This window comes from Mucilaginibacter gilvus (assembly GCF_004054195.1).
In the GTDB taxonomy this organism is placed as follows: domain Bacteria; phylum Bacteroidota; class Bacteroidia; order Sphingobacteriales; family Sphingobacteriaceae; genus Mucilaginibacter; species Mucilaginibacter gilvus.
Window position 1 is genome coordinate 346,028 of the sequence record NZ_SBIW01000001.1, and the last position, 57,516, is coordinate 403,543.

A 57,516-nucleotide genomic window follows, 5' to 3' on the forward strand; every position below is an offset into this window, starting at 1 on the left:
CTATCGCATCGGGCGTAAAATTTATTATGAATGGTGCCAATCATCAGATAAGCCCCATCTCTACCTATCCATTTGCCAATTTTAAAAATGGATGGGAAAAAATAAACGAGGCATCCGGATTTTATGATAAATATCCCTATAAAGGCAATACAGTTGTGGGCAATGATGTTTGGATAGGCTACGAAGCGGTAATTATGCCCGGCGTAACCATTGGCGATGGTGCAGTGATAGCCTCCAAAGCGGTGGTGACCAAAGATGTTGCACCTTATACCATCGTTGGCGGCAACCCGGCAAAACTCATCCGCAAGCGCTTTGATGATGACGCAGCCGCCCGCCTGCAAAAAATAGCCTGGTGGAACTGGAGCGCAGAGAGAATAACCGAAAATCTGCGGATTATTAATTCGGCAGATATTGACGCATTGGAGAAAGCCGCAGGATAATTTTTGGCAAATATTTTGCTTTTATTTTAGTATTAATTAAAACTTAAATATCTTGGCAAGATTCTGAAAAAGCGGGCGAAAAGGTAGAAAAAACCATGCACGAAATGAAAGAGGGCAAGCTAAAAAGCGGCAGTGGTAAAAAAGTGACCAGCAAAAAACAAGCTATAGCTATAGGCCTGCCGGAAGCCCGTAAAGAGGGGGCAAAAGTGCCGAAGAAAAAAGAGTAATAACGAAGGTACGGGTTTACCGGGCCTTCTAATTTTCTGCCATAAAAAAAGTATAGATCACCCAATCGTTCAGTTCCCCTTTGCTATCAAGCTCTATCAGGTGTTCAACATCATCATCGGGTTTGTGCGCGGGCTCGGCACGGTATTTATCAACTACGGCGCGTACGGCCACAATGTTAGCGTTATTTGGGTCGAATCCGCTCTTATGCTGCAAAACATATTTAGAGAAAGCTGCCATATATACAAAACCGAGTTGCGGGTTACGGTCAGACAGGTTCATCACCGCCTCTACCAGCCTAATAGTAACCGCAGGTGTGCCTTTAGCCCATTTCAGGAAAAACTGTGTAGCCTCCTCGGCTTTTTGCGCTTGTGATTTCCATGGAGTTTGCTGCAGCCAGTCGGCGGTTTTTATTACATCGGGTTCGTACCTGGCGTAATCGGCTCTTGTTTTAAGCACATAGTTTTTGGGCGCATCGTAGCTTTGGGCCGATGCGCTGAGGCAGGCGAATACTAACGTCACTAAAACTAAAACCTGGGATTTTCGCATTATTTTATTTTCCGATACTAAAGTAATAATTGTAAGCTATTTTCCTGTAAACGAGTCTATTATTTTCATAAGCACTACAGCTTCATCTATAGTGCAGGGGTTTGGGCCTTCATCCTTAAAGAAAGCCACTATTTTCTCTATCATCGGCTGCTGAATATGCATAGGATGCGTAAAGTTGGTGGTCTCCTCTTCTGTTTCGGTTTTCAGCGTAACAAACGCGCCAAAGAACGGGAAGGTTATTTTCCCTTTTGTACCGATGATCTCGCACGTATCGGCGGTTTCGCTTTCGGCTACGTTAAAACTCCAGGAGCCATTAACCACCACTTTGTTTTTAAACACAATGAGGCCGGCCACATGGTCATCTGCCGGGCTGGTGTTTGCCTGGTTGAGGCTGTAACCGTTGTAATGCTCGGGTTCACCAAAAAAGTAAAGCATCAGATCCAGCTGGTGCGGGGCAAGATCATGGAAGTAGCCGCCGCCCGATACTTCAGGATCCAGCCGCCAGTTGATGCCGGGATAGGTTGGCACCTTAGGCTCGCGGTTTTGCCACATGCGGATCTGTACGGTGCGTACATCGCCAACGGCGTTATTCTCCAGTAAGCTTTTTACGTATAAAAACATGGGTAAAGCGCGGCGGTAATGTGCTACAGTTAGTTTTGCGCCGCTTTCCATTACGGCTTCCGCCATCGCTTCTGCTTCGGCTGCGTTGCGCGTTACGGGCTTTTCTACATAAACATTCAAACCTTTTGCAATGGCGCGTTTTGCGTAATCTAAATGCGAGGACGGTGGCGTAGCGATAGATACAGCGTTTACTTCGGGGTCGTCCATCAGTAATTCGGCATCGCTGTACCATTTGCCCACGTTATGGCGGCGGGCATAATCGGCAGCCTTTTCGGCATCGCGGCGCATTACGGCCACCAGGCTGCTATCGGTTATTTTGTTGTAGGCCTGGCCACTTTTTAACTCGGTAACGTCTCCGCAGCCGATAATGCCCCATTTTATTTTTTGTGATTCCACAGATTATAATTTTATTATAGCATCGCCAGCAACTCTTCATCGCTGATGATGGGGATGTTTAGTTTGTTTGCTTTCTCCAGTTTGGCGGGGCCCATATTATCGCCGGCTACCAGGTAGTTCAGTTTGGCAGAGATGCTGCTTAATATTTTGCCACCATTTTGCTCGATGATGTCCTTTAACTCATCCCTCGAATATTTCTCAAACACACCTGAGATGATAAAGCTTTGGCCGGATAGTTTCTCACTGGCCAGGTTTACTTCTTTCTCCTCGGCCACAAACTGCAGCCCGGCAGCTCGTAGTTTTTCAATTTCTGCGCGATGGCTTTCGTCGGCAAAATATTCGGTGATGCTTTGCGCTATGCGGCCACCAATTTCTTCGGCCGCGGTTAGTTCCTCTACCGAGGCCGCCATCAGGTTATCTATGGTTTTAAAATGCGCCACCAGTTTTTTGGCAACGGTTTCGCCCACATAACGAATGCCCAAACCGAACAGCACTTTTTCAAATGGCTGTAATTTCGATTTTTCTATACCATCCAACATGTTGTTGATGGATTGCTCACCAAAGCGGTCCATTTGTTTCAATTCATCGGTATGCTCTTTTAGAGCATAGATATCGCTGATATGCCTGATAAAGTTACGGTTGTACAAGGTGTTGATGGTCTCGTCGCCCAGCCCGTCAATATTCATGGCTTTGCGGCCAATGTAATGCTGCATTTTACCCACTATCTGCGGCGGGCAGCCTTCATCGTTGGGACAATAAAAAGCAGCCTCACCTTCCTGCCTCGCCAGCTCGGTGCCGCAAGCCGGGCAATGGGTAATGTATTGAATGGGTTGGGCATTCGGCTTGCGCTTCTCCAGGTTCACGCTGATAATTTTGGGGATGATCTCTCCGCCTTTCTCCACATAAACGGTATCATGTTCGTGCAGTTGCAGGCGCAGCATTATCTCGTCGGCATTGTGCAGGGTGGCACGTTTTACGGTAGTACCAGCCAATAGTACCGGTTTTAAATTGGCCACGGGCACCACGGCACCTGTTCGCCCAACCTGGTAAGTTACGGCAAGCAGTTCGGTCTCCACCCTTTCGGCCTTAAATTTATAGGATATTGCCCAGCGTGGCGATTTAGCGGTGAAGCCCAACTCCTGCTGTTGCGAATAGTTGTTTACCTTGATCACGATCCCATCGATATCATAACTCAGGCTATGCCTTTCGGTATCCCAATGACTGATAAAATAGAGCACGCCGCTAATATCGCTGCATAAACGACTATGACTATCAATATGAAAACCCCAACTTTTTACAGCTTCGAGGCTTTCCCAGTGGGTTTTAAAGAGGGTTTTTTCGGTATATAATCCGTACAGAAAGCAATCCAGCGGGCGGCGGGCTACCTCGGCAGAATCCTGCAGTTTCATGGTGCCCGATGCAAAGTTGCGCGGGTTGGCATAAGGCACTTCGCCTGCATCTACACGCTCTTTATTCAAGCGTTCGAAAGCTTTGAGGTGCATAAACACTTCGCCTCGGATCTCGAACAACTCCGGGTAATTGCCTTGAGCCAGCTTCTTAGGGATGGTGTGGATGGTGCGCACATTCGTGGTCACTTCATCTCCCTGGGTGCCATCGCCACGGGTAACAGCACGGGCCAGCTTACCATTTTCGTAAGTAAGACTCATGGATAAGCCATCAAACTTCAATTCGCACACATATTCAAAATTATCACCGATGGCCTTACGTACACGCTGGTCGAAATCCACCAGTTCCTGCTCGTTATAGGTGTTGCCTAATGAGAGCATGGGCCAGCGGTGTTTTACCGTTACAAACTCCTTGGTGATATCGCCGCCAACCTTTTGCGTGGGCGAATCGGCATCCAAAAACTGCGGAAATTCCTTTTCCAGCTTGTTTAACTGCTCCAGTTTCTGGTCGAAATCGTAGTCGGCAATGGTAGGCATAGCCAGCACGTAGTAGTTGTATGTGTGCTGTTTAAGTTCGGCGGTGAGGTCCTGTATCTGTTGTTGGGCTTCGTTAGGCGACATGATAGCGAAGGTAATAATTGTTCATAGATGATGGTTCATAGTTCATGGTAAAAAGTTCATGGTTCATAGATGATAGTTCATAGAAAAAATTGCTACTATAAGCCTCCTGCTATGAACTATGAACATCGACTATGAACTCCTCCTATATCTCCCCTTCCCTCTTTCGCATAAACCACTCTGTACTGAGCAAAATAATTAGCAGTGCGAAGATCCATTTCAGGCTGATCATATCGCTGTAGTGTTTATCTTCCTCCATAACCGTTTTAACGTTCTCGTTTTTGCGGATAAGTTCGGCCAGCCGACCGATCTGCGACGGCAGCAGCATTTGGCCACCGGAGCGCTCTGCAATAGTTTTAAGCAGGCGGTGGTTAGCGGTGCTTTGGCGTGTTTCCAAATTGAGTTGTTTTACGGTAAGTTGTCCGTTAGCGGTGTATTGCTGCTTGCCGTTTTTTACTGTTGCCGAGTAACGATAGTCGCCAACCGGCAATGTACCCGCGTTTAGCTGATAGCTTTGTCCGCTGCGGGTGACCAGGAAACTGTAGTTTTTACCCTCGCTGCTTTTCAGCGCGATGCGCACATCGGGGGTATTCACCAGCTCCAGCGCGTCGTTATATAGCTCGGCGTTCAGCAGTACATTCTCCCCTTCATCGAAAACATTTTTGGATGGATAAACCCTGAAACGCTGGCGGTTGGCATTGGCGGTGAGGTATTGTACACTCTGGCTAAACAATTCTTCCATAGCATGATGGTTACCATACTCGCGGTATTCGGCCAGTTGCCAGCGCCATAACCCCTCGGCGGTAAGCACAGCGGTACGGCGACCGCCTTCATCGGTAAAAGCCATCAAAGGGTACGTGGTGGGCACGCTGCCTATCTTTTGTTTCAGTAAAACAGTAGCATTGGGCTGAGCCTCGTAGGCGCCATAAGCTGCCAGCAAGGGCGGTAATTTCCCAATTTTGTTTTGGGTAGAATCTGACAGGGTGAAGCCCGTAAAAGCCGGCATCAGCTCCGCGAAAACCTCCTGTGTATCATCCCGACCGGCATTTGCATTCACCGCCTTTTGCGCGCGGTTAAAGGCGGGCATATCCGCCTGTGCGCCAGAAAAGATCCACAAAGGCATTTTGCCTGTTAAGATGTTTTGCACCTTACCATAACTGGAAGTGGAGAGCTGGTACAGCATGGCCATGCTATAATCGTTGATGTTAAGCGATGCAAGATCAGCCATTAAATTTGCTTTTATCTCAAAATTGCGGTTACTTTCTACCGATTGTTTGATCACGCTGATATCGGGATGCGGGCCATCATATAACAGCAGGATTTTTTGCCGGGCATCCAACACCTCTATGTAAAAAGTTTCGGTATTGTTTTGTACCGATAGCTCGTTCTTAACGGGGGCCAGGCTAACCGTAAATTTACGGACACCCTTTTTATCGGCATTCAGCTTTAAGGGTAATACTTTTTTAAACGCGGCGGAAGTAACCGCGATACTTTGGCTGCTTATCTGCCGGCCATCTTCTGCAACGGTTAGGCGCATGGTTTCGCTCTTGCTTTGGTAGGCTTCTGCCAATATATCTACCTCAAAATCGTTACCGAGGTAGGTCGTTTTGTTATAATTGATGTTGCCGATAAGCAGGTCGCGACGTGGCGTGGTATCGCCAAGGGCAATGGTATAAATGCTGGTTTTTATATCGCGTGCCTCGTATTGCGGGTCGGTACCGAGGTTATAGAGGCCATCGGTAGCCAGTATTAGCGCGCCAATGTTGCGGTTTACAAAGCGGTCGTTCAGTTGATGCAGGGCCGATGAAATATCGGTTTGCTTACCGTTATAGGCGCTTGATAAACCGTCGTGCATGTTCTTATCAAAATTAAACCAGTGAACTTCGTATCCATCACCAAGCTGTTTTTTGAGGGCCTCGCCCCAACCATCAGAAAGGGAAGAACCGCCGTTTTTAAAAAGCTTTATCGATTGCGAATTATCCTGAGCGATGAGGATCACAGGCTTTTGCGGCTGGTAACTTACAGATTTGATCAAAGGCGACACCAGCAGCAAACCCAACAGTGTCACCACAACGGCCCTTAACGCAAACAGCCCATATCGTGCCGCTTTGGCCAAAGCAACCGGCTGGCGGTACATGAGCCAAGCATACAACAGTCCCAGCACCAGACAGGCAGGCACCCACCACCCCGAAACAGATCCCCAGGTGATAGACATTAGTAGTTAGTAGTGAATGGTAAATGGTGAGTAATGCTCATAAAATCCATACCCGCAAAATGCGAATTTATTGTGGAATGGGTTTAATTAATTTTAGACATAATGTACATGATACGATTGGAAGCGCATCGCTAAATACCATCGCTGCTCCATTGTTCGTACCCCCAGGCTGCTATCGCGTTCAGCACTGGCTTTAGGCTTTCGCCGCGTGGACTAAACTGATAAATAACATGGGGCGGCACCACGGGCTCGGCTGTGCGGATAACCAGTCCATCGGCCTGTAGTTGTTTCAGGTGCTGTATCAACATTTTTTCGGTTATGGTGGGGATTGCGCGTTTTAGTTCACTGTAGCGTTTGGCGCCACTCATCAGCTGGTACAATATAATGGGTTTCCAGTGTCCGCCAATTTTATTCATTACAAAGCTAACCGGGCAGGCCTGCATGCTCAGTTCTTTATTAAAGTTCCAGGTGGAGTTTTCTTTTACCAATGTCATGATAGCTGCTTACTTAAGGGTAAGTACTTGTAAAAAAGTAAGTACAAATATAGCTTTGTACCATCAAATAAAAAAAATATAATTTATCATGAAAATCATTCTAACAGGCTCATTAGGAAACATTAGCAAACCATTGGCCATACAATTAATTGCAGCACAACACCAGGTTACCATTATTACCAGCAGCGCGGATAAAGCCGCCGAAATTGAAAAGCTTGGCGGTATCCCCGCCATCGGTTCGGTTAGCGACGTAGCTTTTTTAATCCAAACCTTTACCGGTGCAGACGCGGTTTACGCTATGGTACCCAACGACATGGGTTCCGATAACTTCCGTGAACATATCGGCGGTATCGGCCTTAAATATGCCGAAGCCATTAAAGCAAGCTGCATTAAAAAAGTAGTTCTTTTAAGCAGCATTGGCGCACATATCGATGGTGGCACCGGTCCTATCTCGGGCATACATGATGTTGAGCAGGCCTTTAATAAACTTGACGGTGTAAACATCCGCATCCTGCGCCCGTCGTTCTTTTACACCAACTTTTTAAACAGTATTGATATGGTGAAACATGCCGGTATCCTCGGTGCCAACTACCCCGGCGACAACACACTGATGATGGTTCACCCGCGTGATATTGCAGAAGTGGCAGCCTACGAAATACAGCAGCCCTTCACCGGCAAAACCATACGCTATATTGCCAGCGACGAGCGTACACTCGACGAAGTAGCATCTGCATTAGGTAAAGCCATTGGCAAGCCCGATTTGAAATGGGTGGAGTTTACCGACGAACAATCGATACAAGGGATGCTGCAAGCCGGCCTTCCCCTGGAGTTTGCCCGCAGCTACACCGAAATGGGTGCCGCTGTAAAGAAGAACATCCTTTGGGATGATTACCTGCAACACAAGCCAGAACTTAGCAAAACTAAACTGGAAGATTTTGCAGCCGAGTTTTCCGCTGCGTACGCTAAGTAATCGAGTTAAGCTTTATACGGATAGGCCCCTTGATATTACCGGTATCAACGGGCCTTCCTTTTTGGGTTATAGTTACATGGCCCGCATGATGCAGTTCAACGGCTGCATCCCTTACCTCCTGCATGTGCTTGCGCCAGTCGTGGGGAAACAACGCCCTTGCAACTTCGGATGGGCAGGTACTTTTACAGGGCCCGCGTTCGGTAGCCATGAGGAGGATGGTTTGGGCCATAAGCTGCATTAGTAATTAACGCTACAAGGTACCAAATTGTATGTTTTTGCTACTGAAAAAGGTGTTTAACAAATCATATTTCTGTTCACAATATTCAATATGCTTTGTTTTAGATGAACTATAAGAGTGCCCCTGGCAGTGGAAACACAGCTCAATGTATTGGGTCACGTTGCCCTTAGCGTCCAAAAACACTATCGCGTTCCTGGGATTATAACATCCCCCAAAAAGTTCCGGCTCATACGTTAAACCCTTAACGGGCGTGTAGCCAACATTATATAAAATATCCGTTAAACGATCTATATCAGCAGCATTGAGCGTTTTTTGCTCTTTTACTTTACGATAATTAAGCACAAACCTATTGGGTGCTATTGGCGTGACCAAAGGCATGGGATCTGTATCGTCCACGGGCATCAATTTACCATCATCGCTATAAATCGGATCTGGCAGCCTGTAAGCGTCAAAAGAAATGAGCATAATTTTACTGGCAGTAGCAAATGGAAAAAAAGAACGGCGCTCTGCTGCCGTATACTTATCGGTATGCAGGCATTTAAACCTTAATTTCTCTTGTTGAGCTTCCCGACTTAGAGGAGGCTCTGGTGGAGGAACCGGCGGTTTCTTCTGCCCGAAAGCAAAACCACTAATCAGCCCGAGTGCTATTATCAAAACGGTTTTGCGCATAAGGCTCATATCACCCACAATATAAAACAAAAAAGCCAAAAGCCGCTCACCGCAACTTTTGACTTTCAACTTTATACTTTTAACTCCAACTACAACATCCCGCCGTCAACAGGGATCACCTGCCCGGTGATGTAAGCTGCCATATCTGATGCCAGGAAAACGCAGGCGTTGGCTACGTCGTCGGTTTCGCCGGCACGTTTTAGGGGGATAGCTGCTGCCCAGCCTTCTACTACTTTAGGGTCAAGCACTTCGGTCATTTCCGTGCGGATAAAGCCCGGCGCTACCACGTTGGTACGGATATTACGAGAGCCTAATTCTTTTGCAATTGATTTTGAAAAACCTATGATGCCTGCTTTTGATGCTGCGTAGTTGGCCTGACCAGCATTGCCCTGCACGCCCACTACCGAGCTCATGTTAATGAACACACCCTGGCGTGCCTTCATCATAATTTTTGAGGCTGCTTTTGTTACGTTAAAGATAGATTTTAGGTTTACGTTAAGCACGTCGTCCCATGCCTCTTCGGTCATGCGCATTAGCAAACCATCTTTGGTGATGCCGGCGTTGTTCACTACAATATCTAATTTGCCAAAATCGGCCACGATATCGCTTATCAATTTTTCTGCTTCTTCAAATTTTGAGGCATCGCTGCGGTAACCTTTTATGGTGGTACCAAAGCTTTGCAGTTCCTGCTCCAGGGCCTGCCCTTTTTCTACCGAAGAGAGAAAAGTGAAAGCAACGTTAGCGCCGTGCTCGGCAAATTTTTCGGCTATTTTACGGCCTATACCTTTAGATGCACCTGTGATCAGCGCGGTTTTTCCTTCTAATAATTTCATAATTTAAGTATGAGTACGGGGCGTAAAGGTACGGATTTTTTGGAAAGTCTATAGTCGATAGGCCACAGACCAGGGTAGAGGATACGTAGTTAATCTTCCGGCTATGGGCTATATACTATCGTCCATCGTCTATAGACTCACTCCGCATCTCTTATCCAGGGTTCTTCGCCTGTGAAATGAATGTTGTGGCTTCCCCAGTCAATTTTAAAATCCCAGCGGATGGTGTCGGTTGCATCGTTATGCACGTCTGAACAGGTGTAATGAAAATGGATCCCGAATTTGCATTTGAGATACCCCGTTATGCTTTCCGGCTTAAAGCCAGTATCGGTGATCTCAAATTCTTTTACCTCCGGCGAGCCGCCTTCTTTATTATGATAGGCTACCAGGCCTTCGCACATCGCCCGGTAATTAGGGCTGCTTATCGGTCCAAATAAATGGTTGAAAAAAATGAGCGGATTTAACCCCTCTTTTACAAGCTGTTTTAAAAGGCTGCCTTCAACCTGTAGCGAAAATTGTTCTCTCATCCCCTGTTATTTCAAATACTCTTTGGGGATGGGGTTGGTCTTACTCTCTCCATCGTAATACCAGGCAATCAGCCAGAAACGTGTGCCATCGTTATACATTTCTATGCTGTTAATGCCGCGCTCTATTACAGGGCCGTCGGTCGTATTCCGGCTTTCGTAGGTGCTCCATACATGATAAATATTACCAAACTGTTCCACCTTGCGGCCTATCTCCTTCTCAACAAAGCCTTCCTGGGTTAAAAACTCATCGCTGCGTTTGTGAAATTCCTTCAGCGTCATGTAGTCGAATACTTTGCTGCCATCTTTTTTGGTACGTACCATTCCGCAGAGCGAGTCGGGTATGTGGAGGCTACTATCGCGCTGGTAAACAGGCTTCTCCCCCTTTTTTACGGTAACCACATCGTAATAGGCTTTCATAATACCATCAAGGGTGCTTACGTTGTCGCCATATTTGGTTAATACCTGTGCGTTGAGTTTATTGAACGTGCCGAGTGCGAACAGGGCAATCATGAGGAGCGACAATCTTTTCATTGGGAATTGGTTTTGATATGGTTGCGAGATAAAGGTATTAAAATGATGGCAAAAAAAAGTGCAGCTAGGCCTAAGGTATCTTCGCACTCTCCAACTGTTCTAAAGTTGTCTAATCCCCCATTATTGCTCCCAATAAATTATCTTTGGTAGGCTAAAAAATAATAGCACCCATGAAACTTATAACAGCAACCATTATTTCGATAACTTTTTTAACATACTCTTTTAGCTGTAAGGGCCAAACCACCGGCACGATTTTCCCTGTGGAAAAATTTGCAGTGATGTCGGCCAAGCTAAGCAATGGCAAGCCGGCGGTCGGTTCATTTAACAGGGGGTATAAGGACTTCGACAAAAAGGAGGCATACACCTGGTGCTTAACCATTAACATTGGTCTCGATTTGAAACATGTTACAAAAAATGGCTTGCCGTTTCAATCAGAATCAGATATCTGCAATAGATTCGAAGACGAGTTGATGAACAACATCCGTAAACTTGCTACTGCCCACTACATTGGGCATTTGTATAACGATTCTTTTTTAGACATATACGTGTATCTTGACGAACCTGAAAAGGTTTACCAATTTTTGAAAAAAGAGGTTGATGAAAAAGGCCGTGCTCGTGATTTTGCATTCGAGATTAAGCAGGACCCAAATTGTTATACCATTAAGCCTTTTTTAAAGTAGGCAGTACATTCAGATGTTTAAGCCGATGGCTTAGTGCAGATAGAAACAATCGCACCACAGCTCCCCATCTTGCCCTATGGCAACAAACACAAAGCCCCCTGTATCGTTACATCATCATTCCTATATTTACCCCAGTTCTTTACTTTATTTCAAACTTGAGGTCCCCGGGTAATACCGGGATTAATAAGGAACCGTGTGTAAATCACGGGCTGTCGCGCAACTGTAAGTAACGCAACGGTTATTGCCATTAATTACCCATTGTACCGCCAAAACGGTATGAGAAGGGCGGCAATAATGTTACAAGCCAGGATACTTGCCCCATGTTTTAAGACAATGCTTTCGCGTATTGAAGCAGTAGTCAGAGATAAGACGGATCATCGTGTGCTTTTTTTTAGCGCACAGTTTTCTGTTGCATCTTTTATTACCATTTCCCACGAAAGCATACCGAAAACCGTAAGGAGCATTAATTCATCATTAATGTTTAACCAAAAAAGTTTTATGCGTATGCTCAAAAACAACCTCGGGTACCCTCGCGTAGGGGCCCACCGTGAACTCAAAAAAGCCAGTGAACAATACTGGGCCGGCAAGATCAGCCGCGATGATCTGTTTACCACCGCGCAAGCCATCCGCCGGCAAAACTGGCAATTACAACAGGATGCTGGTATCGACCTGATCCCCTGTAACGATTTTAGCCTGTACGACCTCGTGCTGGACACCTCGCTGATGCTGGGCGTAATTCCGCAGCGCTACAACCCCGTCCTTACCCAAAACCCGCAAAACAAGGAGATAGACCTTTATTTTGCCATGGCGCGCGGCTACCAAAAAGACGGGCTGGACGTAACCGCTATGGAAATGACCAAGTGGTTTGATACCAACTACCATTACCTGGTGCCCGAATTTACCGCCAATCAGCAGTTCCGGATATTCTCGGAGAAAGTCTTCGAAGAGTTTAACCTGGCTAAACAAGCACTGGGTACTGTGCCTAAACCAGTGCTGATAGGCCCGGTGAGCTACCTTTTATTAGGGAAGGAAAAAGAAGCGGGCTTTAAAAAGATCAGCCTCATTAAAAAGCTGGTGCCGGTTTATATCGACATTATAAAAAAACTGCAAAACCAGGGCGCCGTGTGGGTTCAGCTGGACGAGCCTTTTCTCACCATGGACCTTTCCCTGGAGGAAAAGGAGGCATATATGTATGCCTACACTGAAATAAAAAAACATTGCCCAAAGATCAAGACCCTGCTTGCTACCTATTTCGACAGTCTTCACAAAAACGCCTTCCTTGCGGTTAACCTGCCTGTTTGCGCCCTACATATCGACCTCGTGCGCGCGCCGGAGCAATTAGATGAGGTGCTGAGCTTAATCCCCGAAAAACTCACCCTATCCCTTGGCGTGGTAGATGGCCGCAACATCTGGAAGAACGATTACATCCGTTCGGTAGGCCATATCAAAAAAGCCATTGCCGCCATCGGGACTGATCGTGTATGGATAGCGCCAAGCTGCTCTCTGCTCCACACTCCTGCCGACCTTGCCCTGGAAACCGCCATTAACCCCGAAATAAAAAACTGGATGGCCTTTGCCAAACAGAAGCTCAACGAGATCAAAGAACTGGGGGAAATTATGGAAGGCAACACGCCACTGTTGCTGCAAAATTTAAAAGCAATATCTGCCCGGAGTTTATCAAAACTGATACACAAGCAAGCCATCAAAGAGCGTGTTGCGGCCCTAACCGACGCAAATGCTGCCCGCGTAAGCGAATTTAAAACGCGGCAAAAAATCCAGCAGGCTCAATTTAAGCTGCCCCTCTTCCCTACTACCACCATCGGTTCGTTCCCGCAAACGGATGACATTCGCCAGTTAAGGGCCAGGCTTAAAAAAGGTGCGCTTTCTCAGGAGCAGTACGATTCTGAAATTAAGAAAGCCACCATCGAAGCAATTCGCTGGCAGGAGGAAACCGGGATAGACGTACTGGTACACGGCGAGTTTGAGCGAAACGACATGGTAGAATATTTTGGCGAACAGCTCGACGGATTCCTCTTCACTAAAAACGGCTGGGTACAAAGCTATGGCAGCCGCTGCGTAAAGCCACCGGTAATTTATGGCGATGTAAGCCGCCCCCGCGATATGACCGTGCGTTGGAGCAGCTTTGCGCAGGCCAATACCCAAAAAATAATGAAGGGAATGCTCACCGGCCCTGTAACTATTTTGCAATGGAGCTTTGTTCGGGATGATCAGCCCCGTTCTGAAACGGCTAACCAAATAGCTTTCGCCATAAGGGATGAGGTAATTGCGCTGGAGCAGGCAGGCATCCGGGTGATACAGATAGATGAGCCCGCCATACGCGAAGGCCTGCCTTTACGCAAGGCCGACTGGAGCAGCTACCTCGATTGGGCGGTAAAAGCATTCCGCATTTCGGCAAGCGGTGTGCAGGACGAAACGCAGATCCACACCCACATGTGTTACAGCGAGTTTAACGATATCATCAGGCACATTGCCTTGATGGATGCGGATGTGATCACGATAGAAACCTCGCGCTCGCAAATGGAACTGCTGGAAGCCTTTGCCGATTTTAAATACCCTGCAGAAATAGGCCCGGGTGTGTACGATATCCACTCGCCGCGTGTGCCCGCTGTTGGCGAAATGGTAAGCCTGCTGGAAAAAGCCGCGGAACTGCTGCCCATCGCCAACATTTGGGTAAACCCCGATTGCGGCCTCAAAACCCGTAAATGGCCCGAAACACAAGCCGCGTTAACCAACATGGTTTTAGCAGCGAAGGCCGCCCGGGAGATCTTCAGCAACCAACCTGTAAATTAATTAAACCCCATGCGCCCGGGCATCACCGGGCGCATTTATTCCCCAATGAACATGACCATACCCGAAAGAACCAAAGCCGCCGAAACGCGCATTTTTAAAGCCGTTTTCCCAAACACCACCAACCATTACGACACCTTGTTTGGCGGCACCGCCATGGCTTTGATGGATGAGGTAGCTTTTATAACCGCTACCCGTTTTACCCGCAAAACCATGGTAACCGTATCGTCTGACAGGATAGATTTTAACCAGCCCATCCCGGCGGGTACCATTATAGAGCTGGTGGGCAGTGTATCGCACATCGGCAATACAAGCCTTAAAGTTTTGGTGGAAATTTATGTGGAAGAGATGTACAGTTTTAACCGCGAAAAAGCCATCACCGGCACTTTTACCTTTGTGGCGATAGATAAGAATAATAAAGCAAGAAAGGTACTGGAGGAATAGGTAACGCTGCTAATAAGGATTAAAAAGCAAAGGCCCCTGTTGGGGGCCTCGCTGAATAAACTAAACGTTATTTTCTTTTTGGGATGCAACCGTTACTGGTGCCGGTATAGGTTCGGCGGCAGCGGCGCTTTGCGCATCTTTAAATTCTTTCATGCCTTTGCCAAGGCCTTTCATCATTTCGGGTATTTTTTTACCTCCAAATAATAATAAAATAGCAACTAATATTAAAATGATCTCCGGTGCTCCTAATCCCATGGTGTTTTTTTTTAGTGAATGTAAGTATACTTACGTAGAAAGTAAAGCCACGATTTTATTAATTGTTTTAAATATTCTTCGGTTCCGCGCAGTCGTTTAAAAATCCGCAGGCTAATAAACCAAAGCCAACGGGCCGTCCTTAGCTGCCAGCACCGAGAAACCTGGTTTTGCACCGGGAATCAGTTCGGCTATAAATTTATCGCGCAGCAAAATAGCTGCTTCTATTTCACCATCTGCTGTTTCATCCCATTCGCAGCGTACCTGGGCAGCATCTGATATCGGGGTTATCGTAACATCCTTCTTTATATAATCAGCAGGATTAAGAGCCGGCATTTCATCAGTATTTAAAAATGAACCGGCGGGAGTTGCGGCGCGGTTGTAAAGCCATACATCAGATACAATATCGCCGTAATAATTGAGATAGGCATAGGCCACACGCCCATCGTCCTCTATGGTTACAGCGTATGCGTTATCAAACGGGCAGGGTATGCTTAAATGGAACTGGGGCATATCAGCTTATAAACTTTCCTGGTATTCTTGTTGCAGGGCCAGCAAACAATTAGCACACAGGCAGCCGTCGTACAGTTCGCTTACGTATTGCACCTCGTTGATGCTCAGCTGCACCGTACTGCACTGGCATTTGGTGTAAGAGTTAGCCTTGCACTCAAACCCGCTCTGGCAGCGCTCGCAGTGTAATATTTCGTGTTTGGCGGAGATCATTTTTATTTCGGAGGCCGGTAAAACCGAAAGCCAGGGTGTTATTGTTTTGTTTTTCGAAGGTCGGAAACATCCGCATTGTATTTATCATCAAAACGTAAAAGGCCGGGCAACTATACAGTTTCCCGGCCTTTATTATCACAGGACAATTTATTCCCCCTGCTTAAAACTGGTATGTTAAAAAAAGGTTCCCTGCAATTGAGTTAAATCCCTTGCTAACGCTTCCGCCTGTTCTGGAGTTATAATTTGCGCCCACGGTACCCAGGCTGTAACGCCCTTCCAGCGCCATGCCCAAACTGCGGCTCAGCATAAAATTAAGGCCAATCTTTGGTGCTATGTAGGTGCTTTGCGCGTTGGAAACTTCTTCGGTGCTCGAAAAACTGGCATCGTCGATAGTGATCTTATAGCTTATCATTACAACGCCGCCGTTTACGCCGCCGTATACGTTCATATCACTGCTGATTGGCAATTCGTACGCAATACCCAGGTACAAGCCAATACCCTTGAGTTTACTAAAGGATGCACTATAATAATCGGTATCGTCGTAGCTGATCTGCTGAAGATCCGTTAAGGGTTTATAGCTGCGGTAATCAACAGTACCCGAATAAAGCAAGTTGCCCATTCTGCGGAACAGGTTAACGCCAAAGGTAGGCGAACCCTGGTAGCTTTGCTTCACTTCGCCAAGCGGAGACTCATAACCACCATTAAAGCCGATCATCCAGCCATCTTGATTAACAAAGCCGCCGCTGCTGCTATTGCTGCCGCTCATCACGTCACCATCGGCATTCATGCCCCGGTTACGCTGGGCATTTGCTGTCGAAAAAATAAATACGGTTAGAATAAGAGCGAGGATTGATACGCATAATTTAAAGCGCAGATTGCGATAGGGGGCCATTTATAAGGTGAGGTTATATGTTCCCCCTAATTAACGCAATTCTTTTGATTTTGCGGGAAAAAATTTCAAATTCAAACGGTCATAGATGCTATCAGCGCTCCACACTGTCTTCGCTGGGTCTCTCGACAGAGTACCCTGCGCTTTAAATGGTAATGAAGTGTATTAACGCCTGCGAGAACGAAAATTAGTTTTTAAATATCTTTTTAGCTTCAAGATAAACAAATGATAACCGCGCTATCACATAATAGGACAGGAAGAAGGCTAACATAAAAGGTATCAAATATCCTATCCCTAAAATAAATTTAGTAAAATCCTGAGCAAAAGGAAGATGCCTCTCAAATTTGTCATAATTCATAAAAACATATTTTGAAAGCGATGCTGTAATAAAGCAAATAGCTGCGAAAATACATCTCGAACCAGACCTATGTAGCTTTTTAACAATATCCGCTTGTTCGAATACTTGAGCATCAAAAGTTTTTGCCCAATTAAAACACGCAGTTGATAGGGCAATAAGCACCAAAAACCCAACTGTAGAAATTGAAATAGTATCCCTATTCTGGTTAAATAATATTTCTGATGCAAGTAGCAACATCGAAACCATAGCTATCCCAATGACAAATATTAAAATCAATATATCATACCAGCGGTAGGGCAAGTTTTTCATTTTTTTATAAAAATAATATTTGTTTATCGCTTCCGCTATTTTTTCTAAAATGAGTTATTCGATTACTACTATTGCAGCGGAGCCCCACTTTCAGTTGACAAACGTTGATGGCTTTAGCAATGCCTACTATGCTATGCGCTTTCTTATCCCGTAGCTGCTATTTCACTTTTTATAATTATCAATTTTGTTATCGATCAATCGAATTTTTTGACCCAGCAACCTAAAATACTTTTTGTCGGTAAACGATTGAAAAAAATCAACATTTTGATAGCCCGAGTTGTAAACTAATTCCATTATTTTCACTTTTTCTTTATCGTCGCACTTTACACCAAAAACTATTTTCACCAATGCTTCTTTGGGGAATTTATAAGGCCCGACTTTCCCTTGAATTATCCTTACCTCTTTCTCATATTTCCAATGATTAGATTTCGCGCAAAAAAACTCAATAACTGCATCAGTTGGATTATCATATATATTAATTTTAGGAACTGGTTTCGTGTACTTTACGTCATATATTGTGCCGAGTGATGTTTCTAAAAGGCTCGGGTCGAATCCAAGGCAAACTCCTTTATGGCAATTTGTGTAGTGCCCCCACATTAGTAAGTCATGAGATGTTTTACTTAAACTACAGATTGCTGCTTCATTAACCCATTTGTAAAACTCTTTTTTAAGCGTTGAATTAATTATTTCAAATACGCTCTTATCGTTTAGCGATTTTTCCAAGATGTTTGAAAAGAAATCATCCGATGGTTTTACAGTTTTTCTGTAGTGTTCAATAATCTCTTCTTTCCCAACAGCATTTAGGATTTCCAAATTACTATCAAAAGGATCGTTAAAATCTATAGGTGAACTAAAATATAATTCTGATTTTGTTATTAAATCAATCAAATATTTATCATTAGCTCGATATTTATATAATGGACGAAACATATTAGATTTTAGTTTTATCATAGTTTCCTCTCATAACCAAAGGCCGGGAAACTTTTCAGTTCCCCGGCCTTTGGTATGTAGACATTTTCATCAAAGACGCGAAGTATCGCGTCTCTACGACGTTATGCTGAGCAAGTAACGCAGCCTTCTTCCATCGAGCAAGATGGGCCTGCCGGTACATCCTCGGTGCTGTTATCTGCAACAACTTCTGGTATAACGGCGTCCATGTTTTTGCCGCCCTGGTTTTCTACAGTAAATTTAACCGCTTGCGATGCTGCCTGTGTACGCAGGTAGTACATACCTGTTTTAAGGCCTTTCTTCCATGCATAAAAGTGCATTGAAGTTAATTTGCTTGCATTTGGTGAGTTGATGAACAGGTTAAGCGATTGCGATTGGCAGATATAAGCACCCCTATCGGCAGCCATATCTATAATGTTACGCATCTTAATTTCCCAAACAGTTTTGTACAGTTCTTTGATATCTGCAGGGATCTCGGCGATATCCTGGATAGACCCATTTGCGGTGATGATCCTGTCTTTCATGTTAGGGGTCCACAGTTTACGGTCAACCAGGTCGCGCAGCAAGTGTTTGTTTACAATAACAAACTCACCGCTTAATACACGGCGGGTGTAAATGTTTGAGGTGTATGGCTCAAAGCACTCGTTGTTACCCAATATCTGCGAAGTTGATGCAGTTGGCATCGGCGCTACTAACAGTGAGTTGCGCACACCGTGGTTCATTACATCTAAACGCAGGTTTTCCCAATCCCAACGGTTGCTTGCCGGTTTCTCGTTCCACAGGTCGAACTGAAACTTACCCTGAGACAGTGGCGAACCTTTAAAGGTTTCGTAATGGCCTTCTTTTATAGCCAGGTCCTTAGAAGCCGTCATGGCTGCAAAGTAGATGGTTTCAAAGATCTCTTTGTTCAGCTGTTTTGCAGCTTCGCTTTCGAATGGTAAACGCAGCAGGATGAAGGCATCTGCCAAACCCTGTACACCTAAGCCAATTGGGCGGTGGCGCAGGTTGCTGTAACGTGCTTCTTCTACCGGGTAATAGTTGTTATCGATGATCTTATTCAGGTTTAAAGTAGCCTGGTAAGTTACTTCGTACAATTTATTATGGTCGAACTCGCCGTTGATCACATAACGTGGCAAGGCCAACGATGCCAGGTTACAAACCGCAACTTCTTTATCAGAGGTGTACTCGATGATCTCGGTACAAAGGTTCGAGCTTTTTATAGTACCCAGGTTTTGCTGGTTTGATTTCGCGTTGGCAGCATCCTTGTATAACAGGTACGGGGTACCGGTTTCTACCTGGCTATCTAACACAGCGAACCAAAGTTCCTGTGCTTTAATGGTTTTGCGGGCACGGCCTTCGCGCTCGTAACGGGTGTATAGTTCTTCAAACGCTTCGCTGTGGCAATCGGCTAATCCCGGTGCTTCGTGCGGGCAGAAAAGGCTCCAGTCTTCGTTCGCTTCAACGCGTTTCATGAACAAATCGCTTACCCAAAGAGCGTAGAACAAATCGCGGGCGCGCATTTCTTCTTTACCGTGGTTTTTGCGCAGATCCAAAAATTCAAAAATATCTGCATGCCAAGGCTCTAAGTAGATAGCGAAAGCGCCTTTACGCTTGCCACCACCCTGATCTACATAACGGGCGGTATCGTTAAATACTTTCAGCATTGGGATGATACCGTTGCTGGTGCCATTTGTACCGCTGATGTATGAACCTGTAGCCCTTACGTTGTGGATGCTTAAGCCGATACCACCTGCGCTCTGCGAAATTTTAGCGGTTTGCTTCAATGTATCGTAGATGCCTTCGATGCTGTCATCCTTCATCGTTAACAGGAAGCAAGACGACATTTGTGGTTTTGGTGTACCCGAGTTGAACAGAGTTGGCGTAGCGTGTGTAAACCAGCGCTCACTCATCAGGTTATACGTTTTGATAGCGCTATCGATATCCTCTTTATGGATACCAACCGATACACGCATAAACAGGTGTTGCGGGCGCTCGGCTATTTTACCGTCAATTTTCAATAGGTACGATTTCTCCAAAGTTTTGAAACCGAAGTAATCAAAACCGAAATCGCGATCGTAAATGATGCTGCTATCCAGTATTTCGGCATTTTTTTGGATGATCTCGTGAACGTCGTCGGCTAATAACGCAGCGTTTTTGCCGGTTTTTTTGTCAACGTACTCGTACATACGTTTCATGGTTTCCGAGAACGACTTGGTGGTGTTCTTGTGCAGGTTACTCACCGCAATACGCGAAGCCAGCAAAGCATAATCGGGGTGTTTGGTGGTTAACGATGCCGCCGTTTCCGCTGCAAGGTTATCCAGTTCTGAGGTGGTAACACCATCGAACAAACCTTCGATTACCTTTTTGGCCACGTCAATAGGGTCCACCAGGTTAAATCCGTAACACAGTTTTTCAATTCGCGCTGTGATCTTGTCGAATTTTACTGATTCTTTTCTGCCGTCTCGTTTTAGTACAAACATATTGGTTGGGTATTTAAATAGTTAGTGTCAAGTAAGGGAGTACTTAAACCAACAGTAATATATAATTTAATTAAGGGTCGTGTTGTTAATGAGTAGTTAGCAAACGCGCTGTATCTTGATACTAACTACTTGATACTATTCCTAAAAGTCTTCGTCTAACGAGAATGATTTATTCTCCGGTGTGCCGTTTAGTACGCCGCTTTTTTGGTAATCGCCCACTCGTTTTTCAAAGAAGTTGGTTTTACCCTGCAGGCTTATCATCTCCATAAAATCAAACGGGCACGATACGCCGTATACCTTCGGATAGCCCAATTCATCCAGCCACCTATCGGCAACAAACTCGATGTATTGGCTCATCATTTTGGCGTTCATACCAATCAAACTTACCGGCAGCGCATCGCTTACAAATTCTTTTTCTATCTCTACCGCATCGGTGATGATACGGGTTGCATCTTCGGTAGAAAGTTTCACATCCAGCATTTTGTAAAGCAGGCAGGCAAACTCGCAGTGTGAACCTTCATCGCGGGAGATCAGTTCGTTGCTGAACGTTAATCCCGGCATCAGGCCGCGTTTTTTTAACCAGAAGATAGAACAGAAACTACCGGAGAAGAAAATGCCCTCTACCGCAGCAAATGCTATTAAACGCTCGGCAAAGCTGCCGTTGTTTATCCAGCGCAGTGCCCATTCCGCTTTTTTGGTTACACAAGGGATAGTATCAATGGCGTGGAACAAACGGTCTTTTTCGGCCGGATCCTTTATATAAGTATCAATTAATAAAGCATAGGTTTCTGAGTGGATGTTCTCCATCATGATTTGGAAACCGTAGAAACAACGTGCCTCGGGCAATTGCACCTCGCTCATGAAATTGATAGCCAGGTTCTCATTTACAATACCGTCACTGGCGGCAAAAAATGCCAGGATGTGCGATATAAAATGCTTCTCACCGGGGTTTAAATTCTCCCAGTGTTTCAGATCGTCTGATAGATCTATCTCCTCGGCTGTCCAGAAACTTGCTTCTGCCTTTTTATACATTTCCCAAATAGCGGGATACTTGATGGGGAGGATAACAAAGCGGTCTTTGTTCTCTCTCAGCAATAATTCGGTTTCCTCTGGCATCTCGTATTTGTATGTTTCAATTTCTATTTTTCAATCCCTCTTTCGCCCGTATAGCTATTTCGTGTACGGCAAGTTTGCAGACGGGTATACCACACGAGTTTTAAAATGACAGACAAAAGCTGCCCTTAATTACTCGTCCCAAACACCCTCACATATCTGCTATTAAACTTTTATTTTAATACACATAGCCCATGAATTTAACATGGTTTTATTCCTTTTTTACCGGCGGTAGAGAACGGTAAACGGATAGCGTTGAAAGAACTTATAATTCAAAGATAGGGCATCGTGCTATTGAATGTTAATTGAAGTTTTTAACATCACCTGTAAGTTATAAACAATGAAAAATAATTTCGGCAATTGTTGCTAATCCCACCTTAATTTCAACCTACTAAGCACCAATGCATTAGTGCGTATATCCAAACCGGCTTTGGGCAAAATCGGGTAACATTGGAGTAACTTTAACTTCACTTTTAGTTTACCTTAAACAGACAATTCGGCCATTAAAAAAAGTGCCAACCAAGCCAAATTAAGCCCTTTATATACCAGGTAGAAATACGGTATTTTGCACCATTGAATCCACATCACAAATTGTGGAAAACAATAATTCCCGGCTTTTTTTGAGACGGGAATTATTGTTTTTCTCTACTTTGTTAATAAGTGCAATTATTTCACATCATCGGCCGAAACGAATTTCATCGACAGGGAATTTACGCAGTGCCGGGTGTTTTTCGGTGTTAAATACTCCCCCTGGAAAACGTGACCCAAGTGGGCGCCACAGTTAGCGCAAAGGATCTCGGTACGGCGGCCATCGGCATCGGTTTCCCAGCGTACGGCACCGGCTATTTCATCATCAAAGCTCGGCCAGCCGCAATGCGATTCAAATTTTGATTCGGAGGTGTACAGGGGCGTGTCGCAGCGTTTACAAACGTACAGACCCTGCGCCTTGTTGCCTAATAAGCTCCCGGTGAACGGGCGCTCGGTTCCTTTATGTAGTATTACGTATTCTTCTTCGGGTGTTAGCTTGTTGTATTCCATTTTGTTGATTACGCTGATTTTATAGATTGATTACACCGATTTTGTGTCGGATCTTCTATATAAATATACGACAATCCGCCCGCATTAAATGTTTTGCCTGCCGATGTTTACACTGGTTTGACGCGGGCATTTACCGCATGATCAGCCGCAACAATAAGTCCTTTAATACGTTCAACAGGTACATTATCCGCCCTTATGAATTTCATTATCTTACTTGCTTTCTTTTTCCCAATGCAACAGCATTCGGCATATCATGTAAACAGTCAGCCGATGACGGATACAAGCACCATAGATACTTCCCGCTACTCGGTTCTCCCTTTCAACAGAAACCGCGACAGTTTTATCTTCAGCGAATACTTTAAACCGACCAGTATTTCTGCAGATGATATTAAGAAGATAGAGAAGATTATATCCGTAACCGTTACCGAGCATAATAAACAATCTACAAGCCGCATTAATAAACCTGGTAAATACTACAAGCAAATTATAGCGGTTATTAATGCCAGCGGGCAGAAAGAGGTTTGGGTAAATTGCTTTTGCACCCCTTACGAAAAACGGCACTGGCGCAAGGGGGTGGTGCTGGTATTAGATGGCGGCCCCTGCTTCTTCAACATCAAAATAAACCTCAGTAATAATACCGTGACGAGTTTGGCAGTGAATGGGTCGGCGTGAGCCCTCTAATGCCCTGAAGGGGGAATAGAAGTTATTTGCCCGGCTACTCAAAAACTCCCCCTTCAGGGGGCTGGGGGGCTCGCGATTACATCCAAATGATACTCCTGTATCAGTGGCGGGTTCTCGGGCGTTAACGTGAAACTCACCCGGATATTGGCTTTCTCTCCTTTAATAATAAAATACCCGCGCAATTGATTCTCGGCGACTATCTCGCCGATGCTCAAGGTTTTACCGGCTTTGGTGAAGGCCTCATCGGCGGCAACTTTCAATTTCTCGGGGAAGTAATCTAAAAAGAAGTTATCGGCAAATATGCCACTGGTTTTGGCGGTGTTCCAATCGGCAATCACTTTTAGCAGGTCGGCTTTGCGCTTGTTGAGCGTGACCGATGGTGGTAGCGTGCGCGGTTTTATCCCCGAGAGCATCAGCAGGGTGTCCAGTGCGGCGTTGTTGATAGGTGCCGCGCGGGCATAAGTTACGTTACCGAAGGAGACGATACCTACGCCATAATCAGGCATTACATTCCACTGGCTACCGAAGCCGGGCAGGCCGCCGGTATGGCCCACGTAGATGCGGTTATCACAATCCTTCATCCAGCGCAGTCCGTAAGCATAAGCGGTTACATTGGGGCAAGGCCTGCCGGTTGGGGTTTTGGCGTTGGCGGTTAAATAATTCACATCCCATGGGTACTGCATCTCGCGCACCGAACTCCGTTTAACCGGGCCGGTTTCGGCATCGTTACGTGCCGGCCAGGCATCCAGGTGCAGGGCCATATATTTGCTAAAATCCTCAATGCTGGTGATTAGCCCGCCCATAGCACCGTACGCGCCATCGTGCAATAAAGGTTGTTCTACCCACTGCCCATCCAGCCAGCGGTAGCCATGGGCAAGTTTATCTTTGGGCACTTTGGTGTATTCCCAATAGGTATGCAACATACCCAGGGGCTTCAGTATATTATCGGTAATGTATTGCTCGTAAGTTTTGCCGCTTACTTTTTTAATGATATAGCCAAGTGTGGCGAACCCAAGGTTGCTATACTCATAACCCGTACCCGGATTCGTGGAAAACTGAACCCCTTTTTTATAGATTGCTATCAATTGCGCATCGCTTACGGCCAGTTGCCTGTCGCCCCAGGGATTATCTTCGGGGTAGCCGGCGGTATGAGTGAGCAGGTTGCGCACGGTAATGGGGGTGGCATCTTTGGTTAAATACTTAGTGCCCTTCATTTCGGGGATGTAGAGGTACGCGGGATCATCCAGCTTCAGTTTCCCTTCATCGCGAAGCTTTAATATAGCCATGGCGGTCAAACTCTTCGTCATACTGGCAATCCGGAACTCGGATTTAGAATCAACCGGGATCTTATTGGCGATATCGGTGTAACCAATGCCGCCGGTATGCACCAGCTTGCCGTCCACCACAATGCCATACGCTGTACCCGGCCAGTGGTTCTTTTCGGCGTAGTCTTTATACAGTTGGTCTATAACCGGGTAAGTGGCTTCTATCTTTTTCAGCCTGTCGGCATCGGTAAAGGCGGCGGGTTTGTATTGTGCGATGGCTAATGTTGGGAGGAATAAAAGGAGGCAGAGGGATTTGCGCATACGTTTGTCTGAATCAGAATTTACCGAATTTAAGAATTTTCAGAATGAAAACGAAAATAGGGGTAATTGTCTGAACTCGAATTAAACGAATTTATGGAACGGGCAGAAGCTAATTCTGGTAATTTAATTAATTCCTTAAAATTCGAGTTCAGACAAACAAAAAATCCCGGCCAAAGCCAGGATCTTCAATATTATTCAATTCCCCCTTCAGAGGGTTAGAGGGCTTTATGCTAATTTAGCCAGTTCTTCTGCCATGGCAGCGCCAATTTCGGCAGGAGACTCTACTACGCGGATACCACACTCGCGCATGATAGCCATTTTTGCAGCAGCAGTATCGTCGGCACCGCCAACAATTGCACCCGCGTGGCCCATACGGCGGCCCGGAGGCGCTGTTTGGCCAGCAATAAAGCCAACTACCGGCTTAGTCCCGTTTGCCTGGATCCAGCGGGCTGCTTCAGCTTCCATGCCGCCGCCTATCTCGCCTATCATTATGATACCGTGGGTATCAGGATCGTTCATTAACAATTCAACCGCTTCTTTGGTTGGGGTACCAATAATTGGGTCGCCACCAATACCAATAGCGGTAGTGATACCTAAACCGGCTTTAACCACCTGGTCAACCGCCTCGTAAGTAAGCGTGCCCGATTTTGAAACTACACCCACATTACCTTTTTTGAAGATAAATCCCGGCATAATGCCAATTTTGCTTTCGTCAGCCGTGATAACGCCCGGGCAGTTTGGCCCGATAAGGCGAGCATCTTTGTCAGACAAGTATTCTTTCACCTCTATCATATCCTTGGTAGGGATACCTTCGGTGATACAAACAATAACCTTAATGCCCGCTTCGGCAGCTTCCATAATAGCATCGGCACCAAAAGCCGGTGGTACAAAAATGATAGATACATCTGCTCCGGTTGCAACAACCGCGTCTTTCACGGTGTTAAAAACAGGTCTGTCTAAATGGGTTTGGCCACCTTTGCCGGGTGTAACACCACCTACCAACTGGGTACCATACTCAATCATCTGTTCCGCATGGTAAGTACCTTCTTTACCGGTAAAACCCTGCACTATTACTTTAGAATCTTTATTTACGAGAACGCTCATCGGCTTTTTTGATTTTTGTATGGCAAAGCTAAGTTTATTGCCATTAAAGTCAAATTAAATTTTAAGCCCCGCATATTTTTTACATGCGTGTGAAAGGCTGTCATTCCTGCCTTTTTTTCATTAAAGACAATAAACTAAAGAAACTTTGTAGCTATAAAGATGTGGATGGAGAATACAACGGAGAGCGCCTCATTAGTGCTTACCCGATGCTCAAAAGGCAATAGCAGGCATGGTTAACTAACAATTAACAATGCCCGGGGCGTATACAAGCAAAATTATTGTAACGGATCGGCCAGCTTAAAATAAGCTAAGCGCCTACCATTTGTTACTGACTGTTTGCGTACAGTAAAGGTAAATGGCTTGATGTGCAGGTTAAACAGCAACAAAATAAGCAACGGAAAAATAAAAATAATAAGCAAGCCCAAACATATCACTACATAAATAATGCGGGATAGCTGGGGACGAAAGCCGCTTTCATGGTTAGATGGTGTATTCATACTTGTAGGCTGGTATACTTAGGGTTACCTAACTGGTAACTAAATAACCATCAGTTAAATAAATTGTTTATGCTATGAAAATTTTTTCTCTGTTAAAGAATGTTAAACAATATTGCCGTTTGCATTAAGCACCTAATTTTATGCCTAATGAAATACCTGGCCCTTATCATATTATCGTTTTTACTTATACGTGCCAATGCGCAGATAGTTACCGGTAAATTGATTGACAAGGATACCCGGCTGCCGATGAGATATAGTTTTATCGCATCCAAGTCGGGCACCGCTTTCACCGATGCCAACGGCACATTTATGCTAAAGATATGTAATATTTTTGATACAATACGCATAAATACTATGGGTTATAAATCTTTTAAATTGGCGGCAGCCAACTGGGGCAATTTCACCCGCACCATCGAGCTGGAAGCTAAGTACATCCAACTGGGTGAAGTAACTATTAAGGCGAAGAAAAACTATCATAAAGACTCCGTTGCCCTGCGACAGGAGTACTCCAAACAGTTCAATTTCAGGGGGCCACGGTTCAACGAGATCGTACGGATGCCATCGGCATCCATGCCTTTCGCCGGTATCACTATTGATGTTGGCAACCTGTTTAGGGCTATCAACAAAAAAAACAGTCGCGATTACAAATTACAGCAGGTGTTGCTGCGCGATGAAAGGGAGAGCCACGTAAGCGCCCGTTTTACTAAAACGCTGGTAGCCGGCATCACCAAACTACAGGGCGATTCGCTGGAGAACTTTATCAGCAGCTACCGGCCAACGGCCGCGGAGCTGGATAAGCTGAGCGATTATGACCTGATACAATATGTCAAAAGCAAATTGGAGAGGTTTAGGCTGAGCAACGGGAAGAGGGAGGTGCTACCGCAGATGCTAAAGAAAGGGGAATCGCTGGAGTGAAGAAAGCGATGCTCATTTGATGACTTCATAAGAAAAAGACACTGGCCCTGATATGATTAATGCGACGCTATCATAAATTCAATCACGGTAATGATAATGACAAATAACCAGGTTATTAAAAAAAACGCACCTGCTTTTTTTAATTTTTGCTTGTTGTTGTTACTAATCCCTGGGAAAAAATTCGCTGCTGTTAAACCAAGTCCTGTGATTAAAATAATTGCCTTTAATATCGTTAGTGTCGTATACATCTTTTATTGAAACTATAGTGTCTTTTCCTTGCAATTCAAAAACTCCCCCTTCAGGGGGCTGGGGGGCTAAACTCCCCCTCACTCTTCGCCACTACAATAGTAGCTACCCCATTGCCTATTACATTGGTAATAGCGCGCGCTTCGGACATGAACCTATCTACCCCCAATAGTATCGCCACACCTTCTACCGGGATAACTTTTATGGCGGCCAGCGTAGAAGTAAGTACAATAAACCCGCTGCCGGTTACACCCGCCGCGCCCTTGGAGGTGATCATGAGGATGCCGATAATGGTAAGCTGCTGGGCGAGCGACAGGTCTATCTTAAAAACCTGCGCTAAAAATATGACCGACATGCTCAAATAAATGGTGGTACCATCCAGGTTAAAAGAATACCCTGCCGGGATAACCAGCCCTACTACCGATTTGCTGCAGCCAAATTTCTCCAGCTTTTCCATCATCCCCGGCAGGGCCGATTCTGATGAAGATGTGCCCAACACAATGAGGATCTCCTCTTTAATATGCTTGAGGTAAGCCCACAGACTAAACTTATATAGATATGCGATGAAATTGAGCACCACAAAAATAAACAGGAACATGGTAAGGTAAACCGATGCCATCAGCATCCCCAAAGGCTGCAGCGTTTTGATGCCATAGGTACTGATAGTGTACGCCATTCCGCCGAAAGCGCCCAGCGGCGCCACCCGCATTACTATCTTCATGATATTGAAGAACACCTTGGAAAGCTTTTCGAAAGTATGGATAACGGACTGCCCCGCCTCTCCCATCCTGCTCAACCCAAAACCGAATAAAATAGCGAAGAAGAGGATCTGCAGAATATCGCCTTTGGCAAAAGCGTCAAAAACATTGCCGGGTACTATATGTGCTAAAAAATCTATCCATTTCATTTCAGATGCGGCCTTTTCATAAGCGGCCAGTTTGGCGGCATCAACGGGGGCATGGGTATTAATAAAACCTGCGCCGGGTTTTATTAGGTTAGCCACAGCAACACCTATGATGAGCGCAAAGGTGGTAACCAGTTCGAAATAGAGTAGCGCCTTGCCGCCTACCCTGCCCACCTTTTTCATATCGCTCATGCCGGCAATGCCCAGCACTATGGTGAAAAAAATGATGGGGGCTATCAGCATGGTAATTAAACTAATAAAAGTTTTGCTGATCACCTGCGCCGTAGGCGCGAAGCCTTTAAAATATAAACCCACCACTACACCCAAAAATATAGCGAATAAAACCTGGAAGGTAAGGTTGCCGAGTATGCGTTTCATCAAAACAATAATACGTTTTTTTGGTGAATGGTGAGCGGGGAGTAGAAAGTGGTGAATTGTTAATAGGGAATGGAAAGTTGTAAATTGTGAATAGCGATTGAGAAGTATTGAATGTTGAGTAGCTGATAAAGTAAATTGGTTAGATGTGTAGCAAAAGTACCCGTGATGATTTGTTAAACCAACCACTCACTACTCACTACTCACTACTCACTACTCACTACTCACTACTCACTACCTATATTTTCCCCGTAAACCCGTTGTAGATCATTTGCCCGGCTAAAAAGGTAACCACAATGGCAAAGACCCATCGCAGCCAGCCACTGGATTTGGTATGTACCAATATTTTGGAGCCGGTTAGCGCGCCCAGCAGTACTCCGATCACCACCGGCATAGAGATGCCCGGTTCTATGTAGCCCCGCTGCAAATAAACAACCGCACTGGCTGCAGCGGTAACGCCTATCATAAAATTACTGGTGGTGGTTGATACCTTGAAGGGGATCTTCATGATGGTATCCATGGCTATCACCTTCAGCGCGCCCGAGCCGATGCCTAATAAACCCGAGATCACCCCGGCAAACAGCATCATAAAAAAGCCGCCGCCTACACGGGTAACACCGTATTGCACCATGTGCCCATTGCCATCCGGATAGCTGCCCTTAAGCTTGAGTTTCTCGGCCAGGTAACTGGGCTGCAGCACTATTTTCTCAGCCTTTTTACGTAGTGACATGATGGCCGAAAAAATAAGGATCACCCCAAAAAGTATAGCGATATAGTGTGTAGGAATATAGATGGCCAGCATGGCACCCGCCAGCGCCCCAAGCGTAGTAGCTATCTCTAAAAACATGCCTAGACGGATGTTGGTAATCCCCTCCTTTACATAAGCCGCCGCCGAACCACTTGATGTAGCAATAACCGAAACCAGCGAAGCGCCAATAGCGTAATGGATATCAACACCCAGCAAAAGGGTGAGCAAGGGAATAATAACCACACCACCGCCAAGGCCCGTAAGCGAGCCTAAAAGGCCCGCAATGTAGGCGCCAGCAAGTATGATCAGTGTAAATAAGATTACCGACATAGGCCAAATAATGGTTTACACTGTAAAAATAATATAAGTTTTTACATTGAATAAAAGAAGTAACCCTACCTGTTTACTGAACTTTTTATGCATTAACCGGCTTAAATAACCTAAGCCACTCTTTTACAATTAATTGTTAAAATTACATGCTGATTTTTCCGCTGCAATAAATTGCCCAGCAGGTGCCCGTTAAACAAATCGAAAGTTGCGGTTTAGCGTGACGGGCGCAACATCGTATTAGTTGCGGTATTTGATTTGGGTGCAAAGAAGCGATCAGCCGTAATAATTATTTGGCTTCCTGTTATAATGTTCCGGTTCATTACTTAAGCATGAACTTAAAACCCATTAATCTGTAATATCTTTGAGGCCCATGGCATACAAAAGTTTACAGGACTGCATCACCGATCTGGAAAAGAACAATCACCTTATCCGTATAAAAGAAGAGGTTGACCCCTACCTGCAAATGGCAGCTACTCACTTGCGCGTTTTTGAGAACGAGGGGCCGGCCATCCTGTTCGAGAACGTAAAGGGCAGCAAATTCCCGGCGGTATCAAACCTGTTCGGCACGCTGGACAGGTCGAGATTTATTTTTAGGGATACGCTGGATAAGATCAAAACCCTGGTGGATATAAAAAACGATCCCATAAAGGCCATCAAACATCCCTTTAAATACGCCAATACGGCACTTACCGCGCTATCTGCCTTGCCCATGAAGGTTGGGAAGGGTGCGCCCATCAGCTTCGGCAAAACAAGCATTGGCGAATTGCCACAAATTGTAAACTGGCCAAAAGATGGCGGCCCGTTTGTGACCATGCCGCAGGTATACACCGAGGATATTGACCTGCCCGGCATCATGAATGCCAACCTGGGCATGTACCGCATTCAGCTTGGCGGCAACGATTATTTACAAGACAAAGAAATAGGGCTGCACTACCAGTTGCACCGCGGTATAGGCGTACACCAAACCAAGGCAAATGCCAAAGGGCAGCCTTTAAAGGTGAGCATATTTGTAGGTGGCCCGCCATCGCACCCTGTGGCTGCGGTGATGCCATTACCCGAAGGCTTATCAGAGATGACCTTCGCGGGAGCTTTGGGTAACCGTCGTTTCCGTTATTTTTATGACGCGGAGGGGTTCTGTATTTCTGCCGATGCCGATTTTGTGATAACCGGCACCGTTATGCCAATGGAAAATAAACCCGAAGGGCCCTTTGGCGATCACCTGGGTTACTATAGCCTTGCCCACCCTTTCCCGCTGTTAAAAGTGCATAATGTTTACCACCGCAAGGATGCGGTTTGGTCGTTCACTGTAGTGGGCCGTCCGCCACAAGAAGATACCAGCTTTGGAGCGCTCATACACGAAATAACAGGCAGCGCCATCCCGAAGGAGATCCCTGGCCTGCACACCGTAAACGCGGTTGATGCTGCCGGTGTTCATCCCCTCCTATTCGCCATTGGCAGCGAACGTTACACGCCATACGTAAAAGAACGCCATCCGCAGGAGATCATCACTATTGCCAATCATATTTTGGGCAAAGGGCAGCTGAGCCTGGCCAAATACTTGTTTATTGCTGCAAAAGAGGACGACCCGAACTTGAACGTAAACGACATAGGCGGTTTCCTGAAACACATCCTCCAACGCATCGACCTTACCCGCGATCTGCACTTTCAAACCAAAACCTCTATAGATACGCTGGATTACAGCGGCGAAGGCCTCAACAGCGGCAGCAAGGTAGCCATTACGGTTGCCGGTGATATTAAGCGCGAGCTTTGGGGCGAGATGCCATCCACTTTCAGTCTGCCACGCCCGTTTGTGAATCATAAAATGGTGATGCCGGGTATATTAGCGGTAGAGGTACCCAAAAACATCCGTACCAGCGATATGCCTTTAATGCTGGAGATGTTACAAGAACATCTCGGCGAAACCGACCTGAGCGGCCTTCCGCTGATGGTACTATGCGATGATGCCGCATTCACTGCCCAAAACATCAACAATTTTGTATGGGTGACCTTTACCCGCAGCAACCCCTCTCACGATATTTATGGAATCAACAGCTTTACCGAGCATAAACATTGGGGCTGCCATGGCCCGCTGATGATAGATGCCCGCATAAAACCGCACCATGCCCCTGTTTTGGAACGCGACCCTGCAGTTGAAAAACTGGTGGATGCAATGGGAGTTAAGGGCGGTGCCCTGCACGGAATAATTTAACGATATATAATTGCCCTATGAAAGTTTTTGAACTTAGGCCTGCAAAATTAGAGAATGAGCTGGTTGAACTACAGCCGTTGCAGGCTGCTGATTTTGACAGGTTATTTGAAGTGGCCGCAGACCCGCTGATATGGGAACTACACCCGGCCAAAGACAGGTACAAAAGAGAAGTTTTCCAGCTTTATTTTGATGATGCTGTAGCTTCAAACACTTCGTTTTTAGTGATAGATAAAGCAAGCGGCGCGCTTATTGGCTGTACCCGGCTATACGCCCTGAAGCCAGATGAGTCGAGCGTGGCTATCGGGTACACCTTCCTGGCCCGCAAATACTGGGGCGGGGCTTACAACCGGTCGATGAAAAGCTTACTGATAGACCATGTTTTTAAGGCAGTTGATAACGTGATGTTCCATATTGCAGCCACCAATATCCGGTCGCAAAAGGCTACTGAAAAAATTGGGGCAAGCAAAGTAGGCGAGATAAACTTCGACCATTATGGCACAAAGCTGCTTCATTACGAATACCGGTTAACAAAGGCGGAATATTATAAGCAGGTTTAAACAAGGTTGTCATGCTGAGCGATAGCGAAGCATCTACTCGCCGCCAAGCATAACCGCTGTGTATGTTTGTTATCAGATCCTTCACTATCGCTCAGGACAAAATTGGACGAGCTCTTCTTTGGGCTTCATCTGCATATCTGAAATTTGCACATCTGCACATCTACTCCCTCATCTGAAATTTGCACATCTGCACATCCGTTATTTTCCTATCTTAGCATCCTTTTATTAAAGCTATGAACAGATTTTACGGGACAGGGGTGGCAATGGTAACTCCTTTTCAGGCCGACGGGCAGGTAGATTACCCTGCACTCGAGAGGCTTATCGACCACCTTATTGAGGGTGGTGTTGAATATTTAGTATCGTTAGGTACAACCGGCGAGAGCGCTACTTTGAGTAAGGACGAGAAGAAGCAGGTTTTTGCCTTTACCGCCAAAACCGTAAGTAAACGCGTGGCCCTTGTTGCGGGCATAGCAGGTAACAACACTTTAGAGGTTGTTGCCGAAATTAAAGCATTTGATACTACCGGTTACGATGCCATCTTATCGGCCAGTCCGCATTATAATAAACCAACCCAGGAGGGAATTTATCAGCATTATAAGGCCATAGCGGAGGCATCGCCCCTGCCGCTTATTTTATATAACGTGCCCAGTCGTACAGGCAGCACTGTTGCAGCCGAAACTACCGTTAGGCTTGCGAATGATTTTGCGAACATCATCGGGATCAAAGAGGCGTCGGGCAATTTCGACCTGATGAACCAACTGATGCGCGATAAGCCGGCGAATTTCCTGCTGATCTCGGGGGATGATCCTATTACCCTGCCTATGATAGCCATGGGTGCTGTTGGTGTAATATCGGTTACCGGCAATGCGCTACCAAAACAAGTATCGGATACAGTAAGACTATGCCTGCAAGGCGATTTTAAAGCCGCGCAAGCCGGCCACTATGGTTTAATTGAATTTACCAGGCTCATGTTTAGCGAAGGCAGCCCGGCCGGTGTAAAATCGGCCCTGAAAACGCTTGGCGTTTGCGGCGATACTTTGCGCCTGCCGCTGGTGCCGGTGAGCAACGCGACTGTTGAGAAGATTAGAGAACAAATGGAGTTGATTGGATAAAAAGGTCATTTTTTTAGCCACCACGTAAAATGACGAAGTCCCACAAACCATCCTTTTACTGTTCACGACCTGCAGGTGAACACCGTGAACATTTGCACACCGCTCATAATGAGCAGTTTGAAAATTCCGCGTTGGTGTCAATATAGCGCCACCAACTTTGTTAAACAAAAAACCCGGCGTAATTACACCGGGTTTTTTAATGAAGTAAACAATTTTTTCCCGGGGGAGATTACTCTTTGTTTTTAGCTTCCTGAACCTCCAAACGAATAGCCTGGGCTAAGTTCTTAAGGTCCTGCATACCTTTACGAACACGAGTGCCTGCCGCGCTGTTACCCTTGTTATAAAATTTGTCGGCATCAGCTTCGAGGGATGCAACCAGCTCTTTTACTTCAGTAAATTTTTTCATTGTGAACTTCTTTTAAATTTTGAGGTTTATTGTTTTAATTAAAGCTAATCTAAAAGGATTTTTTTTAAATAAAAACTTTTAAAGTATAAAAATAGTGCCTTAAAAGTGGTTTTTTTCCACAATTTTATCGCGCAACGATTGCAAAATAAGATAAAGATCACATCAAAAAAAAGCCGACCCTTGGTTATTAGTTAAAAAATCCGGCCTGCAATTAACCAAAAAATAATTAAATTACCCAACACCATATTCTTCTAAGCGCGCTGGCGAACCCCATCTAAATTATATAAAACAAGAGGCCCCGCAATAATGCGGGGCCGCTTAAATATACAGGGCTATATAGGGCCTTATACTTACGCTATAGCCATTTTATTCTCTTTGTAATAACCTGCCTTCAATTTCCCGGCAACTTCGCTGAAGGCATCCAGCGTACGTCCTACATCGGCCAGGGTGTGCATGGCGGTAGGGATCAAACGTAATTCAATCAAACCTTTAGGGATAACCGGGTAAACTACGATGGAACAGAAAATGCTGTAATTCTCGCGCAGATCCATAGTAAGGCTGGTGGCTTCGTTCAGTTCGCCTTTCAGGAAAACCGGGGTTACCATGGTATCGGTGATGCCGATATCAAATCCATGCTCCACCAACCCATTCTGCAGTGCCCGGGCTATTACCCACAGCTGCTCGCGCAGTTCGGGGTTTGATTTCAGCAATTCAAAACGTTTTTTTAGGCCCAGCACCATTGGCATAGGCAATGCCTTTGCAAAAGTTTGCGAGCGCATATTATAGCGCAGGTAGTTGATGATCTCGTTATCAGACGCTACAAAAGCGCCAATGCCTGCCATTGATTTGGCGAAGGTGCCAAAGTATACATCCACACCTTCAATACAATCCTGCTCCTCGTGCGTGCCGGCACCGGTTGGGCCCATGGTACCAAAACCATGCGCGTCATCAATTAGCAAACGGAAGTTATATTTTTCTTTAAGCGCAATAATCTCTTTAAGTTTACCCTGCGCACCCGACATGCCGAAAACACCTTCGGTGATCAGCAGGATACCGCCACCGGTTTGCTCGGTAAGCTTTGTGGCGCGTTCCAGCTGTTTTTCGCAGCTTTCGATATCATTATGCTGGTATACAAAACGCTTGCCCATGTGCAGGCGAACGCCGTCTACAATACAGGCGTGAGATTCGGCATCGTAAACAACAACGTCGTTACGGTCTACCAATGCATCTATTATCGATACCATGCCCTGGTAGCCATAGTTCAGTAAAAAAGCTGCATCCTTGCCCACAAACTCAGCAAGGTTATTTTCCAGCTCTTCGTGGTGTTTGGTGTTACCGCTCATCATACGGGCACCCATTGGGTAGGCCATGCCGTAATCAGCAGCGGCCTGCGCATCAGCCTGGCGAACTTCGGGATGGTTAGCTAAACCAAGATAATTATTAAGGCTCCAAACCAGGTGTTCTTTGCCATTGAACATCATGTGCGGATGTATCTCCCCCTCCAGGCGCGGGAACGAAAAATACCCGTGCGACCATTTCTGATGCTGCCCTATAGGGCCGCCCATGTTTTTATTTATTTTATCAAACAGATCCAAATTGCAAATCCTTTAATGGTAATTATATTTTATTGCAAATATACCCATAAAACGCCCCCTATCAAACGTTATTACTTTTTATGATAGTTTATAACGAAGGGGTTCATGGGTGATGGTTCATTGCTCATAGCGAAGAATTATGGTGGATTATTGGGAAAGGCTGGAAAAGAAAAAAGGCCCGAATATCGAGCCTCTTTCCTTACTATGAACTATGATCCATGAACCAAAGACTAATCTACGTTATCGTGCAGGAAAGAATTGTTGTTCTTTATTTCTGTTTTGCCGTCGCTATCGGTCATTAACGAGAAGCGAGAGATCTGGCTTTCGTCAGACTGCGGGGTTTGCTGCAGCGCTACTTCCTTACGTTTGTAAGCGGGTACGTTCTCCATCTCCTGGATGTTGCCGTTACGCAGTTTCATGCTCAGGTCCTTTAAGCGCATGATGCGCTCGCGCGATTTACGCAGCTGCTCTTCTATCGATTCGTCAGTTTTGTTTTCGTCGGCGTTTGCAATAGGTTCAGGCTCTGGCTCTGGTTTCCTTTCTTCCATAACAGGCGGCGGGGTAAAATCCATCACCGTTTCGGTTATTTTAAAGGTAAAGCCCGAATCATCCTGTGGCTCATCGGCAATTTCTTCCGGCTCTTCTTCGGTTAGGTTAAAACGTACAACTTCGCGCTGCTCGGCTTTATCCTGCTCTTCTGCTTTCGCAAACAGATCGAACAAGCCGGTTTGCTTAGGTGCGTCCTTCATTTTCATGAAAGGCTGGCTTGCCATTTCCGCGTCAGGTTTTACTGCGTTGATAAACTCGTTTACCGGTTTTACCATTGGCGCAGGCTCGGGCATAAGCATGCTCACTACCTTTTTGTTGCTATGCTCTTTTTCGCGTTCGTCTTTAGTTTGGAAACCGGTTGCAATAATGGTAACCGATAAAGCTTCGCCCAAGTTATCATCCTTACAATTACCCCATATCAGGTCGGCAGCCAAACCGGCTTCTTCCTGTATGTAATCGGTAATTATGGTCACTTCATCCATGGTCACTTCGTTTTCGCCCGAAGTAATATTTAACAGGATGTAGCGTGCGCCTTCAATTTCGTTATCCTTTAACAACGGAGACGCCAAAGCACCTTCAACCGCTTTTAATGCGCGGTTCTCGCCATCGGCAGTACAGCTCCCCATTATGGATACGCCACTGTCTTTCATAACGGTACGCACATCCTTAAAATCCACGTTGATATAACCCGGCAGCGTGATGATCTCGGCAATGCCTTTTGCGGCAGTTGTTAAAATATCATCGGCCTGGCCAAATGCCGAACTCATGGTTAAGTTACCAAAGATCTGGCGCAGCCTGTCGTTAGAGATCACCAGGAACGAATCCACATATTTCTTCAGTTCTTCCATACCCTCTTCGGCCTGCATACGGCGGCGTTTGCCTTCGAATGAGAACGGCGTGGTGATGATACCTACTGTTAAAATATCCAGTTCGCGCGCGGCTTTGGCAATAATAGGGCTTGCGCCCGTACCAGTACCACCGCCCATACCTGCTGTAATAAACAGCATTTTGGTATTAGAGCCGAGCATCTGTTTAATGTCGTCGATATTCTCGATTGCCGAGTTTTTGCCTACTTCGGGTATTGAGCCCGCGCCCATACCTTCGGTTAAGCTTGCGCCCAATTGTACCTTATTGGGGATGGGGCTAAGCTCCAATGCCTGCGCATCGGTGTTACATATAATGAAGTCGACACCCTTGATACCTTGCCTGTACATGTGGTTAACAGCGTTGCCGCCACCACCGCCAACACCAATTACCTTGATGATCGCCGATTTTTCCTTTAACATCTCAAACTGCATAATCCTTGTTTTTCAGTTGTTTGTGGATTGATGATTAGATAGAATTCCTTAATGTAATGATAGGGGTTTTTCCACAGGGTTTTTCCACAAATGTGTACAATGTGGAAAAGTTAGTTAATGTGAATAAAAATTAACTCGCCCTTTTCAAACAATCCTATTTCAAAAAGTCCTCATCCTTTATATCATCCTTAATAAATTTCTTACCCGATTCTAATATTTTGCCCAACAGACCAAATTTGCGGTCGTCGGTATACTTCGCTTTTTCTATTTTGGCAGCTGCAGGTGCTACCTGTGTAATGCTGTTGTATTCCATCTTCTGGATCCCTTTTATCAGCAGGCCTATGCCTGTTGCAAAGGTTGGGCTTTGCAGTTCCTCATATATATTCTTCGGCAGGCTTTCGTTCTTGGCCAGGTGTTCGTTAGGGTAACCTATGCGGCAATCTAACCCGGTTACAAACTCTATCAGCTGGGTTAAGTGCTTTAACTGAGCACCACCGCCTGTTACTACTATACCACCAATCAGTTTCTTTTCGTAGCCGGATGATTTTATTTCATAGTAAACATGCTCTATGATCTCTTCCATACGGGCCTGTATCACAAAGGCCAGGTTTTTAACCGAGATCTCCTTTGGTTCGCGGCCGCGTAAACCCGGCACACAAACTATTTCGTTCTCTTTATTCTCCTCTGCCAGTGCCGAACCAAACCTTACTTTTAGTTGCTCCGCGATGTTGCGCATAACCGAGCAGCCTTCGCGGATGTCTTCGGTAACGCTGTTACCCCCAAAAGGAATAACCGCAGTATGGCGAATGATGCCTTCGTGGAAGATAGCCACATCGGTAGTACCACCACCAATATCAACCAATACAATACCAGCCTCTTTTTCCTCGTCGCTCAAAACCGATTCCGAAGATGCCAATGGTTCCAGGATCAGTTCCTGGCTTTCCAGCTGTGCCTTGGTAACACACTTTACAATATTTTTGATAGCCGTAACCTGGCCGGAGATGATGTGGAAGTTTGCTTCCAAACGCACGCCTGCCATGCCAATCGGGTCTTTAATACCCGGCTCGCTGTCTACCGTAAATTCCTGCGGCAACACGTGGATGATCTCCTCGCCCGGGGGCATCACCAGGTTGTACATATCCTCAACCAGTTTATCTATATCCTTACGGCCAATTTCTGTGTTCAGATCCTTACGGGTTATCAGCCCGCGGTGTTGTAAGCTTTTTATATGCTGCCCCGCAATACCCACGTTCACTATCCTTATCTCCACGTTTGATTGCGCGCCGGCCACATCTACTGCCTGGGTAATACCCTGCACCGTTTTATCGATGTTGGATACCACGCCGCGCGTAACCCCCGCCGATTCGGCTTTGCCTATACCCAGCACTTCAATTTTGCCGTTTTTACTGCGGCGACCAACAATAGCACAAATTTTAGTAGTGCCAATATCCAGCCCCACTACAATTGGCGAACTTTTTTCTTGCGTTGAACTTTTGTCCATATTGTTATTTTTTAATAGATGTCTTTTTATCGGTTTTCTTCTCTGCGGCTTTCTTTACCACCGGTTTGCTTGTTGCCGGTTTCTTGTCTGCCTTTTTTTTGTTCTCTGCCGGCTTATCCGCTTTTGTTGTGGCGGGCTTATGTGCCGGCTTTTTACTTGCCACGTAACTGGCAATTACGTCCTCCGCTACCGGGGGCGTATGTGTAACGGGTTTGGCGTTACCGGCTTTGGCGTTACGGCCCGGTGTACAACAGGCTTTGGTTCCGCTGTTTTATGTTCTGCCGGCTTTACCGCAACAGGTTTAGCTTCGGCAGGTTTTTCGTCTGTAACGTTATCCGCCTTGTTAACGATGGATTCTGTAATAACCGGTTCGCTTTTTACCCTGTTCATTCGCACTGCACGTACAGAGTCTTCTGCGGCGCGTTTTGCCTTTTCCTTTACCGTATTAAGGGAATCTACCAGGGTTTGGTTTTTAACGCCTATTACCTGGTTGTTGTATTTAATGTTGATGACTTTATAAGCATCCCAACCTACCATAGGCAAAGCCTTTTGGTAAAATGCTTTGAGGTTGCCAAAGCGCAGTTCCAGTGAATCTGCCGTTCCCAGTAAGATCCGTTGGTTACCTACCCGGGGGATCAGCTCTATCTCATGATCTTTGTTAATATAGATCTGTGCTATCTGCGCATCCCAAAGCGAATCGTTACGGATAAAATCGGCCGTTTTAAAAAGGTCCCTGGCCAATGCTGTGTGCAGCGAATCTACCTTGTTGGCAAAAAGCTCGTCTATAAAACCGTTGGCTGCAATTACCCTCGCGGTAAAGTTTTGCGATAGCGGCATCTTTAAACCATGCTGATCAACGTAAAAATCCTGGTCGAAACGGTTCATCACCCTTAATATGGGCTGGCGCTGGCTTACTTCAACCTGTATCACACCATCCATATCGGCATAAACCTTGGCAAACTCAATAAAAGGGTTGTTTTTCAGTTTTGTTTCCAGGTCGTGCAGGTCTATAGTTTCTATACGGCGGCCAATAAGCGTATGGCTGTCCATTTGCAAAATATGGTCAACCTCCTGCCTGTCTATAAAGTAATGACTACCCGGTATGTAAACCTTAATGGCCGAGCAAACCACCTCATTTTTTTTAATGGATATGAAACTCATCAGCACCACCAAACCGGCCAGGCTGAGTGTCCAGCCTAATCCAATTAACAATGGTTTCCAAATACGTTTCTTAAACATGTTGTAATATCTCTCTTAATGGGTTTACCAATGTATCTATATCTCCTGCGCCTACGGTTAAAAGCAGCTCAGGTCTTTCATTTTTGATGATACCGAGACTCTCCTGTTTGCCTACAAGGCGCTTGTTTTCCAGTTTCATCAGGTTCAGCACCATATTGCTGTCCACACCCGGTATTGGCAGCTCGCGGGCCGGGTAAATCTCCAGCATCAAAAGCTCATCGGCCATATCCAGCACTTCTGCAAAGCCGTCCACAAAATCGCGGGTGCGGGTAAATAAATGCGGCTGAAACATCACCGTTAACTTCTTATCCGGGTAGAGCCTTTTTACCGATGTAATGGCCGCCCGCAATTCCTCGGGATGGTGCGCATAATCATCTATATAAATGTGCCCTTCGTTTTTAACAATATACTCGAACCGGCGCTTTACCCCTTTAAATGAACCCAATGCTTCGCGGATAGCGTCGCCCGAGATCTCTAACCTTAACGATGCTTCGATAGCGGCTACCGCGTTCTCTATATTGTGCAAACCCGCTATACCCATCCTGATGTTTGGGATGGCGGTTGAACCGTTATCAAAATCGAAATGGAAGTTGCCCTCTTCGATACGGATGTTACTGCCCATGGCGCCGGCTTCGCCGTTTACGGTGTAAGTAAAACCTTCGGCCAGCGGCAGGCCCTTTTTATAGATGAGCACACCGCCCGGCTTTATCTGCGAAGCAAACAACCTGAACGATTCTTCGAGGTGCGAGTGGTCTCCATAGATATCCAAATGATCGGCATCCATAGAGGTGATAATGGCGGTATCCGGACTCAGCGTTAAAAACGACCTGTCATACTCGTCTGCCTCAACTACTACAATATCGTTTTTTCCATACAGCACATTGGTGTTGTAGTTGGATGAAATACCACCCAAAAAAGCCGAGCAATCTTTGCCCGAATCTTTCAGGATATGCGCTATCATGCACGAGGTAGTGGTTTTACCATGGGTGCCTGCCACCGCTATGGTGAACATGCCCCTGCTGATGATCCCCAATACCTGCGAACGTTTCTGCAGATCGAACGCTTTGGTTTTAAAATAATTCAGAATTTGAGAATCCTTGGGGATGGCCGGCGTATAGATCACCAATGTGCCGTCGCAAGGCTGCTGAAAACTCATTGGGATCCAATCCAGCCTGTCCTCAAATACTACCCGGATGCCTTCGTTATGCAGGGCATCGGTTAAGGGGGTGCTGGTTTTATCGTATCCACATACAACACAACCCAAATGATGGAAATAGCGCGCAAGGCCGCTCATGCCTATGCCGCCTATGCCTACCAGGTAAACCCGCTGTATGTTTTTTAATTCCATTGTCTTATTTCTTTAAAAACCTCTATTCTCCAATCAACTATTCACTAACCATAAAAAAGGCTATCCCCGCGTTCTACGGGGATTAGCCAGATCTAATTGTTGTTTGTTATTTGGATAACCTCTTTCGCGATAACCTCATCGGCATTTGGCATGGCCAGCCTGCCAATGTTATCGCTTAATTTCTTTTGTAAACTTTTATCGTTCAATAGTTCTAATGCTTTATCAACCAGTTTTGCTTCGGCATCGCGGTCGGCCACAAACGCGGCGGCATCTTCTGTTACCAGGGCCAAGGCGTTTTTGGTTTGGTGATCCTCCGCCACGTTTGGCGATGGCACCAGTATCACCGGTTTTTTGATCACACACAATTCGGCAATAGTGCCCGCACCGGCGCGAGAAATGATAACATCCGCAGCGGCAAAGGCCAGATCCATACGGTTTAAAAATTCTACTACGCAAATGTTTGGGTGAATATTATCGCCCAGTTGCTCTTTAATGCCTTTGTAATAAAACTTACCCGTTTGCCAGATCACCTGTACATCAGCCTTGATAATTTTATCGAGCCCGGCCATGATGCTTTTATTTAGAGTGCCGGCACCGAGGCTGCCACCAGTGACCAGTATCGTTTTTTTGCGGGATGAAAGCTTATACAACTCCAGCGCCTGCATGTGCTTGCCCGCAATATCTACCGATTCCTTACGGATAGGGTTGCCGGTTTTGATAATGCGTTCTGCCGGGAAAAATTTATCCATGCCATCAAAGGCAACACATATCTTTTTGGCTTTTTTACCCAGCCATTTATTGGTGATACCCGCGTAAGAGTTTTGCTCCTGTATTAAAGTTGGGATGCCCATAACCGAAGCCGCGTACAATAACGGACCCGAAGCATAACCACCCACGCCTACACAGGCATCGGGCTTAAAATCTTTAATGATCTTAACGGCCTTGCGCACGCTACTGATCAATTTTATTGGGAACATCAGGTTCTTCATAATTGATTTACGCTGGAGCCCCTGTATATCCAAACCAATAATTTCATAACCGGCAGCCGGAACTTTTTCCATTTCCATACGGCCGCTGGCACCAACAAATAATATTTCGGTAGCAGGGTTCAGCTTTTTCAAGGCATTGGCAATAGCAATAGCCGGGAAGATATGCCCCCCTGTACCTCCGCCGCTAATGATGACGCGGAGCCCCCCAGCCCCCTGAAGGGGGAGCTTTTGATTAGTACCGTTGCCTTGCGTTTTCATTTTTTTGGATTCCACCGATTATTTTTTGTGATTTCACAGATTACTCTGATGATTTCAACGATTTTATTTTGATCCTTTTCTTTTATTCCCTGTCTCTAATTGTCCCCCTTCTAACTTCTGCTCCCCCTTCAGGGGGGCTGGGGGGCTTCCACTACGCTTCCCTTATCTCTCCTACTACCACTTTCTTTGGTTCATCAATATCGCGGCTTACGGATAATATAATACCGAAAGCGATACTGGTAAACAATATGGATGTACCGCCCATACTCACCAATGGTAACGACACACCGGTTACCGGGCCTAAACCCACGGCCACCGCCATGTTGGCAAATGCCTGTATGGTTAAGCTAAAACTTAAGCCTGCCGCCAGCAGCGCGCCAAAGGCTTTCGGGGCCTTGGTTACTATTTTTATGCATCGGTACAGCAGGAACAGGTATATGCTGATCACTACGATACCGCCAAACAGGCCGTACTCTTCTACAATAATAGCGAAGATCTCATCGGAGAACGCCTCCGGCAGATAGTTACGCTCGGTACTGCGGCCCGGCCCTTTACCAAAGAAGCCGCCCGTTGCAATGGCAATTTTGGCGTGGTTCCCCTGGAAAAGTTTGTCCTTATCGGCCAGTTCCGGGTGAAAGAATGCCTTTACCCTGGATATGTGTGTTGCACGTCGAGACCCTAAGAACAGCATCGCCGTTAATAAGAACATCCCTGCTACGCAAACAACGGCTATCTGCTTTATGCTGATACGCCCCATAATAAGCAGCAAAATGCTTACGCCAAACAGCATCAAACCGGTTGATAAGTTGGCCGGCCCAATGAGCGCGAATATCACACACACCGACCCCATGATAGGGATGAAGGAATTTTTTACATCCTTTATATTTTCCTGCTTGCGCGATAATATGCGCGCCAAATAGGTGATCAGCGCCAGCTTGGCCAGATCGGAAGTTTGGAAACTAAGCCCTGTACCCGGTATGGCCAGCCACCTGCTTGCGTGGTTAATGTGCGACCCAAAGAACAAGGTGAACAACAGCAACGGTATGGTAACGATCATCAGTATTTTAGAGATGCCGGCATAGTAGCGATAATCCAGCCTGTGCGAAACGTACATCAATATGATACCTGCAATGATCATGAACATGTGCTTCATCAAAATAGACTCCACCCCGACGCCCCTTGTATAGGCAAGTGTACCAATTGAACTATATACTGCCAGCATAGAAATGGTCGACAGCATCAATACAATGAGCCATATCCAGCGGTCTCCCTTTACGTTACTGAGTATAGCGCTCAGCCCCCCAGCCCCCTGAAGGGGGAGTTTTTGATTTGCTTGATTGCCTGTGGTATCCATTACCTCTTCCTGTTACTTTACGCTTTATCTTTCTTCCAATTTTATAAATCCGAAATCGAAAATCCGAAATCCGAATTTTGTTCCCCCTTCAGGGGGTTAGGGGGCTCCCCTACAGTTCCTTCACCGCATCCTTAAACTGCCTGCCTCTATCTTCGTAGTTCTTGAACAGGTCGAAACTTGCGCAGGCTGGTGATAGCAATACAGTATCGCCTTTTTCGGCTAAGTGGTATGCTATCTGGGCCGCTTCTGCTGCCGAACCAGTGTTTACGATGATCTCCGTATCGTCTTCAAAAGCATCGTGGATGCGTTTGTTGTCTTTACCTAAACATACAATGGCCTTTACCTTTTGCCTTACCAACTCTTTCAGCATGCCGTAATCGTTCCCTTTATCCACGCCACCTAAGATCAAAACAACAGGGCTGCTCATGCTTTCCAGCGCGTACCAGGTAGAGTTTACATTGGTAGCCTTAGAATCGTTGATGAAAGCAATGCCCGAAATTTTGGCAACAAACTCCAAACGGTGTTCTATATTGCGGAAATTCCCCATGCTTTCGCGCATTGTTTCGTTGCGCAACTCCAGCACTTTTGCTACAATACCTGATGCCATTGAATTGTAAAGGTTGTGTTTACCCTGCAGGGCCAGTTCGGTAATAGACATTTGAAAATGTTGTTGGTGTATGTTTATGACAATATTGTCCTTATCGAGATACGCTCCCGTTTCAATCGTTTTTTCTATGGAGAACGGCAGCTGTTGCGCGGTTATCGTTTTACCCTCCATTACTTTCAGCGTTTCCGCATCATCGGCGCAGTAGATGTAATGATCTGCCGCTGTCTGGTTGTGTGTTATCCTGAATTTGGATGCCGCGTAGTTCTCCAGTTTGTAATCGTACCTGTCCAGGTGGTCGGGTGTGATGTTCAGCAAAACCGCTATATCCGCCCTAAACTTGTACATGTTATCCAGCATAAAGCTGCTGATCTCCAGCACGTAATAATCAAAGCTTTCCGTCGCCACCTGGTAAGCAAAGCTTTTGCCTATGTTACCTGCCAGCCCAACATTTAAACCACCATTCTTCAGGATATGGTAAGTAAGGCTTGCGGTAGTTGTTTTACCGTTACTGCCGGTGATACAAATCATTTTAGCATTGGTGTACCGCCCGGCAAACTCTATCTCGGATATCACCGGAATATTGGCTTCTATCAGTTTCTTCACAATCGGGGCCTTATCGGGGATACCCGGGCTTTTAACTACTTCAACCGCGCTTAAGATCTCAGCCTCAGTATGTCCGCCTTCCTCAAAACGGATGTTCCAATCCTGCAGTTGTTTTTTGTAGTTATCCGCTATCGCTCCAAAATCCGAAACAAAAACATCATAACCCTTCTGCTGAGCCAGGTACGCCGCCCCAACACCGCTTTCGCCAGCGCCGAGGATAGCAAGGCGCAGAGCCCCCCCCGCCCCCTGAAGGGGGAGCTTTTGATTGGCTGGGTTGTTGTTCGGCATTTGCATTGTTCTTTTATCTTTGTCTTTCAATCCTTATTCTAATCCTACTCCCCCTTCAGGGGCCAGGGGGCTCCTACCTCAATTTCAGCGTTATTACCGTTATAATGGCCAGCATGATGCAGATGATGTAAAACCTCGTTACGATCTTGCTTTCGTGGAAGCCTTTTTTTTGGTAATGGTGATGCAATGGTGCCATTAAAAACACCCTGCGGCCCTCGCCGAAGCGCCTTTTAGTCCATTTGAACCAGCCTACTTGTATAATAACCGACATGTTCTCTATCACAAAAATTCCGCAGAGCACCGGGATCAACAACTCCTTACGGATCACGATGGCAAACACCGCGATGATACCTCCAATGGCCAAACTACCCGTATCGCCCATAAAAACCTGCGCCGGGTAAGCGTTGTACCATAAAAAGCCCACGCATGCCCCAACAAACGCTCCCGCAAATATTACCAGCTCGCCCGAGTTGGGGATATACATAATGCTGAGGTAATCTGAGATGATGATATTACCCGATACATAGGCCAAAATGGCCAGCGTTAAGCCAATAATGGCGGATGTACCCGTAGCCAGCCCATCAATACCATCTGTTAAATTTGCACCGTTGGATATAAACGTGATGATGATAATAGTAAAGAACATAAATACCATCAGCGCATAATGCTCGTAACCGGGGCCAAGAAACTTCAACACCTTACCGTAATCAAACTCGTTGTTCTTATAGAACGGCATGGTGGTTTTTGTGCTCTTGATGTCTTGTGTAAGTACCTGCTTATCGCCACGCATGTGGAAATCCACCCTCACATCGTATTTAACTGGGAGCTTTACCTCCTGGCGCATAGTGATGCCGTTATTGAAATACATCGTCCAGCCAATAAACAGTGCCAGTACAACCTGCCCTGTTATTTTAAACCTGCCCGCTAACCCCTCTTTATTCTTTTTAAATACTTTTATGTAATCATCTAAAAAGCCGATAGCGCCCAACCAAACGGTGGTCACCAGCATCATAATGATGTATATATTATCTAACTGGGCAAACAGTAACGTAGGGATAAGTATCCCCAGCAAAATAATCACACCACCCATTGTAGGTGTACCCGATTTTTGCATCTGGCCTTCTAAGCCCAGGTTACGTACTGTTTCGCCAACCTGTTTAAAGCGCAGGTAATCTATCAGCCTGCGGCCATAAACCGTAGTCACCAATAACGATACAATTACCGCCATAGCCATCCTGAACGTGAGGTACTGAAACACCCCCGCCCCCGGAATACTGTAATTTTTATTTAAATAGCTAAACAGGTAATATAACATGCGCGTCGCTTGATGTGCAGATATGCCGATGTGCGGATGTGCAGATGAAGGAAATATTATCTCCCAACTACAGTCCCCGATGTGCCTATTTGCGGTTTATGTTTAAATTATCGTTGTTTATATTAATCGGTTATTCTCTATTCTCAAATTCCTTTTTCTCATCTGCATGTCAAAAGCTCATTTGCACATCTGCTTATCCTCGCATCTGCACATCTAACTCATCTCCTTAAACTGGGCTAAAATCTCTTCCATATCATCAAAGTGGTTCTTCACGCCATTGATGTCCTGGTACTTTTCGTGGCCTTTGCCTGCCAGCAGGATAATGTCTCCGGGCTGAGCAAACATGCAGGCGGTTTTTATAGCTTCTCTTCTATCCGCAATGCTTACCGTATGCCTTTTAAATGCCGGGTCGATACCTGCTTCCATATCCCTGATGATCTGGGCCGGGTCTTCGGTACGGGGGTTGTCTGATGTCAGGATCACCTTATCGCTCCATTCGCTGGCTACTTTTGCCATAATGGGGCGCTTGGTTTTATCCCTGTCGCCACCGCAGCCTATTACGGTAATTACCTTTTCTTTTCCCTTGCGGATATCGTGTATGGTGCTCAATACGTTTTGCACAGCATCCGGCGTGTGGGCGTAATCTACAATGCCTATCACCTTGTTTGGCGCTACAATGTATTCAAAGCGCCCCTCGGCACCGGTTAGTTTGCTCAGGCTCACCAATACCTTGCTCCTATCCTGCTCCAGTAATAAAGCCGCAGCGTAAACCGCCAGCAGGTTGTAAGCATTAAAAGTGCCTACCAGCTTAAACCAAACCTCGTCGTTATCTATATTTAAAAGCAAGCCACCAAATTGGTTCTCAATAATGCGTGCCCGGTAATCGGCCATGCTTTTTAGTCCATAGCTTTTTTTGTGTGCCGCTGTATTCTGTAGCATCACGTTGCCGTTCTTATCGTCGCTATTGGTTAAGGCGAAAGCGCTCTTTGGCAGGTTATCAAAAAATGTCTTTTTCGCTTTCAGGTAGCTGTCAAACGTTTTATGGTAATCGAGATGATCGTGCGTTAAATTGGAAAAGATCCCTCCCGAAAACTTCAGGCCTTCTATCCGATATTGCGCTATAGCGTGCGAGCTTACTTCCATAAAGCAGTAATCGCAGCCTTCGTCAACCATGCTGCTCAGCAACTCGTTTAGCGCTACAGGGTCTGGCGTGGTATGGGTGCTTGGGATAACCCGGCCGTTCACCTGGTTCTCCACGGTAGAAAGCAAACCGCATTTATAGCCCATATCCCTAAACAACTTATAAAGCAGCGTAGCAATAGTGGTTTTACCATTAGTACCGGTAACGCCTACCAGTTTTAAGTTTGATGAAGGGTTCTCGTAAAAATTAGCGGCAAGCGTACCCAGGGCTTTTGCTGAGTTGTTCACCATTAAAAAATCAACCTCGGTAGCGGTATGGGCAGGCAGTTCCTCGCAAATAACCGCCACAGCGCCATCTTTTATCGCTTGTTCTATATAATCGTGCCCGTCTACAACGGTACCTTTTAAAGCTATGAACAACGCGCCCGGCACAACTTTGCGCGAGTCGAACACTATGGCAGATATCTCCACATCGGCACTACCTTGTAATTCGGTAAATGCTACCCCTTCCAACAAATCGCTCAAATATCTCATTGCAGTTCTATTGTTATTTTAGACCCTTTTGGTATTTGGCTGCCCCCGGTAACCGACTGGCTGTTAACCGAGCCACTCCCGCGCACCGCAACTTTATAGCCCGCGTTACCCAAAACATATAGCGCATCGCTCAGGCCCATCCCGGTAACATTTGGTACCGTGCCGGCCTTTACTTTATTTTCCTCAAAAGCAATCCCGTTGCTGGTGTCTATGCCATTTGCAGCCGCGTTTAGCGATGCATACAACGGCTTAACGCCCAATTGCCCGTAAACCTGTTTCAAGGCCCTGCTGTTACCCGGTTTGGTTTGCGGTAAAGTTGTATTGCCTACATAACGCACCGGCGGATGCTCAATACCCAGGCTGCTGGCGTACACCTTTTCGCAGATCTCTTTAAAAGCAGGTCCTGCTGTTGAAGCAGCGTAGTAGCCGTTCTTAGGGTCGTTTATAACCACAATGAGCGAATACTTTGGATGATCTGCCGGGAAATATCCGCAAAACGATGATTGGTACTGTTTTTTGCCTTTATATCCATTGCGGCCATCTGCCACCTGCGCGGTACCCGTTTTACCGGCTATCCTGAACAGGCTGCTTTTTACATTGGTTTTACCGGTACCTTCGCTCACAACACCTTCCAGCATCTCCTGCATTTTTTTCAGCGTAACAGCCGAGCACATTTTAGGATTGATCGTTTTCGCCTCAAAACGCTCGATGGTGTTGCCTAAGCGCCTTATTTCTTTTACAAAAATTGGCGATATGTACTTGCCGTTATTAGCTATAGCGTTGTAAAACGACAGCATTTTAAGCGGCGTTAACTGCATCTCGTAACCATAGGCCATTTGCGGTAGGGTCATATACTTGTTCCAGCTCGCGTTCTTAGGATTTTTAACCACGGGTTGCGCTTCACCGGGAATCTGCAGGCCAAACTTCTCGTTCAGGTGCCAGCTATACAGATGATTGGTAAACTTAGCTTGGTTGTTGGTATAGTACCTGTTAACCAATGAAGCCACCGCCGCGTTTGACGATTCCTCGAAAGCCCGTTTCACACTCACTGTACCTATACTCCCGTGCGAATCCTTTATAATATGACTGTTACCCGGGATCTTATAATTTTCGGTACTCACCATGTTATTGGTATCTACCATTTTATCTTCCAGCAGCGCCATGTACGATGCTACCTTGAAGGTAGAACCCGGATCCTGGTTGCCGGCGATAGCGTAGTTAAACTTCTCTTTAAATGAACCATCGGGCATTTTGGTGTAGTTAGCCACCGCGCGGATCTCACCGGTAGCAACCTCCATTAAAATAACGGTACCGTGGTCGGCATCGCTTGTTACCAATTGCTTTTCCAATGCGCTTTGCGCGATGTCCTGAAAATTGATATCGATGGTGGAAATAATATCCGCGCCTTCTTTGGGGGCGATATCGTCCTCTTCGTTAACAGGGATCCATACACCACCGGCAAGGCGCTGCTCCAAGCGTTTACCGCTTTCGCCGTTTATATAGCTGGTGTAAGCCCCTTCCAGCCCTACGCCGTTTTTCACATTCTCATTTTTGTAACCAATGGTACGCGCGGCCAGCGACTTAAACGGCAGGATGCGTTTATTTTGCGGCTCAACAATTAGCCCGCCTTTGTATTTACCCAGGTTAAATACCGGGAACTTGCGGATATCCGCCAATTCGCGATAGCTTACTTTACGCCTGATGAGTTGGTAACGCGACCGCTCTTTTCTCGCTTCGCGGAAGATCCTCGAATAATCCTTAGCGGGCCTGTCTTTAAAATAATTAGCCATCACCATCGATAGCGAATCTATCTTCTCATCAAACACCTTGTCATCGGCAATACCCGCCGCGGTCATATCCAAATGCAGATCATACTCCGGCACCGAGGTAGCCAGCAAACTACCATCCGAAGAGAAAATATTACCTCTAGCAGCCTCTACCGTTTTATAACGTGTGGAGTTTTCCTGGGCCATGGCTTTCCACTTCTCGCCCTGTGCTAACTGCACCCGGCATAACTGAAAAATTACCGCGCCCGCAAATAGCAGTATCAACCCAAAAGCCAGGTATACCCTTAGCAATATGTTAGTTCTTATACTCATTTCTGCTCACCCTCCTTTACTACAATTTTTTGCGGTGGCTGCTCCGGTTGGCGAATCCCTAAAGAATCGTCTTCGGCGCGTTTTGCCACTTCGGTTAACGTACTTTTAAATGCCAGTTCGGCCTTGCTGCTTTTGTACTCCCAGCTCAGCTCTTTTACCTGCTTGCCTACTTTATCAATATCGCGTATGTTGTTATCAGATACGTGCCTCAACCCTATATACACCATGCACAAAAAGGCGATGTAAAAAACAAAGGGCAGCGCCCGTGTAACATCCTCAGAAGTAACCACCCCGTTTTTTAAGAATTGCGTTAAAAAGTTATCGGGGAGGCCTTTTGATGGCTTCTCCTCTACAATAAGCTCCTGTTCGGCTTCTTCTTCCTGAATTTCTGAACGGAAACGGTTACTCATTTTTTTACAGCTATTCTCAATTTCGCGCTACGCGCCCTGTTATTTCCAACTATTTCTTCTGCCGATGCTACGATGGCCCCACGGCTTACTGCATCAAGCGGCTTATTATTGTTACCATAAAGATCCTTCTCCACCTCACCGCTGAATTTGCCTTTGGCGATGAAATTCTTTACCAGCCTATCCTCTAGCGAGTGGTAGCTCATTACTACCAACCTGCCGCCAACCGCCAGCACTTCTGCCGATTGTACCAGAAAATCTTTCAGGGCTTCCAACTCCTGGTTCACCTCTATCCTCAGCGCCTGGAAAACCTGCGCCAGGTATTTATTCTCCTTCCCTTTCGGAATGCGGTTGCTTATCGCATTCTTCAGATCAGCTACGGTAACAATCGGACCGTTAAGCCTTGCGGTTACAATGGTATTAGCCAGCGATTTAGCATTCTGAATTTCGCCATACATCCCAAAAATGCGGTGCAGATCGGCTTCGCTATAGGTGTTTACCACTTCTTTAGCGCTCAGGTCACTTTGCTGGTTCATGCGCATATCCAACTCGGCATCAAACCGGATAGAAAAACCGCGTTCCGCCTGGTCAAACTGGTAGCTGGATACACCCAGGTCTGCCAGGATCCCGTCTACCGGGATAGCGCCATGCAAACGGCTAAAGTTTTTCAGGTACCTGAAGTTCTGGTCGATGAAAGTAAAGCGCTTATCATCGATCACATTTTGCTGCGCATCGGCGTCCTGGTCAAAGGCAAGCAGTCGCCCGTCTTCGCCCAAATGCTTCATAATCTCGCGCGAGTGCCCACCACCGCCAAAAGTTACATCCACATAGGTACCGTTTGGCTTAATAACTAAGCCTTCAATACACTCTTGCAGCATAACGGGGGTATGGTAATTACTCATTTACTCGTTTTTTGTTACCCATTACTTCTTCGGCCAGTTCGGCAAAATTTTCCGGCTCGTTGGCTATCATTTTTTTATGCGCCGCGCTATCCCAAACTTCAATTTTGTTCAGCATACAGGTAAGCACTATATCGCTACCAATGCCGGCATGTTCAAACAGGTTCTTAGGAAGGTTAACCCTCCCCGCGCTATCCGGGATCATTATAGTGGCACCGGCGGTAAAATATCGCACAAACTGGATACTTTTCCTGTCGAATTCGTTAAGTTTGCTCAGTTCATCCAATTTTTTGTCCCATTCTTTTTTGGTGTATATAACCAGGTAATTCTCGAGGCCACGATTGATCACAAGACCCTCAGAGTCAGCTTCGGGAAGCTGCTTTTTGAGGCCCGCGGGGATCATCATCCGCCCCTTGGCATCCAGTTTACATTCGTATTCACCTGTTAAATAGGACATTTGTATTGGTTAACATTTTTAGTAATGTAAAAGTATAGGTTTTCTCCACTTTTTAACACTTTTTCCCACCAAAAAGTTTTCAACATTTTTTGGGGCTGCGCGGCTATATAAAATGCCGATTAATTATAGCTTTGGGAACCCTATTTTACAGGGTTTAAACAGGTTATAAGGATGATCATAGTAATACAGTGCGCCGACAGGATTGGGCTTGTGGCGGGCATTTCGGGCTTACTTTCGCAAAAGCAATTCAATATTATTTCGATGCAGGAGCACGTAGACAAGGGCGAGCAGCTTTTTTTTATGCGCATTGAGGCAGATACCACCAACGGCACCGCCCAACTGGAAAAAGACTTGTTGCAGATATTGCCGGAGGGAGCTATCGTCAAAATAAACCCTAATACCGAAAAGAAAGTTATTGTACTGGTAACCAAAGAGTACCATTGCCTGGCAGATATACTGGTACGCAATTATTTCAATACGCTTGGCGCTACCGTGCAATGCGTAATTGGCAACCACGCCACCCTGCAGGATATCTGCCAGCGGTTTGATATCCCATTTTACCCAGTGATTTTTGAGGGTGATAACAAGCGCTTTGAAGAAACCCTTTTAGAGATAATTAGTCAGTACGAATACGATTATATAGTACTGGCCAAATTTATGCGGATCCTTTCCGCGGATTTTGTGGGGCACTTTGGCAAAAGAATCATCAATATACACCACTCGTTCTTACCGGCCTTTGCTGGCGCCAGCCCCTACCGGCAGGCACACGAACGCGGAGTAAAACTCATTGGCGCAACCGCACATTATGTAACCGATCAACTGGACGAGGGGCCGATCATCGCGCAGCAAATTATACCCGCGAATCACTCGCATACGGCGCAGGATATGGTGAAGGCCGGCAAGGAAATTGAGACCGCCGTTTTAGCCAAAGCCCTTAAACTGGTGTTTGACGACCGGGTGTTTGTTTACAAGAACAAAACGGTGGTGCTGGAGTAGGGATAGCTAAAAATTTTACTTAAATTAAATTTTCTTCAGATAAGTCTTAGTAGATTTAACGGATATGTGTATATTGGAGTGCCAATAACCTTATTTATATGCGTAAAATAGCCCTTTTAAGCCTCCTAACATTAGCCATTTTCAGCAGCTGCAAAAAAAGCGGCGATACAAAACCAGAGGTTTCTGTAAACGCGGATATAGCAGGTAATTTCCAGCTAACTTCCTATGCGCGAAACGATTCTAAAGAGTATACGGCTACCGAGTTTACGTGTTTGTCTACAAATATTTTTGCCATCAAAACGGATAATACTACCGCTGCTTACACTACAACGGGGCTTAGCTGTCCGGTATATCCACCACCCACGGGGCTGGCGGGTTTCAGCATAGGCGGTGGTAAAGACACCATTCGCTCTACCTATGTACGAACGGGCAATAATTTGGTTGTGAGTTACAAGCGAAGTACCGGCGAAACTGTTAAATCTTACGCCTACTTGACTACTGTGGGTGGAAAACTAAACGCTACGATAAAGGATACCATCACAGGTTTTTCGGGCCTGCCAATTTATATTACTGCTATTTACGTTAAACAATAGTTGTAAGCCCGAAGCCTAACGTCGGAAATTAAAAGTCAAACGATTTTAACGGCTATTACCAGGGTTTAAAAATCGACCTTAAAAAGGCACGTAAAAGGCGCGTTTTTTGCCTTTATTTTGATAAAAAAGCGCAAATTTTAGCGCTTTTTTTGATGCAAAATTGAGCGTTTTACCAATCTGTACTATTCAAACACAATATTATCCGACCCAGACACTTTGCTCACATGGCAATTACAACCACCCGAGATTTTTAAAATAGCCGACGCGGTTTTATTGGTAGCCACGTTGGTAGCGGTAATTTTCAGGTCGTCGCCCTCCGTAGAAAGTTGCTTTTTATTGGCATCGGTTACAAAAACATAGCTACCCGCCTGATTAACCATACTACTCATCCCTTCTGCTAAAATGGCTGTGTTGGTGCGCAGGTTTAGTACTTTTACATCTTTTACTGTTACAGCCTTACCTGCCTTATCAACAAAGTTTACGCTGAGCGTTACAAACTGCATAGTACACATTTGTCCGGTGGGGCAACCATCTGTTTTGAGCTTTTTACTGCACGCGGCAAAGCTGGTTACTACAGCTAAAAATGCTATCAGTTTGATGAGAGGGGTACGTATCATAAGTTTCGGCTTTTACGGGTAACGCAAAACCGCGGCAATTGTTGGCATTAATTGCTTACTATTCAAACACTATCTTATCCGGGCCGGATATTTTACTGATATGGCAATTACACCCGCCGGATATTTTTAAGATAGCCGAAACCGCTTTATTAGTCGCGTTGCTGGTAGCGGTAACTTTTACATCGTCCCCATTAGTAGAAAACTCATCCTTGTTGCTATCAGTGGCAATGTAATGAATATCAGGCGAGAAGCCCGGGTCTATGGTATTCTTAGGAACAATCGCCTTACCGGTACGCTGGTTGATAATGGTGAGATCTTTTACGGTAACGTTATCACCATTTTTATCGGTAAAGGTTACTCCTAATGATCTAAATTCTTGGGTACAAAGCTGTTGGGCATCGCATCCGGAGCTTTTAGCGGCTTCTTTACAGCCGGCAAACCCAATGGCGATAACGCAGAGCAGGCAAGTTATTTTATTGATCATAACGTTGGTGTTTTATATGTATGACGTTAAGCAATGTATAAGTGCAACAGCCTTGCTTTATTAAAGCTTTAAAGCAACTGGTTAAACTCCAACCGCTCGCCATCCGGCCCGGTGATATTGAAATACTTGCAGCCCCGCTCCCAAAATTGCAGAAATACGGGGGCTGGTTCTATCATATTAAAGCCCGCTTGTTTAATGACGGCATAAGTAGCATCGATATCAGAAACATCGAAAGCAACATGATCTATGTGCCCGTTTTTCCGCGTTCTTATTTCGGCAAGTTCAATCCCCGGCAACTGGTAAAGCTCTATTATCATGCTGCCCCGCTTCATCATTACACAGGTTCCGCGCTGGCCTTCGGCGCCAAAACCGGCCTGCATTACATTAGCAAAGCCAAGGCGCTCGTAAAAAGCCTGCGAACTGATGATATTAGTTACCGGGATACCAATGTGCTGGATAGCGTTGATCTGCAGATCTATAGCTTGCATCATGCTACTGCCTAAAGTTAGTTTGAAAATTATTTTATCTTAGCACAAGATACATATTTAATGATGACTGCCTTAAAACCTAAACTTATACTACTCCCGCTTATTTCGCTATTGGCTTTGGCTCTTCTGGCGGGTTGTAAAAAAACGGCAGTTTTGCCTGTAAAAAGGATCTCTGATAATACCTGGTCGCTCGATGGTAAGCATTTTGTAACGGCGAGCAACCGGATCATTACAGCGGGCGAGCCGGAAAGTGAGATCGTATTCCAGGATTCTTATATACCAGATCTCGCCATTCTGGTCCTTATATTCAAAAATATCCCGACAAGCAGCGGAACATACAAACTTATACGCGATACCCTGGAGCCATTGGGAGATAAGGAAATGAACCTGGTTAGCAAGGCATCGGATACCGGATCGTGCACTTATATTGGGGAACCAATAGACATACAAGTTACGGTAACCGGCGGCAAAGTAAAATTGACCATACCCGAAGTAAATATGAAAAGCTATGATCCGTCTAAACCGGCTTATGAGCTATCGGCCGCTGTTTATGAACGGTAAACCCCTAAATAATACCATTCCGATGAAGATAATTGCAACCATATTAATAGCCCTTGTAGCGCTCGAACACATTTATATCCTATGGATAGAGATGTTTGCCTGGACCACCAAGGGCAAGGCCACCTTTAAATCCTTCCCCGAACACCTGTTTGAACCTACCAAAACACTTGCTGCAAACCAGGGCCTTTACAATGGCTTTTTAGCAGCGGGGCTGATATGGTCGCTAATAATCAGTGACCCGATATGGGCTAAAAATGTAGCGATGTTTTTTTTGGCTTGTGTTGTAGTAGCCGGGCTTTACGGCGGGCTTACCGCCAGCAAGGGTATTTTAATAAAGCAGCTTTTACCGGGGGCGATAGCTTTGGTGGCGGTGATGGTGTGGATGTAGCGTATTGATTGATTGACACAACCCGTTTTATACTTAAAAAACACCGGGGTAAAAAAGGCGCCTTTTATGTTAACCCTGTAAAATATCAACTAATTGATTACCAACATATTAAAAGTTAACACTTTGAAAATGTGTTAACTTTTGTAAACTTTTTAGAATGCGGGCGGGCATGTCGTAAAAGCGCGCGTTAAGCACACACAACAAGCCCCCCCTTTATACTACATTACCCTCACCTTTAAAAAACTGGGGTGTGCCTTTGAGTTATATACCCGGTGGGTTTCTTTCTTAAAATCGGTATCCTTAGCTTTCATAATATCCTGAAACTGCTGGGTGTTGCGGTCAATCAGCGGGAACCAGGTACTTTGGATCTGGATCATAATGCGGTGCCCTTTTTTAAAGGTGTGCAATACATCCTGCAACTCAAAGTTTACCGGGGTTACCTTGCCGGGTACAAACGCCTCGGGTTTT

The 57,516-nt window shown here is 45.8% G+C and carries 59 protein-coding genes and 1 riboswitch (2 of these 60 only partly in view); of the genes, 15 read left to right on the top strand and 44 right to left on the bottom strand.

Translation table 11 applies throughout. From position 1 onward, the window contains the following. A protein-coding gene (locus tag EPL05_RS01580; RefSeq protein WP_128531755.1) for a CatB-related O-acetyltransferase crosses the window boundary here: on the top strand, positions 1-440 show its 3' portion. Its footprint begins 208 nt before the window's first position; 440 of the gene's 648 nt are visible here — the last part of the coding sequence; the start codon falls outside the window, past its left edge; its stop codon occupies positions 438-440. 47 nt (positions 441-487) lie between these two features. Next, the gene (locus EPL05_RS24270) at positions 488-667 is read left to right on the top strand and encodes a DUF6496 domain-containing protein (RefSeq protein ID WP_262708146.1); all 180 of its coding nucleotides are present in this window, start codon (positions 488-490) and stop codon (positions 665-667) included. A gap of 28 nt (positions 668-695) precedes the next feature. Here EPL05_RS24270 and EPL05_RS01585 read toward each other — a convergent pair whose 3' ends face one another. The 5 genes from EPL05_RS01585 to EPL05_RS01605 all read right to left on the bottom strand — a co-directional run bounded on the left by EPL05_RS01585 (position 696) and on the right by EPL05_RS01605 (position 6,964). Beyond that, complete coding sequence (locus EPL05_RS01585; RefSeq protein ID WP_128531756.1) at positions 696-1,187, bottom strand: hypothetical protein; 492 nt, start codon at positions 1,185-1,187, stop codon at positions 696-698. Positions 1,188-1,250: 63 nt separating this feature from the next. Next, positions 1,251-2,231, bottom strand: a complete 981-nt coding sequence (locus EPL05_RS01590; protein WP_128531757.1) for a Gfo/Idh/MocA family protein — start codon at positions 2,229-2,231, stop codon at positions 1,251-1,253. A gap of 14 nt (positions 2,232-2,245) precedes the next feature. Then, entirely contained in the window at positions 2,246-4,258 is a 2,013-nt protein-coding gene (gene ligA / locus EPL05_RS01595; protein WP_128531758.1) for an NAD-dependent DNA ligase LigA, read from the bottom strand. 142 nt (positions 4,259-4,400) lie between these two features. Beyond that, positions 4,401-6,470, bottom strand: a complete 2,070-nt coding sequence (locus tag EPL05_RS01600) for a vWA domain-containing protein (protein WP_128531759.1) — start codon at positions 6,468-6,470, stop codon at positions 4,401-4,403. Positions 6,471-6,601: 131 nt separating this feature from the next. After that, positions 6,602-6,964 (bottom strand): winged helix-turn-helix transcriptional regulator, encoded by a 363-nt coding sequence (locus EPL05_RS01605; protein WP_128531760.1) that lies wholly within the window; start codon positions 6,962-6,964, stop codon positions 6,602-6,604. 88 nt (positions 6,965-7,052) lie between these two features. On the opposite strand from EPL05_RS01605, the gene EPL05_RS01610 reads away from it, so the two are divergent. Then, positions 7,053-7,934, top strand: a complete 882-nt coding sequence (locus tag EPL05_RS01610) for an NAD(P)H-binding protein (RefSeq protein ID WP_128531761.1) — start codon at positions 7,053-7,055, stop codon at positions 7,932-7,934. Here EPL05_RS01610 and EPL05_RS01615 read toward each other — a convergent pair. From EPL05_RS01615 to EPL05_RS01635, 5 genes are all read right to left on the bottom strand, one after another. After that, on the bottom strand, positions 7,927-8,163 hold the full coding sequence (locus EPL05_RS01615; protein ID WP_243837190.1) for a DUF3253 domain-containing protein: 237 nt from the start codon (positions 8,161-8,163) through the stop codon (positions 7,927-7,929). The two genes, EPL05_RS01610 and EPL05_RS01615, sit on opposite strands and share 8 nt — an antisense overlap. A gap of 21 nt (positions 8,164-8,184) precedes the next feature. Next, positions 8,185-8,910: a hypothetical protein gene (locus tag EPL05_RS01620; protein WP_128531763.1), complete on the bottom strand. Its 726-nt coding sequence runs from the start codon at positions 8,908-8,910 to the stop codon at positions 8,185-8,187. 20 nt (positions 8,911-8,930) lie between these two features. Further along, positions 8,931-9,674 (bottom strand): 3-oxoacyl-[acyl-carrier-protein] reductase, encoded by a 744-nt coding sequence (fabG, locus tag EPL05_RS01625; protein ID WP_128531764.1) that lies wholly within the window; start codon positions 9,672-9,674, stop codon positions 8,931-8,933. Positions 9,675-9,811: 137 nt separating this feature from the next. Next, positions 9,812-10,198, bottom strand: a complete 387-nt coding sequence (locus EPL05_RS01630; RefSeq protein WP_128531765.1) for a hypothetical protein — start codon at positions 10,196-10,198, stop codon at positions 9,812-9,814. Between the two features lie 6 nt (positions 10,199-10,204). Next, positions 10,205-10,729: a hypothetical protein gene (locus EPL05_RS01635; RefSeq protein WP_128531766.1), complete on the bottom strand. Its 525-nt coding sequence runs from the start codon at positions 10,727-10,729 to the stop codon at positions 10,205-10,207. 170 nt (positions 10,730-10,899) lie between these two features. Between EPL05_RS01635 and EPL05_RS01640 the strand changes: the two genes are divergently transcribed. The 3 genes from EPL05_RS01640 to EPL05_RS01650 all read left to right on the top strand — a co-directional run bounded on the left by EPL05_RS01640 (position 10,900) and on the right by EPL05_RS01650 (position 14,661). Beyond that, a complete protein-coding gene (locus tag EPL05_RS01640; protein WP_128531767.1) occupies positions 10,900-11,409 on the top strand; it encodes a DUF695 domain-containing protein in 510 nt (169 codons plus the stop codon). A gap of 141 nt (positions 11,410-11,550) precedes the next feature. Further along, positions 11,551-11,744, top strand: a riboswitch (cobalamin riboswitch). A 169-nt stretch (positions 11,745-11,913) separates the two neighbouring features. Next, on the top strand, positions 11,914-14,220 hold the full coding sequence (gene metE / locus EPL05_RS01645; protein ID WP_128532061.1) for a 5-methyltetrahydropteroyltriglutamate--homocysteine S-methyltransferase: 2,307 nt from the start codon (positions 11,914-11,916) through the stop codon (positions 14,218-14,220). Positions 14,221-14,271: 51 nt separating this feature from the next. Beyond that, positions 14,272-14,661, top strand: a complete 390-nt coding sequence (locus EPL05_RS01650) for an acyl-CoA thioesterase (RefSeq protein ID WP_128532062.1) — start codon at positions 14,272-14,274, stop codon at positions 14,659-14,661. A gap of 60 nt (positions 14,662-14,721) precedes the next feature. On the opposite strand, the gene tatA is transcribed toward EPL05_RS01650, so the two are convergent. The 9 genes from tatA to EPL05_RS01695 all read right to left on the bottom strand — a co-directional run bounded on the left by tatA (position 14,722) and on the right by EPL05_RS01695 (position 22,771). Next, positions 14,722-14,916 carry a twin-arginine translocase TatA/TatE family subunit gene (tatA, locus tag EPL05_RS01655; protein WP_128531768.1) on the bottom strand — a complete coding sequence of 65 codons (195 nt, stop codon included), beginning with the start codon at positions 14,914-14,916 and terminating at the stop codon, positions 14,722-14,724. 111 nt (positions 14,917-15,027) lie between these two features. Beyond that, positions 15,028-15,426, bottom strand: coding sequence for a hypothetical protein (locus EPL05_RS01660; protein WP_128531769.1), 399 nt, complete (start codon positions 15,424-15,426; stop codon positions 15,028-15,030). A gap of 6 nt (positions 15,427-15,432) precedes the next feature. Beyond that, entirely contained in the window at positions 15,433-15,636 is a 204-nt protein-coding gene (locus EPL05_RS01665) for a cysteine-rich CWC family protein (RefSeq protein ID WP_128531770.1), read from the bottom strand. 160 nt (positions 15,637-15,796) lie between these two features. Continuing rightward, complete coding sequence (locus EPL05_RS01670; RefSeq protein WP_128531771.1) at positions 15,797-16,528, bottom strand: hypothetical protein; 732 nt, start codon at positions 16,526-16,528, stop codon at positions 15,797-15,799. 184 nt (positions 16,529-16,712) lie between these two features. Then, positions 16,713-17,192, bottom strand: a complete 480-nt coding sequence (locus EPL05_RS01675) for a hypothetical protein (RefSeq protein WP_128531772.1) — start codon at positions 17,190-17,192, stop codon at positions 16,713-16,715. Between the two features lie 162 nt (positions 17,193-17,354). Continuing rightward, the gene (locus EPL05_RS01680; protein WP_166727605.1) at positions 17,355-18,122 is read right to left on the bottom strand and encodes a DUF2971 domain-containing protein; all 768 of its coding nucleotides are present in this window, start codon (positions 18,120-18,122) and stop codon (positions 17,355-17,357) included. Between the two features lie 122 nt (positions 18,123-18,244). Beyond that, the gene (locus tag EPL05_RS01685) at positions 18,245-20,620 is read right to left on the bottom strand and encodes a ribonucleoside-diphosphate reductase subunit alpha (protein ID WP_128531774.1); all 2,376 of its coding nucleotides are present in this window, start codon (positions 20,618-20,620) and stop codon (positions 18,245-18,247) included. 141 nt (positions 20,621-20,761) lie between these two features. Further along, complete coding sequence (locus tag EPL05_RS01690) at positions 20,762-21,736, bottom strand: ribonucleoside-diphosphate reductase small subunit (protein ID WP_128531775.1); 975 nt, start codon at positions 21,734-21,736, stop codon at positions 20,762-20,764. A gap of 663 nt (positions 21,737-22,399) precedes the next feature. After that, on the bottom strand, positions 22,400-22,771 hold the full coding sequence (locus EPL05_RS01695) for a methionine-R-sulfoxide reductase (RefSeq protein ID WP_128531776.1): 372 nt from the start codon (positions 22,769-22,771) through the stop codon (positions 22,400-22,402). A 195-nt stretch (positions 22,772-22,966) separates the two neighbouring features. Between EPL05_RS01695 and EPL05_RS01700 the strand changes: the two genes are divergently transcribed. Continuing rightward, positions 22,967-23,443 carry a hypothetical protein gene (locus tag EPL05_RS01700; RefSeq protein ID WP_128531777.1) on the top strand — a complete coding sequence of 159 codons (477 nt, stop codon included), beginning with the start codon at positions 22,967-22,969 and terminating at the stop codon, positions 23,441-23,443. Positions 23,444-23,505: 62 nt separating this feature from the next. Here the strand turns inward: EPL05_RS01700 and EPL05_RS01705 are convergent, their stop codons facing one another. The 3 genes from EPL05_RS01705 to EPL05_RS01715 all read right to left on the bottom strand — a co-directional run bounded on the left by EPL05_RS01705 (position 23,506) and on the right by EPL05_RS01715 (position 26,639). Then, positions 23,506-25,038, bottom strand: coding sequence for a serine hydrolase domain-containing protein (locus tag EPL05_RS01705; protein WP_128531778.1), 1,533 nt, complete (start codon positions 25,036-25,038; stop codon positions 23,506-23,508). 225 nt (positions 25,039-25,263) lie between these two features. Continuing rightward, positions 25,264-26,142 (bottom strand): succinate--CoA ligase subunit alpha, encoded by an 879-nt coding sequence (gene sucD / locus EPL05_RS01710; protein WP_128531779.1) that lies wholly within the window; start codon positions 26,140-26,142, stop codon positions 25,264-25,266. Positions 26,143-26,417: 275 nt separating this feature from the next. Then, positions 26,418-26,639: a hypothetical protein gene (locus EPL05_RS01715; protein WP_128531780.1), complete on the bottom strand. Its 222-nt coding sequence runs from the start codon at positions 26,637-26,639 to the stop codon at positions 26,418-26,420. A gap of 147 nt (positions 26,640-26,786) precedes the next feature. Here EPL05_RS01715 and EPL05_RS01720 point away from each other — a divergent pair, with 147 nt between their 5' ends. Then, positions 26,787-27,554 carry a peptidase associated/transthyretin-like domain-containing protein gene (locus EPL05_RS01720; protein WP_128531781.1) on the top strand — a complete coding sequence of 256 codons (768 nt, stop codon included), beginning with the start codon at positions 26,787-26,789 and terminating at the stop codon, positions 27,552-27,554. Positions 27,555-27,852: 298 nt separating this feature from the next. Here EPL05_RS01720 and dctA read toward each other — a convergent pair whose 3' ends face one another. Continuing rightward, complete coding sequence (gene dctA, locus EPL05_RS01725) at positions 27,853-29,082, bottom strand: C4-dicarboxylate transporter DctA (RefSeq protein WP_128531782.1); 1,230 nt, start codon at positions 29,080-29,082, stop codon at positions 27,853-27,855. A gap of 235 nt (positions 29,083-29,317) precedes the next feature. Beyond that, positions 29,318-30,157 (bottom strand): sulfite exporter TauE/SafE family protein, encoded by an 840-nt coding sequence (locus EPL05_RS01730; RefSeq protein WP_128531783.1) that lies wholly within the window; start codon positions 30,155-30,157, stop codon positions 29,318-29,320. Between the two features lie 370 nt (positions 30,158-30,527). Between EPL05_RS01730 and EPL05_RS01735 the strand changes: the two genes are divergently transcribed. The 3 genes from EPL05_RS01735 to dapA all read left to right on the top strand — a co-directional run bounded on the left by EPL05_RS01735 (position 30,528) and on the right by dapA (position 34,035). After that, complete coding sequence (locus tag EPL05_RS01735) at positions 30,528-32,366, top strand: UbiD family decarboxylase (RefSeq protein ID WP_128531784.1); 1,839 nt, start codon at positions 30,528-30,530, stop codon at positions 32,364-32,366. 17 nt (positions 32,367-32,383) lie between these two features. Next, positions 32,384-32,923 (top strand): GNAT family N-acetyltransferase, encoded by a 540-nt coding sequence (locus EPL05_RS01740; RefSeq protein ID WP_128531785.1) that lies wholly within the window; start codon positions 32,384-32,386, stop codon positions 32,921-32,923. Positions 32,924-33,156: 233 nt separating this feature from the next. Continuing rightward, on the top strand, positions 33,157-34,035 hold the full coding sequence (dapA, locus tag EPL05_RS01745; RefSeq protein ID WP_128531786.1) for a 4-hydroxy-tetrahydrodipicolinate synthase: 879 nt from the start codon (positions 33,157-33,159) through the stop codon (positions 34,033-34,035). A gap of 229 nt (positions 34,036-34,264) precedes the next feature. Here the strand turns inward: dapA and EPL05_RS01750 are convergent, their stop codons facing one another. The 16 genes from EPL05_RS01750 to mraZ form a co-directional block, all read right to left on the bottom strand. Further along, the gene (locus EPL05_RS01750) at positions 34,265-34,441 is read right to left on the bottom strand and encodes a histone H1 (RefSeq protein ID WP_128531787.1); all 177 of its coding nucleotides are present in this window, start codon (positions 34,439-34,441) and stop codon (positions 34,265-34,267) included. A 350-nt stretch (positions 34,442-34,791) separates the two neighbouring features. Then, the gene (locus tag EPL05_RS01755) at positions 34,792-36,036 is read right to left on the bottom strand and encodes an aminotransferase class I/II-fold pyridoxal phosphate-dependent enzyme (protein WP_128531788.1); all 1,245 of its coding nucleotides are present in this window, start codon (positions 36,034-36,036) and stop codon (positions 34,792-34,794) included. Positions 36,037-36,266: 230 nt separating this feature from the next. Then, complete coding sequence (gene ftsZ, locus EPL05_RS01760) at positions 36,267-37,883, bottom strand: cell division protein FtsZ (protein ID WP_128531789.1); 1,617 nt, start codon at positions 37,881-37,883, stop codon at positions 36,267-36,269. A gap of 154 nt (positions 37,884-38,037) precedes the next feature. Continuing rightward, on the bottom strand, positions 38,038-39,384 hold the full coding sequence (ftsA, locus tag EPL05_RS01765; protein ID WP_128531790.1) for a cell division protein FtsA: 1,347 nt from the start codon (positions 39,382-39,384) through the stop codon (positions 38,038-38,040). A gap of 4 nt (positions 39,385-39,388) precedes the next feature. After that, a complete protein-coding gene (locus EPL05_RS23855; protein WP_166727606.1) occupies positions 39,389-39,547 on the bottom strand; it encodes a hypothetical protein in 159 nt (52 codons plus the stop codon). A 23-nt stretch (positions 39,548-39,570) separates the two neighbouring features. Continuing rightward, positions 39,571-40,623, bottom strand: coding sequence for a cell division protein FtsQ/DivIB (locus EPL05_RS01770; protein ID WP_208394648.1), 1,053 nt, complete (start codon positions 40,621-40,623; stop codon positions 39,571-39,573). Beyond that, positions 40,616-41,971: a UDP-N-acetylmuramate--L-alanine ligase gene (gene murC / locus EPL05_RS01775; protein ID WP_128531791.1), complete on the bottom strand. Its 1,356-nt coding sequence runs from the start codon at positions 41,969-41,971 to the stop codon at positions 40,616-40,618. Before murC ends, EPL05_RS01770 begins: the two co-directional genes overlap by 8 nt. Positions 41,972-42,063: 92 nt before the next feature. Continuing rightward, entirely contained in the window at positions 42,064-43,218 is a 1,155-nt protein-coding gene (murG, locus tag EPL05_RS01780) for an undecaprenyldiphospho-muramoylpentapeptide beta-N-acetylglucosaminyltransferase (protein WP_128531792.1), read from the bottom strand. A 151-nt stretch (positions 43,219-43,369) separates the two neighbouring features. Next, positions 43,370-44,572, bottom strand: a complete 1,203-nt coding sequence (locus tag EPL05_RS01785) for an FtsW/RodA/SpoVE family cell cycle protein (RefSeq protein WP_128531793.1) — start codon at positions 44,570-44,572, stop codon at positions 43,370-43,372. A gap of 109 nt (positions 44,573-44,681) precedes the next feature. Continuing rightward, positions 44,682-46,070 (bottom strand): UDP-N-acetylmuramoyl-L-alanine--D-glutamate ligase, encoded by a 1,389-nt coding sequence (gene murD / locus EPL05_RS01790; RefSeq protein ID WP_243837191.1) that lies wholly within the window; start codon positions 46,068-46,070, stop codon positions 44,682-44,684. A 73-nt stretch (positions 46,071-46,143) separates the two neighbouring features. Beyond that, positions 46,144-47,385, bottom strand: a complete 1,242-nt coding sequence (gene mraY / locus EPL05_RS01795) for a phospho-N-acetylmuramoyl-pentapeptide-transferase (protein WP_128531795.1) — start codon at positions 47,383-47,385, stop codon at positions 46,144-46,146. 213 nt (positions 47,386-47,598) lie between these two features. Next, positions 47,599-49,059, bottom strand: coding sequence for a UDP-N-acetylmuramoyl-L-alanyl-D-glutamate--2,6-diaminopimelate ligase (locus tag EPL05_RS01800; protein WP_128531796.1), 1,461 nt, complete (start codon positions 49,057-49,059; stop codon positions 47,599-47,601). After that, positions 49,056-51,158, bottom strand: a complete 2,103-nt coding sequence (locus EPL05_RS01805) for a penicillin-binding protein (protein ID WP_128531797.1) — start codon at positions 51,156-51,158, stop codon at positions 49,056-49,058. Before EPL05_RS01805 ends, EPL05_RS01800 begins: the two co-directional genes overlap by 4 nt. After that, positions 51,155-51,568 (bottom strand): FtsL-like putative cell division protein, encoded by a 414-nt coding sequence (locus EPL05_RS01810; protein WP_128531798.1) that lies wholly within the window; start codon positions 51,566-51,568, stop codon positions 51,155-51,157. Before EPL05_RS01810 ends, EPL05_RS01805 begins: the two co-directional genes overlap by 4 nt. Beyond that, positions 51,565-52,467 carry a 16S rRNA (cytosine(1402)-N(4))-methyltransferase RsmH gene (rsmH, locus tag EPL05_RS01815; RefSeq protein ID WP_128531799.1) on the bottom strand — a complete coding sequence of 301 codons (903 nt, stop codon included), beginning with the start codon at positions 52,465-52,467 and terminating at the stop codon, positions 51,565-51,567. The genes EPL05_RS01810 and rsmH overlap by 4 nt, the downstream gene beginning before the upstream one ends. Beyond that, on the bottom strand, positions 52,460-52,921 hold the full coding sequence (gene mraZ, locus EPL05_RS01820) for a division/cell wall cluster transcriptional repressor MraZ (RefSeq protein WP_128531800.1): 462 nt from the start codon (positions 52,919-52,921) through the stop codon (positions 52,460-52,462). The genes rsmH and mraZ overlap by 8 nt, the downstream gene beginning before the upstream one ends. Positions 52,922-53,092: 171 nt before the next feature. Between mraZ and purU the strand changes: the two genes are divergently transcribed. Both purU and EPL05_RS01830 read left to right on the top strand, forming a co-directional pair. Next, positions 53,093-53,917, top strand: a complete 825-nt coding sequence (gene purU / locus EPL05_RS01825) for a formyltetrahydrofolate deformylase (RefSeq protein WP_128531801.1) — start codon at positions 53,093-53,095, stop codon at positions 53,915-53,917. A 98-nt stretch (positions 53,918-54,015) separates the two neighbouring features. Beyond that, entirely contained in the window at positions 54,016-54,510 is a 495-nt protein-coding gene (locus tag EPL05_RS01830; protein WP_128531802.1) for a hypothetical protein, read from the top strand. A 182-nt stretch (positions 54,511-54,692) separates the two neighbouring features. On the opposite strand, the gene EPL05_RS01835 is transcribed toward EPL05_RS01830, so the two are convergent. The 3 genes from EPL05_RS01835 to EPL05_RS01845 form a co-directional block, all read right to left on the bottom strand. Continuing rightward, complete coding sequence (locus EPL05_RS01835; RefSeq protein WP_128531803.1) at positions 54,693-55,127, bottom strand: hypothetical protein; 435 nt, start codon at positions 55,125-55,127, stop codon at positions 54,693-54,695. Positions 55,128-55,185: 58 nt separating this feature from the next. Next, positions 55,186-55,611, bottom strand: a complete 426-nt coding sequence (locus tag EPL05_RS01840) for a hypothetical protein (protein ID WP_128531804.1) — start codon at positions 55,609-55,611, stop codon at positions 55,186-55,188. Positions 55,612-55,679: 68 nt separating this feature from the next. Beyond that, positions 55,680-56,102, bottom strand: coding sequence for a VOC family protein (locus tag EPL05_RS01845; RefSeq protein WP_128531805.1), 423 nt, complete (start codon positions 56,100-56,102; stop codon positions 55,680-55,682). A 57-nt stretch (positions 56,103-56,159) separates the two neighbouring features. Here EPL05_RS01845 and EPL05_RS01850 point away from each other — a divergent pair, with 57 nt between their 5' ends. Beyond that, complete coding sequence (locus tag EPL05_RS01850; protein ID WP_128531806.1) at positions 56,160-56,660, top strand: hypothetical protein; 501 nt, start codon at positions 56,160-56,162, stop codon at positions 56,658-56,660. A gap of 22 nt (positions 56,661-56,682) precedes the next feature. After that, positions 56,683-57,048 (top strand): DUF1304 domain-containing protein, encoded by a 366-nt coding sequence (locus tag EPL05_RS01855; protein ID WP_128531807.1) that lies wholly within the window; start codon positions 56,683-56,685, stop codon positions 57,046-57,048. 218 nt (positions 57,049-57,266) lie between these two features. Here EPL05_RS01855 and EPL05_RS01860 read toward each other — a convergent pair whose 3' ends face one another. Continuing rightward, on the bottom strand, positions 57,267-57,516 hold the final stretch of the coding sequence (locus tag EPL05_RS01860) for a CocE/NonD family hydrolase (protein WP_128531808.1). Its footprint extends 1,607 nt past the window's final position; only the last 250 of its 1,857 coding nucleotides appear in the window; the start codon falls outside the window, past its right edge — the gene reads right to left on this strand; its stop codon occupies positions 57,267-57,269.

Coding starts and splice junctions, on each gene's coding strand:
- EPL05_RS01830 (WP_128531802.1), top strand. CDS start 54,016: ATGCGTAAAATAGCCCTTTTAAGCCTCCTAACATTAGCCATTTTCAGC.
- murC (WP_128531791.1), bottom strand. CDS start 41,971: ATGGAATTAAAAAACATACAGCGGGTTTACCTGGTAGGCATAGGCGGC.
- EPL05_RS01720 (WP_128531781.1), top strand. CDS start 26,787: ATGAAATACCTGGCCCTTATCATATTATCGTTTTTACTTATACGTGCC.
- dctA (WP_128531782.1), bottom strand. CDS start 29,082: ATGAAACGCATACTCGGCAACCTTACCTTCCAGGTTTTATTCGCTATA.
- EPL05_RS01805 (WP_128531797.1), bottom strand. CDS start 51,158: ATGAGTATAAGAACTAACATATTGCTAAGGGTATACCTGGCTTTTGGG.
- murD (WP_243837191.1), bottom strand. CDS start 46,070: ATGCCGAACAACAACCCAGCCAATCAAAAGCTCCCCCTTCAGGGGGCG.
- metE (WP_128532061.1), top strand. CDS start 11,914: ATGCTCAAAAACAACCTCGGGTACCCTCGCGTAGGGGCCCACCGTGAA.
- EPL05_RS01685 (WP_128531774.1), bottom strand. CDS start 20,620: ATGTTTGTACTAAAACGAGACGGCAGAAAAGAATCAGTAAAATTCGAC.
- EPL05_RS01615 (WP_243837190.1), bottom strand. CDS start 8,163: ATGGCCCAAACCATCCTCCTCATGGCTACCGAACGCGGGCCCTGTAAA.
- EPL05_RS01730 (WP_128531783.1), bottom strand. CDS start 30,157: ATGTCGGTAATCTTATTTACACTGATCATACTTGCTGGCGCCTACATT.
- EPL05_RS01700 (WP_128531777.1), top strand. CDS start 22,967: ATGAATTTCATTATCTTACTTGCTTTCTTTTTCCCAATGCAACAGCAT.
- EPL05_RS01605 (WP_128531760.1), bottom strand. CDS start 6,964: ATGACATTGGTAAAAGAAAACTCCACCTGGAACTTTAATAAAGAACTG.
- fabG (WP_128531764.1), bottom strand. CDS start 9,674: ATGAAATTATTAGAAGGAAAAACCGCGCTGATCACAGGTGCATCTAAA.
- ligA (WP_128531758.1), bottom strand. CDS start 4,258: ATGTCGCCTAACGAAGCCCAACAACAGATACAGGACCTCACCGCCGAA.
- EPL05_RS01740 (WP_128531785.1), top strand. CDS start 32,384: ATGAAAGTTTTTGAACTTAGGCCTGCAAAATTAGAGAATGAGCTGGTT.
- EPL05_RS01750 (WP_128531787.1), bottom strand. CDS start 34,441: ATGAAAAAATTTACTGAAGTAAAAGAGCTGGTTGCATCCCTCGAAGCT.
- EPL05_RS01770 (WP_208394648.1), bottom strand. CDS start 40,623: ATGTTTAAGAAACGTATTTGGAAACCATTGTTAATTGGATTAGGCTGG.
- EPL05_RS01610 (WP_128531761.1), top strand. CDS start 7,053: ATGAAAATCATTCTAACAGGCTCATTAGGAAACATTAGCAAACCATTG.
- tatA (WP_128531768.1), bottom strand. CDS start 14,916: ATGGGATTAGGAGCACCGGAGATCATTTTAATATTAGTTGCTATTTTA.
- EPL05_RS01835 (WP_128531803.1), bottom strand. CDS start 55,127: ATGATACGTACCCCTCTCATCAAACTGATAGCATTTTTAGCTGTAGTA.
- dapA (WP_128531786.1), top strand. CDS start 33,157: ATGAACAGATTTTACGGGACAGGGGTGGCAATGGTAACTCCTTTTCAG.
- EPL05_RS01810 (WP_128531798.1), bottom strand. CDS start 51,568: ATGAGTAACCGTTTCCGTTCAGAAATTCAGGAAGAAGAAGCCGAACAG.
- mraZ (WP_128531800.1), bottom strand. CDS start 52,921: ATGTCCTATTTAACAGGTGAATACGAATGTAAACTGGATGCCAAGGGG.
- EPL05_RS01630 (WP_128531765.1), bottom strand. CDS start 10,198: ATGAGAGAACAATTTTCGCTACAGGTTGAAGGCAGCCTTTTAAAACAG.
- EPL05_RS01695 (WP_128531776.1), bottom strand. CDS start 22,771: ATGGAATACAACAAGCTAACACCCGAAGAAGAATACGTAATACTACAT.
- EPL05_RS01665 (WP_128531770.1), bottom strand. CDS start 15,636: ATGATCTCCGCCAAACACGAAATATTACACTGCGAGCGCTGCCAGAGC.
- EPL05_RS01840 (WP_128531804.1), bottom strand. CDS start 55,611: ATGATCAATAAAATAACTTGCCTGCTCTGCGTTATCGCCATTGGGTTT.
- sucD (WP_128531779.1), bottom strand. CDS start 26,142: ATGAGCGTTCTCGTAAATAAAGATTCTAAAGTAATAGTGCAGGGTTTT.
- ftsA (WP_128531790.1), bottom strand. CDS start 39,384: ATGGACAAAAGTTCAACGCAAGAAAAAAGTTCGCCAATTGTAGTGGGG.
- EPL05_RS01670 (WP_128531771.1), bottom strand. CDS start 16,528: ATGGCCCCCTATCGCAATCTGCGCTTTAAATTATGCGTATCAATCCTC.
- EPL05_RS01680 (WP_166727605.1), bottom strand. CDS start 18,122: ATGTTTCGTCCATTATATAAATATCGAGCTAATGATAAATATTTGATT.
- EPL05_RS01785 (WP_128531793.1), bottom strand. CDS start 44,572: ATGGATACCACAGGCAATCAAGCAAATCAAAAACTCCCCCTTCAGGGG.
- EPL05_RS01600 (WP_128531759.1), bottom strand. CDS start 6,470: ATGTCTATCACCTGGGGATCTGTTTCGGGGTGGTGGGTGCCTGCCTGT.
- EPL05_RS01705 (WP_128531778.1), bottom strand. CDS start 25,038: ATGCGCAAATCCCTCTGCCTCCTTTTATTCCTCCCAACATTAGCCATC.
- EPL05_RS01675 (WP_128531772.1), bottom strand. CDS start 17,192: ATGAAAAACTTGCCCTACCGCTGGTATGATATATTGATTTTAATATTT.
- EPL05_RS01635 (WP_128531766.1), bottom strand. CDS start 10,729: ATGAAAAGATTGTCGCTCCTCATGATTGCCCTGTTCGCACTCGGCACG.
- EPL05_RS01640 (WP_128531767.1), top strand. CDS start 10,900: ATGAAACTTATAACAGCAACCATTATTTCGATAACTTTTTTAACATAC.
- EPL05_RS01650 (WP_128532062.1), top strand. CDS start 14,272: ATGACCATACCCGAAAGAACCAAAGCCGCCGAAACGCGCATTTTTAAA.
- EPL05_RS01855 (WP_128531807.1), top strand. CDS start 56,683: ATGAAGATAATTGCAACCATATTAATAGCCCTTGTAGCGCTCGAACAC.
- purU (WP_128531801.1), top strand. CDS start 53,093: ATGATCATAGTAATACAGTGCGCCGACAGGATTGGGCTTGTGGCGGGC.
- EPL05_RS01715 (WP_128531780.1), bottom strand. CDS start 26,639: ATGAATACACCATCTAACCATGAAAGCGGCTTTCGTCCCCAGCTATCC.
- ftsZ (WP_128531789.1), bottom strand. CDS start 37,883: ATGCAGTTTGAGATGTTAAAGGAAAAATCGGCGATCATCAAGGTAATT.
- EPL05_RS01735 (WP_128531784.1), top strand. CDS start 30,528: ATGGCATACAAAAGTTTACAGGACTGCATCACCGATCTGGAAAAGAAC.
- EPL05_RS01690 (WP_128531775.1), bottom strand. CDS start 21,736: ATGCCAGAGGAAACCGAATTATTGCTGAGAGAGAACAAAGACCGCTTT.
- rsmH (WP_128531799.1), bottom strand. CDS start 52,467: ATGAGTAATTACCATACCCCCGTTATGCTGCAAGAGTGTATTGAAGGC.
- EPL05_RS01850 (WP_128531806.1), top strand. CDS start 56,160: ATGATGACTGCCTTAAAACCTAAACTTATACTACTCCCGCTTATTTCG.
- EPL05_RS01660 (WP_128531769.1), bottom strand. CDS start 15,426: ATGCCCCAGTTCCATTTAAGCATACCCTGCCCGTTTGATAACGCATAC.
- EPL05_RS01845 (WP_128531805.1), bottom strand. CDS start 56,102: ATGATGCAAGCTATAGATCTGCAGATCAACGCTATCCAGCACATTGGT.
- EPL05_RS01800 (WP_128531796.1), bottom strand. CDS start 49,059: ATGAGATATTTGAGCGATTTGTTGGAAGGGGTAGCATTTACCGAATTA.
- mraY (WP_128531795.1), bottom strand. CDS start 47,385: ATGTTATATTACCTGTTTAGCTATTTAAATAAAAATTACAGTATTCCG.
- murG (WP_128531792.1), bottom strand. CDS start 43,218: ATGAAAACGCAAGGCAACGGTACTAATCAAAAGCTCCCCCTTCAGGGG.